General features: G+C 60.4%; 58 protein-coding genes and 1 pseudogene (2 of these 59 only partly in view). 33 read left to right on the top strand and 26 right to left on the bottom strand.

Translation table 11 applies throughout. The features are described 5' to 3' along the window. Positions 1-114, top strand: the 3' portion of a protein-coding gene (locus tag ACYZTK_RS04535; protein ID WP_462013341.1) for a LysR family transcriptional regulator. 789 nt of this gene lie to the left of the window's left edge; only the last 114 of its 903 coding nucleotides appear in the window; the start codon falls outside the window, past its left edge; its stop codon occupies positions 112-114. 112 nt (positions 115-226) lie between these two features. Here ACYZTK_RS04535 and ACYZTK_RS04530 read toward each other — a convergent pair whose 3' ends face one another. From ACYZTK_RS04530 to ACYZTK_RS04520, 3 genes are all read right to left on the bottom strand, one after another. Further along, positions 227-1,069, bottom strand: a complete 843-nt coding sequence (locus tag ACYZTK_RS04530) for an NAD-dependent protein deacetylase (protein ID WP_462013340.1) — start codon at positions 1,067-1,069, stop codon at positions 227-229. Between the two features lie 146 nt (positions 1,070-1,215). Continuing rightward, the gene (locus ACYZTK_RS04525) at positions 1,216-2,262 is read right to left on the bottom strand and encodes a class I SAM-dependent methyltransferase (protein ID WP_462013339.1); all 1,047 of its coding nucleotides are present in this window, start codon (positions 2,260-2,262) and stop codon (positions 1,216-1,218) included. Positions 2,263-2,444: 182 nt separating this feature from the next. Then, a complete protein-coding gene (locus ACYZTK_RS04520; protein WP_462013338.1) occupies positions 2,445-3,572 on the bottom strand; it encodes a DmpA family aminopeptidase in 1,128 nt (375 codons plus the stop codon). A 99-nt stretch (positions 3,573-3,671) separates the two neighbouring features. Here ACYZTK_RS04520 and ACYZTK_RS04515 point away from each other — a divergent pair, with 99 nt between their 5' ends. Next, positions 3,672-4,445 carry a helix-turn-helix transcriptional regulator gene (locus ACYZTK_RS04515; protein ID WP_462013337.1) on the top strand — a complete coding sequence of 258 codons (774 nt, stop codon included), beginning with the start codon at positions 3,672-3,674 and terminating at the stop codon, positions 4,443-4,445. A gap of 99 nt (positions 4,446-4,544) precedes the next feature. Here the strand turns inward: ACYZTK_RS04515 and ACYZTK_RS04510 are convergent, their stop codons facing one another. Then, positions 4,545-5,480: a class I SAM-dependent methyltransferase gene (locus tag ACYZTK_RS04510; RefSeq protein ID WP_462013336.1), complete on the bottom strand. Its 936-nt coding sequence runs from the start codon at positions 5,478-5,480 to the stop codon at positions 4,545-4,547. 172 nt (positions 5,481-5,652) lie between these two features. On the opposite strand from ACYZTK_RS04510, the gene ACYZTK_RS04505 reads away from it, so the two are divergent. The 7 genes from ACYZTK_RS04505 (at position 5,653) to ACYZTK_RS04475 (ending at position 12,201) form a co-directional block, all read left to right on the top strand. Beyond that, positions 5,653-6,264 carry a cytochrome b/b6 domain-containing protein gene (locus ACYZTK_RS04505; protein ID WP_462013335.1) on the top strand — a complete coding sequence of 204 codons (612 nt, stop codon included), beginning with the start codon at positions 5,653-5,655 and terminating at the stop codon, positions 6,262-6,264. Then, positions 6,261-7,046, top strand: a complete 786-nt coding sequence (locus tag ACYZTK_RS04500) for a molybdopterin-dependent oxidoreductase (RefSeq protein WP_462013334.1) — start codon at positions 6,261-6,263, stop codon at positions 7,044-7,046. Before ACYZTK_RS04505 ends, ACYZTK_RS04500 begins: the two co-directional genes overlap by 4 nt. A gap of 72 nt (positions 7,047-7,118) precedes the next feature. Beyond that, a complete protein-coding gene (locus tag ACYZTK_RS04495; RefSeq protein ID WP_462013333.1) occupies positions 7,119-7,400 on the top strand; it encodes a pentapeptide MXKDX repeat protein in 282 nt (93 codons plus the stop codon). Positions 7,401-7,662: 262 nt separating this feature from the next. Continuing rightward, the gene (gene fae, locus ACYZTK_RS04490; protein WP_462013332.1) at positions 7,663-8,175 is read left to right on the top strand and encodes a formaldehyde-activating enzyme; all 513 of its coding nucleotides are present in this window, start codon (positions 7,663-7,665) and stop codon (positions 8,173-8,175) included. Positions 8,176-8,185: 10 nt separating this feature from the next. Continuing rightward, positions 8,186-9,220: an aldo/keto reductase gene (locus tag ACYZTK_RS04485; RefSeq protein WP_462013331.1), complete on the top strand. Its 1,035-nt coding sequence runs from the start codon at positions 8,186-8,188 to the stop codon at positions 9,218-9,220. Beyond that, positions 9,217-10,650, top strand: coding sequence for an NAD-dependent succinate-semialdehyde dehydrogenase (locus ACYZTK_RS04480; RefSeq protein ID WP_462013330.1), 1,434 nt, complete (start codon positions 9,217-9,219; stop codon positions 10,648-10,650). Before ACYZTK_RS04485 ends, ACYZTK_RS04480 begins: the two co-directional genes overlap by 4 nt. Positions 10,651-10,836: 186 nt before the next feature. Continuing rightward, positions 10,837-12,201: an MFS transporter gene (locus ACYZTK_RS04475; protein WP_462013329.1), complete on the top strand. Its 1,365-nt coding sequence runs from the start codon at positions 10,837-10,839 to the stop codon at positions 12,199-12,201. Between the two features lie 116 nt (positions 12,202-12,317). Here the strand turns inward: ACYZTK_RS04475 and ACYZTK_RS04470 are convergent, their stop codons facing one another. Together ACYZTK_RS04470 and ACYZTK_RS04465 are read right to left on the bottom strand one after the other, a co-directional pair. Beyond that, positions 12,318-13,193 carry a LysR substrate-binding domain-containing protein gene (locus ACYZTK_RS04470; protein ID WP_462013328.1) on the bottom strand — a complete coding sequence of 292 codons (876 nt, stop codon included), beginning with the start codon at positions 13,191-13,193 and terminating at the stop codon, positions 12,318-12,320. A gap of 172 nt (positions 13,194-13,365) precedes the next feature. After that, complete coding sequence (locus ACYZTK_RS04465; RefSeq protein ID WP_462013327.1) at positions 13,366-14,544, bottom strand: hypothetical protein; 1,179 nt, start codon at positions 14,542-14,544, stop codon at positions 13,366-13,368. A 184-nt stretch (positions 14,545-14,728) separates the two neighbouring features. On the opposite strand from ACYZTK_RS04465, the gene ACYZTK_RS04460 reads away from it, so the two are divergent. From ACYZTK_RS04460 to ACYZTK_RS04430, 7 genes are all read left to right on the top strand, one after another. Continuing rightward, positions 14,729-15,661 (top strand): LysR substrate-binding domain-containing protein, encoded by a 933-nt coding sequence (locus tag ACYZTK_RS04460; RefSeq protein ID WP_462013326.1) that lies wholly within the window; start codon positions 14,729-14,731, stop codon positions 15,659-15,661. A gap of 235 nt (positions 15,662-15,896) precedes the next feature. Continuing rightward, a complete protein-coding gene (gene aldA / locus ACYZTK_RS04455; RefSeq protein WP_462013325.1) occupies positions 15,897-17,321 on the top strand; it encodes an aldehyde dehydrogenase in 1,425 nt (474 codons plus the stop codon). 84 nt (positions 17,322-17,405) lie between these two features. Continuing rightward, positions 17,406-18,722, top strand: coding sequence for an MFS transporter (locus ACYZTK_RS04450; RefSeq protein WP_462013324.1), 1,317 nt, complete (start codon positions 17,406-17,408; stop codon positions 18,720-18,722). A gap of 1 nt (position 18,723) precedes the next feature. Further along, the gene (locus tag ACYZTK_RS04445) at positions 18,724-19,941 is read left to right on the top strand and encodes a mandelate racemase/muconate lactonizing enzyme family protein (RefSeq protein WP_462013323.1); all 1,218 of its coding nucleotides are present in this window, start codon (positions 18,724-18,726) and stop codon (positions 19,939-19,941) included. Between the two features lie 100 nt (positions 19,942-20,041). Next, the gene (locus tag ACYZTK_RS04440; RefSeq protein WP_462013322.1) at positions 20,042-21,649 is read left to right on the top strand and encodes a GMC family oxidoreductase; all 1,608 of its coding nucleotides are present in this window, start codon (positions 20,042-20,044) and stop codon (positions 21,647-21,649) included. A gap of 112 nt (positions 21,650-21,761) precedes the next feature. Beyond that, positions 21,762-22,172, top strand: coding sequence for a response regulator (locus ACYZTK_RS04435; protein ID WP_462013321.1), 411 nt, complete (start codon positions 21,762-21,764; stop codon positions 22,170-22,172). A 53-nt stretch (positions 22,173-22,225) separates the two neighbouring features. Then, a complete protein-coding gene (locus ACYZTK_RS04430) occupies positions 22,226-22,894 on the top strand; it encodes an HAD-IA family hydrolase (RefSeq protein ID WP_462013320.1) in 669 nt (222 codons plus the stop codon). A gap of 127 nt (positions 22,895-23,021) precedes the next feature. Here ACYZTK_RS04430 and ACYZTK_RS04425 read toward each other — a convergent pair whose 3' ends face one another. Beyond that, positions 23,022-23,339: a DUF2388 domain-containing protein gene (locus tag ACYZTK_RS04425; protein ID WP_462013319.1), complete on the bottom strand. Its 318-nt coding sequence runs from the start codon at positions 23,337-23,339 to the stop codon at positions 23,022-23,024. Positions 23,340-23,513: 174 nt separating this feature from the next. On the opposite strand from ACYZTK_RS04425, the gene ACYZTK_RS04420 reads away from it, so the two are divergent. Then, complete coding sequence (locus ACYZTK_RS04420) at positions 23,514-24,107, top strand: DinB family protein (protein ID WP_462013318.1); 594 nt, start codon at positions 23,514-23,516, stop codon at positions 24,105-24,107. Between the two features lie 12 nt (positions 24,108-24,119). Here ACYZTK_RS04420 and ACYZTK_RS04415 read toward each other — a convergent pair whose 3' ends face one another. Then, a complete protein-coding gene (locus tag ACYZTK_RS04415; protein WP_462013317.1) occupies positions 24,120-25,004 on the bottom strand; it encodes a LysR substrate-binding domain-containing protein in 885 nt (294 codons plus the stop codon). A gap of 117 nt (positions 25,005-25,121) precedes the next feature. Here ACYZTK_RS04415 and ACYZTK_RS04410 point away from each other — a divergent pair. The 3 genes and pseudogenes from ACYZTK_RS04410 to ACYZTK_RS04400 all read left to right on the top strand — a co-directional run. After that, positions 25,122-25,316, top strand: a pseudogene (locus ACYZTK_RS04410) (aldo/keto reductase); the annotation flags it as partial. 2 nt (positions 25,317-25,318) lie between these two features. Further along, positions 25,319-26,116: an SDR family NAD(P)-dependent oxidoreductase gene (locus tag ACYZTK_RS04405; RefSeq protein ID WP_462013316.1), complete on the top strand. Its 798-nt coding sequence runs from the start codon at positions 25,319-25,321 to the stop codon at positions 26,114-26,116. A 35-nt stretch (positions 26,117-26,151) separates the two neighbouring features. Next, positions 26,152-26,562 (top strand): SRPBCC family protein, encoded by a 411-nt coding sequence (locus ACYZTK_RS04400; RefSeq protein ID WP_462013315.1) that lies wholly within the window; start codon positions 26,152-26,154, stop codon positions 26,560-26,562. Between the two features lie 204 nt (positions 26,563-26,766). Here the strand turns inward: ACYZTK_RS04400 and ACYZTK_RS04395 are convergent, their stop codons facing one another. After that, positions 26,767-28,167: a sensor histidine kinase gene (locus tag ACYZTK_RS04395; protein ID WP_462013314.1), complete on the bottom strand. Its 1,401-nt coding sequence runs from the start codon at positions 28,165-28,167 to the stop codon at positions 26,767-26,769. After that, positions 28,145-28,828 carry a response regulator transcription factor gene (locus ACYZTK_RS04390; RefSeq protein ID WP_462013313.1) on the bottom strand — a complete coding sequence of 228 codons (684 nt, stop codon included), beginning with the start codon at positions 28,826-28,828 and terminating at the stop codon, positions 28,145-28,147. Before ACYZTK_RS04390 ends, ACYZTK_RS04395 begins: the two co-directional genes overlap by 23 nt. Before the next feature lie 268 nt (positions 28,829-29,096). On the opposite strand from ACYZTK_RS04390, the gene ACYZTK_RS04385 reads away from it, so the two are divergent. Further along, complete coding sequence (locus ACYZTK_RS04385; RefSeq protein ID WP_462013312.1) at positions 29,097-30,035, top strand: hypothetical protein; 939 nt, start codon at positions 29,097-29,099, stop codon at positions 30,033-30,035. Between the two features lie 205 nt (positions 30,036-30,240). Here the strand turns inward: ACYZTK_RS04385 and ACYZTK_RS04380 are convergent, their stop codons facing one another. Beyond that, positions 30,241-30,852, bottom strand: coding sequence for a glutathione S-transferase (locus ACYZTK_RS04380; protein ID WP_462013311.1), 612 nt, complete (start codon positions 30,850-30,852; stop codon positions 30,241-30,243). Between the two features lie 369 nt (positions 30,853-31,221). Here ACYZTK_RS04380 and ACYZTK_RS04375 point away from each other — a divergent pair, with 369 nt between their 5' ends. From ACYZTK_RS04375 to ACYZTK_RS04365, 3 genes are all read left to right on the top strand, one after another. Then, the gene (locus ACYZTK_RS04375; RefSeq protein ID WP_007907888.1) at positions 31,222-31,626 is read left to right on the top strand and encodes a TraR/DksA family transcriptional regulator; all 405 of its coding nucleotides are present in this window, start codon (positions 31,222-31,224) and stop codon (positions 31,624-31,626) included. A 240-nt stretch (positions 31,627-31,866) separates the two neighbouring features. Beyond that, on the top strand, positions 31,867-33,504 hold the full coding sequence (locus ACYZTK_RS04370; protein WP_462013310.1) for a methyl-accepting chemotaxis protein: 1,638 nt from the start codon (positions 31,867-31,869) through the stop codon (positions 33,502-33,504). 119 nt (positions 33,505-33,623) lie between these two features. After that, complete coding sequence (locus ACYZTK_RS04365) at positions 33,624-33,827, top strand: hypothetical protein (RefSeq protein ID WP_462013309.1); 204 nt, start codon at positions 33,624-33,626, stop codon at positions 33,825-33,827. Positions 33,828-33,833: 6 nt separating this feature from the next. Here the strand turns inward: ACYZTK_RS04365 and ACYZTK_RS04360 are convergent, their stop codons facing one another. The 3 genes from ACYZTK_RS04360 to ACYZTK_RS04350 all read right to left on the bottom strand — a co-directional run bounded on the left by ACYZTK_RS04360 (position 33,834) and on the right by ACYZTK_RS04350 (position 34,790). Continuing rightward, positions 33,834-34,073 (bottom strand): DUF2789 domain-containing protein, encoded by a 240-nt coding sequence (locus tag ACYZTK_RS04360; protein ID WP_462013308.1) that lies wholly within the window; start codon positions 34,071-34,073, stop codon positions 33,834-33,836. Positions 34,074-34,214: 141 nt separating this feature from the next. After that, entirely contained in the window at positions 34,215-34,445 is a 231-nt protein-coding gene (locus ACYZTK_RS04355) for a hypothetical protein (RefSeq protein WP_462013307.1), read from the bottom strand. Between the two features lie 156 nt (positions 34,446-34,601). Then, positions 34,602-34,790, bottom strand: a complete 189-nt coding sequence (locus ACYZTK_RS04350) for a hypothetical protein (protein ID WP_462014854.1) — start codon at positions 34,788-34,790, stop codon at positions 34,602-34,604. A 437-nt stretch (positions 34,791-35,227) separates the two neighbouring features. On the opposite strand from ACYZTK_RS04350, the gene ACYZTK_RS04345 reads away from it, so the two are divergent. The 3 genes from ACYZTK_RS04345 to ACYZTK_RS04335 all read left to right on the top strand — a co-directional run bounded on the left by ACYZTK_RS04345 (position 35,228) and on the right by ACYZTK_RS04335 (position 37,378). Then, positions 35,228-35,698, top strand: a complete 471-nt coding sequence (locus tag ACYZTK_RS04345) for a hypothetical protein (protein WP_462013306.1) — start codon at positions 35,228-35,230, stop codon at positions 35,696-35,698. A gap of 152 nt (positions 35,699-35,850) precedes the next feature. Beyond that, positions 35,851-36,867, top strand: coding sequence for an ABC transporter substrate-binding protein (locus ACYZTK_RS04340; RefSeq protein WP_462013305.1), 1,017 nt, complete (start codon positions 35,851-35,853; stop codon positions 36,865-36,867). A gap of 73 nt (positions 36,868-36,940) precedes the next feature. Beyond that, positions 36,941-37,378 carry a DUF3995 domain-containing protein gene (locus ACYZTK_RS04335; RefSeq protein ID WP_462013304.1) on the top strand — a complete coding sequence of 146 codons (438 nt, stop codon included), beginning with the start codon at positions 36,941-36,943 and terminating at the stop codon, positions 37,376-37,378. 96 nt (positions 37,379-37,474) lie between these two features. On the opposite strand, the gene ACYZTK_RS04330 is transcribed toward ACYZTK_RS04335, so the two are convergent. The 8 genes from ACYZTK_RS04330 to ACYZTK_RS04295 all read right to left on the bottom strand — a co-directional run bounded on the left by ACYZTK_RS04330 (position 37,475) and on the right by ACYZTK_RS04295 (position 46,110). Then, positions 37,475-38,794 (bottom strand): MFS transporter, encoded by a 1,320-nt coding sequence (locus ACYZTK_RS04330; RefSeq protein ID WP_462013303.1) that lies wholly within the window; start codon positions 38,792-38,794, stop codon positions 37,475-37,477. Between the two features lie 130 nt (positions 38,795-38,924). Next, on the bottom strand, positions 38,925-39,287 hold the full coding sequence (locus tag ACYZTK_RS04325) for a Na+/H+ antiporter subunit G (protein ID WP_462013302.1): 363 nt from the start codon (positions 39,285-39,287) through the stop codon (positions 38,925-38,927). Beyond that, positions 39,284-39,562: a K+/H+ antiporter subunit F gene (locus tag ACYZTK_RS04320; protein WP_462013301.1), complete on the bottom strand. Its 279-nt coding sequence runs from the start codon at positions 39,560-39,562 to the stop codon at positions 39,284-39,286. Before ACYZTK_RS04320 ends, ACYZTK_RS04325 begins: the two co-directional genes overlap by 4 nt. Further along, the gene (locus ACYZTK_RS04315; protein WP_462013300.1) at positions 39,559-40,047 is read right to left on the bottom strand and encodes a Na+/H+ antiporter subunit E; all 489 of its coding nucleotides are present in this window, start codon (positions 40,045-40,047) and stop codon (positions 39,559-39,561) included. The genes ACYZTK_RS04320 and ACYZTK_RS04315 overlap by 4 nt, the downstream gene beginning before the upstream one ends. Next, positions 40,044-41,729 (bottom strand): monovalent cation/H+ antiporter subunit D, encoded by a 1,686-nt coding sequence (locus tag ACYZTK_RS04310; RefSeq protein ID WP_462013299.1) that lies wholly within the window; start codon positions 41,727-41,729, stop codon positions 40,044-40,046. Before ACYZTK_RS04310 ends, ACYZTK_RS04315 begins: the two co-directional genes overlap by 4 nt. After that, on the bottom strand, positions 41,726-42,070 hold the full coding sequence (locus ACYZTK_RS04305) for a Na+/H+ antiporter subunit C (protein WP_003202835.1): 345 nt from the start codon (positions 42,068-42,070) through the stop codon (positions 41,726-41,728). Before ACYZTK_RS04305 ends, ACYZTK_RS04310 begins: the two co-directional genes overlap by 4 nt. After that, positions 42,070-44,988: a monovalent cation/H+ antiporter subunit A gene (locus ACYZTK_RS04300; protein WP_462013298.1), complete on the bottom strand. Its 2,919-nt coding sequence runs from the start codon at positions 44,986-44,988 to the stop codon at positions 42,070-42,072. Before ACYZTK_RS04300 ends, ACYZTK_RS04305 begins: the two co-directional genes overlap by 1 nt. Positions 44,989-45,108: 120 nt before the next feature. Further along, positions 45,109-46,110: a DMT family transporter gene (locus ACYZTK_RS04295; protein WP_462014853.1), complete on the bottom strand. Its 1,002-nt coding sequence runs from the start codon at positions 46,108-46,110 to the stop codon at positions 45,109-45,111. Positions 46,111-46,125: 15 nt separating this feature from the next. Between ACYZTK_RS04295 and ACYZTK_RS04290 the strand changes: the two genes are divergently transcribed. Next, the gene (locus tag ACYZTK_RS04290) at positions 46,126-46,689 is read left to right on the top strand and encodes a helix-turn-helix domain-containing protein (RefSeq protein WP_462013297.1); all 564 of its coding nucleotides are present in this window, start codon (positions 46,126-46,128) and stop codon (positions 46,687-46,689) included. A gap of 357 nt (positions 46,690-47,046) precedes the next feature. Continuing rightward, entirely contained in the window at positions 47,047-47,361 is a 315-nt protein-coding gene (locus tag ACYZTK_RS04285) for a hypothetical protein (RefSeq protein ID WP_462013296.1), read from the top strand. Between the two features lie 184 nt (positions 47,362-47,545). On the opposite strand, the gene ACYZTK_RS04280 is transcribed toward ACYZTK_RS04285, so the two are convergent. Together ACYZTK_RS04280 and ACYZTK_RS04275 are read right to left on the bottom strand one after the other, a co-directional pair. After that, positions 47,546-47,770 carry a hypothetical protein gene (locus ACYZTK_RS04280; protein ID WP_462013295.1) on the bottom strand — a complete coding sequence of 75 codons (225 nt, stop codon included), beginning with the start codon at positions 47,768-47,770 and terminating at the stop codon, positions 47,546-47,548. A 106-nt stretch (positions 47,771-47,876) separates the two neighbouring features. Beyond that, a complete protein-coding gene (locus ACYZTK_RS04275; protein ID WP_462013294.1) occupies positions 47,877-48,617 on the bottom strand; it encodes a response regulator in 741 nt (246 codons plus the stop codon). 192 nt (positions 48,618-48,809) lie between these two features. On the opposite strand from ACYZTK_RS04275, the gene ACYZTK_RS04270 reads away from it, so the two are divergent. Continuing rightward, entirely contained in the window at positions 48,810-49,868 is a 1,059-nt protein-coding gene (locus ACYZTK_RS04270) for an alpha/beta fold hydrolase (protein WP_462013293.1), read from the top strand. A 245-nt stretch (positions 49,869-50,113) separates the two neighbouring features. Here the strand turns inward: ACYZTK_RS04270 and ppnN are convergent, their stop codons facing one another. Continuing rightward, a complete protein-coding gene (gene ppnN, locus ACYZTK_RS04265) occupies positions 50,114-51,487 on the bottom strand; it encodes a nucleotide 5'-monophosphate nucleosidase PpnN (protein ID WP_462013292.1) in 1,374 nt (457 codons plus the stop codon). A gap of 228 nt (positions 51,488-51,715) precedes the next feature. On the opposite strand from ppnN, the gene ACYZTK_RS04260 reads away from it, so the two are divergent. Together ACYZTK_RS04260 and ACYZTK_RS04255 are read left to right on the top strand one after the other, a co-directional pair. Then, on the top strand, positions 51,716-52,246 hold the full coding sequence (locus ACYZTK_RS04260; RefSeq protein WP_462013291.1) for a DUF3087 family protein: 531 nt from the start codon (positions 51,716-51,718) through the stop codon (positions 52,244-52,246). Between the two features lie 16 nt (positions 52,247-52,262). Then, positions 52,263-53,840: a sensor domain-containing diguanylate cyclase gene (locus ACYZTK_RS04255; protein WP_462013290.1), complete on the top strand. Its 1,578-nt coding sequence runs from the start codon at positions 52,263-52,265 to the stop codon at positions 53,838-53,840. Between the two features lie 2 nt (positions 53,841-53,842). On the opposite strand, the gene ACYZTK_RS04250 is transcribed toward ACYZTK_RS04255, so the two are convergent. Then, positions 53,843-54,217: a DUF2784 domain-containing protein gene (locus tag ACYZTK_RS04250; protein WP_462013289.1), complete on the bottom strand. Its 375-nt coding sequence runs from the start codon at positions 54,215-54,217 to the stop codon at positions 53,843-53,845. A 156-nt stretch (positions 54,218-54,373) separates the two neighbouring features. On the opposite strand from ACYZTK_RS04250, the gene ACYZTK_RS04245 reads away from it, so the two are divergent. Continuing rightward, on the top strand, positions 54,374-54,937 hold the 5' portion of the coding sequence (locus ACYZTK_RS04245; protein WP_462013288.1) for an AzlC family ABC transporter permease. It continues 138 nt past the right edge of the window; the window shows 564 of its 702 coding nt (coding positions 1-564); the start codon lies at positions 54,374-54,376; its stop codon lies beyond the right edge, outside the window.

The following is a 54,937-nucleotide window of genomic DNA, read 5'->3' as shown; positions in this document are numbered from 1 at the left end:
GAGCGGGCGATCGGGGTTTTGACCAAGCCAGGGGTGGAGTTGTCGGCGGCGGCGCAGGCGTTGTTTGATGTGCTCCGCGAGGAAAACCTGGCCCAACGTATGTCCCTCGGTTGAACACTGTCCTGTGGGAGCGGGCTTGCCCGCGATGGCGGTGTGTCAGCGCATAAATGTGCTGGATGTGCCGGCTTCTTCGCGGGCAAGCCCGCTCCCACAGGGTCCACAGTTGTCAGGAAGACAGGTGTTGAGCCAGCAACGGTAAAAGCTGTTCGCATGAGGCTTCAATCTTCAGGTCAAGAAGCTCATCCGCCCGGGTTTTGCCCAGGTTGATCGCAATCAATGGCTTGCCCTGATCCGCCATCGCCCGGCACAGGCGGAACGCCGAATACGCCATCAACGACGACCCCACCACCAGCAATCCCGCCGCCTTCTCGACCGCCGCCATGGCCTTCGCTGCCGTGACCTGCGCCACGTTCTCGCCGAAGAACACCACATCCGGCTTCATCCGCTCTCCGGCGCAGTGGGGGCAGTGCGGCACCTGAAAGCGGGCTTCGAAGGCCGGGTCGAGCAGCGTGTCGCCATCCGGGGCCTGCACCGCATCGACGCCGGCCAGGTACGGATTGTGCTCTTCCATCAGCTGCTGGATCGAGTCACGCCCGCTGCGTTGCCCGCAATCAAGGCACAGCACCCGATGCAGGCTGCCATGCAGCTCGATGACGTCGTGGCTGCCGGCCTGATCGTGCAGGGTGTCGACATTTTGCGTGATCAACGCGCGGATCCGCCGAGTGCTTTGCAACCGGGCCAATGCCTCGTGCGCCACATTCGGCTGGGCCAGGCGCACCCGCGGCCAGCCGAGCATCGCCCGCGCCCAGTAGCGCCGACGGGATTCGGCGGCCGCGAGAAATTCCTGGTACATCATCGGCTGCCGCCCGCGCCGCACGCCCTGGTTGTCACGGTAGTCCGGAATACCCGAGGGCGTGCTGATGCCCGCGCCGGTGAGGACCACGAACGGTTGTTCGGCCATCAGGCGGCTGAGCTGATCGAGTTGTTCGCGGACACGGCCATTGAGCATGTTCAATACTCCAAGAGGTGCCCACATTGTAGGAGCTGCCGAAGGCTGCGATCTTTTGATTTTGATTTTGATTTTTGATTTTTTGAGATCAGGATCAAAAGATCGCAGCCTTCGGCAGCTCCTACGCAGAACCTAGTCAGGCGTTTCTACTTGCGCGCCTCCAGTATCAGATTGAACGGCGTCTCCGTCGCCCGCCGGAATGTCTTGAAGCCGGCTTCCATGAACACCTCGCGCAGCCGCGCCTCTCCGGCCTGGGCACCGAGCCCCAGGCCGACTTCCTGGGACAGCGAGTTGGGCGTACAGATGAAGGTGGAGGCGGCATAGAACAGACGCCCCACCGGGGTGACGTTGTCGTCGAGGGCATCGTTGGCAAACGGTTCGACCAGCAGCACCGTGCCGTCCGGTTTCAGCGACTGATACGCGTGCCGGGCCGCCCCCACCGGGTCGCCCATGTCGTGCAGGCAGTCGAAGTAGCACACCAGGTCGTAGTCGTCGCCCGGATAACTCTTGGCAGTTCCCTGAAAGAACCGCGCACGTCCGGCCACGCCACCTTCCTCGGCGCGCTGGGTGGCGACGGTGACGGAGGGCGCATGATAGTCGAACCCGACGAACCGCGAGTCCGGGAACGCCTGGGCCATGATCACTGTGGATGCGCCATGGCCACAGCCAATGTCCGCGACCTTGGCCCCGGCCTCCAGCTTGGCGACTACGCCGTCCAGGGCCGGCAGCCATTCGGCGATCAGGTGCGCCTTGTAGCCGGGGCGGAAGAAGCGTTCGGTGCCGCTGAACATGCACGGATGGTGGTCACCCCAGGCCAGGGCGCCGTTGCCACGCATGGCCTTGAGCAGTTTGTCCTTGTCATGGAAAAACGAGGCGACTACGCCGACGCCCCCCGCCACGTACACCGGGGAGTCCTCGATCGCCAGCGCCAGGGCCTGTTCTTCCGGCAGGCGGAACTGGCCGTCCTGATGTTCCATGTAGCCGGAGGCGGCGTGAGCGCTGAGCCATTCGCGCAGCAGGCGCGGATTGCAGCCGGTCTTGTCGGCGAGTGCATCGGGGGTGACGGGCTGACTGTCGGCCATGGCCCGGTACAGCCCGAGCTCTTCGCCGAGGATGACGTTGGCGAGCATCGCCGCGCCGCCCATGTCGTTGATCAGTTTGCCCATGAAATCGTTGAGTCTGGCCTCGTCCATCACGTGTGCTCCTTTGGCAGGATCACGGTCCAGGGCGTGCGCCACTGGGCGGTGGTCGCGGGAATGAACAGGACTATAGAGGAAGTCCCGTGTGCCCTAAGTCTAGTTCGCAGCCGCTGAACCGCTGTTCCAGGCGACGAAACTCCTGCAGGAGCATTGAGCCCATTGCCTGGGTTGCACACTCATTTTACCCTGGCTGACTCCCCTGGCCATCCCGCCTGACCCAAGGCCTGGAGCAGCGTCTGCGCATCGAGTCCCGGCACGGCATGGCCATTGCCTTCAGCAGAATCGGCGGCCAGCAGGGCGTTGATGATGGCTTCCTCCACGGCCTCGGTCGCCGCCAGGAACAGCTCGCTGATGTGATCGTTATTGACCATGCGCAGCTGATCGCAAGTGGCTGCGCCTTTGCCTTCATAGGCGGCCGGCGGAATCTGGTTGCCAGTGGCGAACGCGACAAAAATGTCGCCGCTGTGATCCTCGTTGCCGCCGCCGGTGCGGGCCAGGCCAAGGCTGGCGCGTTGGGCCAGGCGCGTGCACTGATGCGGTAGCAGCGGCGCGTCGGTCGCCAGGCAGACCACGATCGAACCCATGCCGGGGTAGGGTAACGACGCCTTGAGAAAAGGTGAGTCGGCCTGTTCCATGTAGCGCCCCACCGGGTAACCGTCGACCCGCAATTCGTTGCGGATGCCATGGTTGGCCTGGACGATGGCGCCGACCGTCCAACCGCCCTGGGCAGCGTTCAAACGACGGGAAGCGGTGCCGATGCCACCCTTGAATTCATGGCAGATCATGCCGCTGCCACCGCCCACCGCGCCCTCGGTCACCGGGCCGCCGGTTGCGCTCTCCAGCGCCTGGGCAACGTGTTCGGGTTTGACATGGAAGCCGTTGATGTCGTTGAGCAGGCCGTCGAAGGTTTCCAGCACCACGGGCATGTTCCAGTAGAGTCGACCGTCATCCGGTTGCTGCTGGCGATCCAGCGCCACCAGCGCATCGCGCACCACGCCCAGGCTGTGGGTGTTGGTGAAGGCGATCGGACTGGTCAACAGGCCTGCCTCGCGAATCCACTCCAGGCCCGTGGCGTCGCCGTTGCCATTGAGCACATGCACGCCAGCAAAACACGGCTGCTGGTTGGTGGAGCCGGCGCGCGGCTCGATCAGGGTGACGCCGGTGAGGACGTCGCGACCACTGGCTGTGCGGCCCCTCACATTGCTGTGGCCAACCCGAACACCGGGCACATCGGTGATGGCATTGAGGGGGCCGGGTTGCAGTTGGCCGAACTGGATGTTCAAGTCGCGGGCGCGTGGTTTCATCTGTAGTCTCATCGTCAGGTTGATGCAAAGTGCCTGCAGCCTACTGGCAGGCAGGCTGCTCACCCATTCCCATCATGGGTTACTCGAAAGGGGTAGTGCGTGGACGCGTTGTTGAAAGAGTTGCCCGTGCACCAGGGGTTAGCGCGGGTGTTTGCTGCGGTGGGCCACGACGGATTCTGGCGCGCACTGGTCGATACCCTGCGCCTGCTGGTGCCGCTGGACAACGCGCTGGTGGCGCTGATGCGGGCGGGACGGGTGCCCAGGCTGCTGATCGATTTCGACTCGAAAGGCGGCGCCAGCGAGCACGACGAATTGGCCGACTACAGTGCCGGCATGTACCTGCTGGATCCGTTTTATCAGGCTGCTTGCGCAGGCATTGCCGACGGCTTGCACAGCCTCGAATCGGTGGCGCCTGACCAGTTCCAGCAGAGCGAGTATTATCTCAGCTACTTCCAGTCGGTGGTGGGCGGCGATGAGTTGCAATTCATGCTCAACATCGACGGTGATGTGCTGGGCCTGTCCCTCGGTCGGTCAACGCGCTTCACCCTCGAAGAGCAGGGCCGCCTGCTGTGCGTGCGCGACTGGGTGCTGGCGGCGATCCGCCGTCACGTGCAGCTGCTGCCGGCGCTGGCACCGACCAGCGAAGCCATAGCCGGCGACCTGGCCTCCTTGCTGGACCGCTTCGACGCACGCCTGACGGCTCGCGAAATCGAAACCGCGCGGCTGATCCTGCAAGGCTTTTCCAGCAAGGCGATCGCCCAGCAGATGGGCATCTCCCCGGAAACCGTGAAGGTGCATCGGCGCAATCTTTATCAGAAGCTCAACGTGAGCGGGCACGGGGAGTTGTTTGCGCTGGTGCTGCAGCCGCGTTGACCTTAAACCGTGTCGCTCCCATCGCGAGCAGGCTCGCTCCCACACGGGAGTGCATGTTCCTGTGGGAGCGAGCCTGCTCGCGATAGCCGCGCCGCGGATTTACAACCGAAACACCAACGCCTTCAACCCACACTCGATATCGGTATCTGGAAACTCCGGCGGGTTCTCCAGGCGCTGCTCAAATCGCAGGCTTGGCGCTTCACGGGTCACACCCTCGACCAGAAAATCTGCCCCCAGTGCCGGGTCATTCATGCAGGCCAGAACAATGCCCTCGGCCCCCAGCAATTCCGGCAGCCGACGCAGCACTCGCTGGTAATCCTTGGTCAGCAAAAAGCTGCCCTTCTGAAACGACGGTGGGTCGATGATCACCAGCTCATACGGCCCCTTGCCAATCACCTTGCCCCAGGACTTGAACAGGTCGTGGCCCAGGAACGTCACCTTGCCCAGGTCGTGCCCGTTCAGCCGGTGATTGTCGCGACCCCGGCTCAGGGCCGCGCTGGACATGTCCAGGTTGACCACATGCTCGGCGCCGCCTTCGATCGCCGCCACCGAAAAGCCGCAGGTATAGGCGAACAGATTGAGCACCCGCTTGCCCTGGGCGTTGGCCCGTACCCAGTCACGCCCGTAGCGCATGTCGAGGAACAGCCCGTTGTTCTGCTTGCGGCCCAGGTCCACCCGATAACGCAGGCCGCCCTCGGTAATGGTCATGTCGTCGATTGCATCCCCCACCAGCCACTCGGTGGTGCTCTGCAGCAGGTAGCGATGTTGCACCGCCAGGGTATGCGCGCCGCTGGTCAGCCATGCGGGCGAGCCGGCGAGCTGCAGCAGGATTTGCCGCAAGCCGTCCAGCTGTTCCACGGGTGGTTCCTTGAACAGCGACACCAGTACCACGCCTTGCAGCCAGTCGACCGTCACCTGCTCCAGGCCCGGCCAGCAGCGACCGCGGCCGTGGAACAGGCGGCGGGTTTCTGTCGGGGCATCTGCCAGGGCGGTCAGCAGATGATCTTGGAGGAGGGCGAGTGCTTGAGGATTCATCGTCTGCGGTCGGTCGTTTGCGGGGGCGGCATTTAACCACAACTTTAGCCGGCGGCTGCTTTCCAGGCGTCGGGAGTTATCACGTTTAATTTAACTTTCCGTGAGGATTTGGCGATCTGGCGGCCCACATACTCGGTTCCAACGAATAACAACAGCCACCGGGAGAGCCAGCATGTCGCAGCCACTAACGGTCAGCACTCATCCGCGCTGGCTACGCCTGACCCATTGGCTCAATGCCCTTGCGGTTCTGGTGATGGTCACCAGCGGCTGGCGCATCTACAACGCCTCGCCGCTCTACGACTTCAGTTTCCCCGCCTCGATCACCCTCGGCGGCTGGCTGGGTGGAGCCCTGCAATGGCATTTCGCGGCGATGTGGTTCCTGGCCATCAACGGGGTCATTTATCTGCTGATCAACCTCGCCAGCGGGCGCCTGTCACGACGCTTCTTCCCCGTCTCGCCCAAAGGTGTCGGGCACGACCTGCTGGCCGCGCTCAAAGGCAAACTCGGGCATGCAGACCTGCGCCAGTACAACCAGGTGCAGCGGCTGGCCTACCTGTTCGTGATGCTCGACATCGCGTTGCTGGTGGTCTCCGGGCTGGTGCTGTGGAAGTCGGTGCAGTTCCCCCTGTTACGTGAACTGCTCGGCGGCTACGAGGCCGCGCGGCATGTGCATTTTATCGCGATGACGCTGTTGCTGGCCTTTGTCGCGGTGCATCTGGTGATGGTCGCGCTGGTGCCGAAAACCCTGCTCGCGATGCTGTTCGGACACAAGGAGCCGCTATGAAAAAGCGCATTCAAGGACTCGGGCTGGATGAAGCGTCCATTCTCGCCGACGCCCGAAAAATCATCGCCCCGCAAATCGAAGACCGCTCGCGCCGCTCCTTCCTGATGCGTGGCCTGACCCTCGGCGGAGTGGCCATGTTGTCCGGCTGCAACCTGACCGACAACGAGAGTGTCGAGACTGCGTTGTCCTCCATGTCGCGCTTCAACGATCGGGTGCAGGGCTGGCTGTTCAATCCCAACGCCCTGGCGCCGACCTACCCGGCGTCGATGATTACCCGGCCGTTTCCGTTCAATGCCTTCTACGGCATCGACGAAGCGCCCACCGTCGAGGCAGACAGTTACCGTCTGGAAGTCACCGGTATGGTCGCCGACAAACACAGCTGGCGCCTGGAAGAGCTGCGCGCCATGGCGCAGACCGAACAAATCACCCGGCACATCTGCGTCGAAGGCTGGAGCGCGATCGGCCGCTGGGGTGGGGTGCGATTCAGCGATTTCCTCAAGCGCATCGGCGCCGATACCGACGCCAAGTACGTCGGGTTCAAATGCGCGGACGACTACTACACCAGCATCGACATGGCCACCGCGCTGCACTCGCAAACCCTGCTGGCGCTGACCTATGACGGCGCGGTGCTGCCGCGCGAGTATGGCTTCCCGATGAAGCTGCGCATGCCGACCAAGCTGGGCTACAAGAACCCCAAGCATATCCAGGCGATTTTCGTCAGCAACACCTACAGCGGCGGCTACTGGGAAGACCAGGGCTACAACTGGTTCGGTGGCAGCTGACGATCACCCGACAAGTACCACCGCGCAGCCCTCGCTGCGTTCATTCGCAATCTGAGCTTCAGGAGATTCACCATGAAAAAGTTGACCAGCGTTGTTCTGTCGATGTGCCTGGCCGTAGGTGCTGCCAGCGTATTTGCCGCCGATACGATGACTAACGACGGCATGAGCAAGGACAGCATGAGCAAGGACTCGATGTCCAAGGACTCAATGAAAAAGGACCAGATGAAGAAGGACGGCATGCACAAGGATTCGATGTCCAAGGACTCGATGAAAAAAGACCCGATGCAAAAGGACGGCATGAGCAAGGATTCAATGTCCAAAGACGCCATGAAAAAAGACGCACCGTCGCAATAAAACAATGGCCACGCGACGCCAGGTTTGAATGTGGGGGTATGACCTGGGGTCATACCCCCATGACTTTTAATGGTTACAGCCGCGCAAACCCCCAGTGGTAAAAAATCGCAGACACAGCTCATCAACAACAAAAAAGAGCGTTTGCAGCCATGACTGATTTTTCCGCCATCCAGCGCTCTTCAATTTTCGACATTAGCCACGCGACTCCTACCGTCTGCGTGCACTTCTGATCATCCAGAAAATCACTGAAGAGTAAAAACTCATGAAAGAACTCGACCTGTACATCGGTGAAGGTTTCGAAGGCCCGGGCGTCAACGCTGCACACATCAATATACTCATCGGCCCGCGCAATGGCCCGGCGGGTCACGCATTCGCCACCAGCCTGGCTTCGCCGAGCCAGGGACATTGCCCGTTCATGGTGATCGCCCAGCCAAACATTCCAGTCAAGCCCATGACTCTCTATGTCAACAAGGCCGCGATCAGCAGCGACCTTCACGGCAACGCCACCTGGGGCGCGTCCCAGGCCGGCATTGCCAAGGCTGTTCTTGAGGCGCTGCTGGACGGCACGTTGCCGCCGCAAGCCGAGGACGAGTGGGCGATCGTGACGGCCAACTGGGTCAATCCAGCCTGCGATGACCTCGATGCGGTGTACCGCAACAACTACAACGCGTGCCGCACCGCCATCGTCGCGGCACTGACCGGCAAGCCGCAAACCGCGCAGCTGGCGGATGTGGTCAATCACATCAGCAACCCTTTCTACACGCCAAAAGCCTGAGGTGCGCGCCATGCAATATATCCGTTTGGGCAACTCCGGCCTGCAAGTCTCGCGTCTGTGCCTGGGCACCATGAACATGGGCACCCCGGACTGGAAACCGTGGATCTTCGATGAGAAGAAGAGCGAGCCGATCGTCGCCCACGCGCTGGACAACGGGGTGAACTTCATCGACCTCGCGGACTTCTATTCCGCCGGTGTTGGCGAGGAAGTGGTGGGACGCATCGTCAAGCGCCTGGCCCGTCGCGAGGACCTGGTGATCACCACCAAGGTCGGCTACGGCACCCGCACCGGAATCAATGCCAGCGGCCATTCACGCAAGCACATCATGGACAGCATTGATGCGTCGCTCAAGCGCCTGAACATGGACTACGTCGACGTGTTCATGCTGCATTACTTCGATGTGAACACCCCGGTCGAAGAAACCATGAGCGCAATGAACGAGATCGTGCGTTCGGGCAAGGCGCGTTACATCGGCGTGTCGACCATGCTGACCGGTCAGCTGGCGAAAATCCTCATGGCGTGCGAGCGCAATGGCTGGGTCAAGCCGATCAACATGCAGCTGCAACTCAACTGCGCCTATCGCGAGGAAGAACGCGAGATGATTCCGTTCTGCCGCGACCAGGGCCTCGGCGTCTCGGTGTTCAGCCCGCTGGCCCGTGGCTTGTTGACCGGTGACGTGCAATCGACGCGCAACCAGACCGACTTCTTCACGCAACAGATGTATAGCGACGAAGCTTCGTTCGAGATCGCGCATTCGGTGCAGCGGGTGGCGCGCGCGCGAGGCGTGTCCAACGCGCAAATTGCCCAGGCCTGGGTCGCCAATCATCCGGGTGTGGATTGCATGCTGGTGGGCGCCGACACCACCGCGCAATTCGACAGTGCGCTGGCCGCGCTGGAGACCCGGCTGGATGCCGACGAGCTGCATGAACTGGAACGCAATTACACCCCGTGCGACGTGATCAACGATTACACCGCCGGCAAACGTATCTTGCGTTCGGCCCGTCCGGGCCTGGAACGCTTCACCCTGACCGAGGCTGTGGCATGAGCGAGCTGATCCGTAACGGCAACTTCATCGATGGCCAATGGACCAGCGGTGGTGCCACTTACCCGGTGTTCAACCCGGCCAATGGCGAGTTGATTGCCGAGGTGCAAAAGGCCGATGCCAGCGCCGCTAACCTGGCGATTGAAGCAGCCAACCGTGCGTTGCCGGCATGGCGCAAATTGACTGCCAAGGAACGCAGCCAAAAGCTCAAGCGCTGGAGCGAGCTGATGCTGAGCAACCAGAAGGACCTGGCGACGTTGCTCAGCCGTGAACAGGGCAAGCCGCTGGCCGAGGCCATGGGTGAAGTGGTCTACGCCGCGAGCTTCCTGGAGTGGTTCGCCGAGGAGGCGAAACGAGCCTACGGTGATGTGATTCCGAGCCACAAGGCGGATGCGCGGATCATCGTGGTCAAGGAAGCCATCGGCGTCGTTGCTGCGATCACGCCGTGGAATTTTCCGCTGGCGATGGTCACCCGCAAAGTAGGCCCTGCGCTGGCGGCGGGTTGCACGATGATTCTCAAACCTTCGGAAGAAACGCCGTTATCAGCGTTTGCGTTGGCGGTGCTGGCTGAACAGGCGGGCATTCCACCTGGCGTGTTCAACATCGTTTCCGGGGATGCCGTGGCGATTGGCGGGGCGCTGCAAGCCTCCGGCATCGTGCGCAAACTGTCGTTCACCGGGTCCACCCGCACTGGCAAATTGCTCATGCGACAGGCCGCCGACACCCTGAAAAAAATCTCGCTGGAACTGGGCGGCAACGCACCGTTCATTGTCTTCGACGATGCCGATCTGGACGCTGCGGTCAAAGGAGCGATGGCTTCAAAATTCCGCAACACCGGGCAGACCTGCGTCTGCGTCAACCGCTTCTTCATTCAGGACGGAGTCTACGAGGCCTTCACCGGCAAACTGGCCGAAGCCGTTGCGGCAATGCGCGTGGGTAGCGCCCTGGACGGTGAAACCGAGCAGGGCCCGCTGATCAACGCGGCCGCCCTGGCCAAGGTCGAGCTGCACGTGGGCGATGCGCTGGAGAAGGGCGCCAAGCTGCTGTGTGGCGGTCGCCGGCACGCATTGGGTGGCACTTTCTACGAACCGACCATCCTTGCCGAAGCTTCCAGCGCAATGCTCATCGCCCAGGACGAAACTTTCGGTCCGGTAGCTGCCTGTTTCCGCTTCAAGGACGAGGCCGAAGTCCTGCAGCGCGCCAACGATACACCCTACGGTCTGTCGGCCTACTTCTACAGCCGCGACATCGGGCGCGTGTGGCGCATGGCTGAGGGCCTGGAAGCCGGCATGGTCGGGATCAATGAAGGGATCATCTCCACCGAGGTCGCGCCGTTCGGCGGCATCAAGGAATCGGGTCTCGGCCGTGAGGGTTCCAGGTACGGCCTGGATGATTACCTGGAGATCAAGTACCTGTTGATGGGCGGTCTCTGACGCACGCCGCATCAATTTTAGGACGAGCCTGCTGGCGATGGACGCCAACGATAACGCTGGAAGCCAGGCACCCACCGGCGTTCTCAGGTTCATCGCGAGCAAGCTCGATCCGTCAGTAGGCACAGGCTCCACAGATAAAAACGTTCGGTTTCATTTCTCCGTCAATAACAACAATTGGAGACTTACATGTCCGCACAACCGGTAAAAATCGATGACCTGCCCATCGGGCGCTTTCACCTCAAGATAGCCGGCCTGACCTTCGGTGCGCATTTCACCGATGGCTACATTCTTGGCCTGATCGGCATCGCGTTCACCCTGCTTAGCCCGCAGATGCAGCTGGACGCATTCTGGCAGGGCCTGATCGGCGCTTCTGCGCTGATCGGCCTGTTTCTCGGCAGTCTGTTTTTCGGCTGGATTTCTGACAAGGTCGGCCGGCAGAAAATTTTCCTGGTCAGCTTCGTGCTGATCACCATCGCTTCGGTGATGCAGTTCTACGCTGAAACTGCGATGGGCCTGTTCCTCTGTCGTGTGCTGATCGGTATCGGACTGGGCGGTGATTTCAGTGTCGGCCATGCCATGCTCGCCGAGTTTTCGCCGAAGAAACACCGCGGAGTGCTGCTCGGTTCCTTCAGCGTAATCTGGACGTTTGGCTATGTCGCCGCCACCTTCGTCGGCACCGCCATGCTCAGCCTGGGCGATGATGCCTGGCGCTGGATGCTGGCCTCTTCGGCGATCCCCGCCGCATTGATTCTGATCGCCCGTATCGGCACGCCGGAATCGCCACGCTGGCTGGTGAATCAGGGACGTATCGCCGAGGCGCGCGCCATTGTCAAAAAACACCTGGGCGCCAACGTCGAGCTCGACGAGACTCAGTCCACCGAAACCCGATCTGGTTATGCGGTGCTGTTCAGCCGCGAATACCGTAAACGCACCGCGTTCAACTGCCTGTTCTTCGTGTGCATCGTCATGCCGTACTTCGCCATTTACACCTTCCTGCCCTCGATTCTGCAGAAGATGGGCCTGGCCGAAGGCTTCGGTACCGAGTTAATGTTGAACATGCTGCTGATCCTCGGTGCGTTGATCGGGATCTGGTGCACGATCAAATTCTCCCGCCGCGGCTTCCTGATCAACTCGTTCATCATCCTCGCAGTGGCCTTGTTCGTACTGGCAGTTTTGCCAAGCAGCGCGGCGTTCCTGATGGTGCTGGTGTTCGGCTTGTTCACGCTGGTGTTGTCGGCGGTGAGTAACCTGGTAGGGGTGTTCCCGGCCGAGAGCTTCCCGACTGAAGTGCGCGCCAGCGGCATTGGCCTGGCCACCGCCGTCAGCCGCCTGGGCTCGGCGGTCAGCACCTTCCTGCTGCCGGTGAGCGTGGCGGGAATTGGCTTGAGCCCGACCATGGGCATTCTGGCGGCGATTCTGGCGCTGGGTGCGTTACTGTCCTGGGCCTGGGCGCCGGAGACTAAGTCGTTGACGTTGAGCCAGGCGTGCCAGGCGCAGAGTCCGGTGGAGGGTGGTGTGGTTGCGGTCGCCAAGGTGGCTACGTCAATCTAGAAAACGCCTCCACCCCTGTAAGAGCTGCCGAAGGCGGCGATCTTTTGACTTTTTTTTCAAGATCAAAAGATCGCAGCCTCGTTTCACTCGGCAGCTCCTACAGGGATCTCGGTGCACTACGGATTACTGACTAACCCTAACCACTCGGTAAACAACCGCACCTTCGACAACCCCTGTTTATCGTTCGCCACATCCAGCCAGTAGCCATAAGGCCCGATCACTTCCACGGGGGTGATCGGCACCAGGCTGCCATTGGCCAGTTCCTTTTCGATCATCTGCCGGTCGATTACCGCCAGGCCGCCACCGGCCAGTGCCGTATGGATGACCTGGTCGAGCGTGCTGAATTCCAGGCCCTGTCCGGCATCGATGTCTTCGCGGCCCATCGTCTCCAGCCAATTTTCCCAAACCTTCAAGCGCTTGCCGTTGTGCAGGATGTGCAGCAATGGAAACTGCTGCAGGTCGGGCGGTTGACCCTCGATGAAAAGTTCCGGGCTGGCCACGGCGATATGTCGCTCCATCACCAGCAACTGGCTGTGGCAATGAGTGGCTGCTTCGAGACCGAAGCGGATGTGGCAGTCGGTTTCGGCGAGGTTGTCGTGGGTGGCCTGGTTGGTCACGCTCAAACTGATGTCCGGGTAGCGTTGGCAGAACACCCGTAAATGCGCTGACAGCCAGCGCGTGGCCCAGGTCGGCGGTGCGACGATGCGCAAACGCTGCCGCAGGTTGGGTACGCGCACTGCTTGCAAGGCACGTTCGATGTGGTCGAAGGCGTCGCTCAGGTGCGGGGAGAGGGTGGTGCCGGCTTCAGTTAGCGACAAGCCTTGAGGCGTACGGATGAACAGCGCCACGCCGAGGTAATCTTCAAGCTGCTTGATCTGACGGCTCACCGCACCCTGGGTGACGTTCAGCCCCAAGGCTGCCTGACTGAAACTGCGATGCCGGGCGACCTCTTCGAAGACGCGCAGCGTGTTGAGCGAGGGCAGTTGACGCATGGCAGGAGGGCTCCCCACCGGTCCTGGAGGGGGCGTCAGGCCGGTTCTTGTTTTTGGATGATGTTGTGCTGCCTATCTGACTATCAGGAAGGGGCTGATGCAAGTGTTGTTTGAGCCTGTGGGAGCAAGGCTTGCCCGCGATGGCGTCTTTGCAGACGCCGAAAAATCCGGATCAGAAGTAATAACCAATGTTCATATACAACTGGTTTTCCCACTGATCACTGCCACCCGCACCCAGGCTCTGGGTATAGCTGCTGCCACCGGTATACGGATCATTCTTGCCATACAGCCATTCCGTGGCGATCCACAGTTTGCTCAGGGAAAACGAGGTGCCGAGAATCAATCGCTGGGAGGTCTTGAACTCGTCGGCGGATTTGTCGAAGGCGCTGTAGTTGGCATACAGCTTCATCCCGCTGAGCTGATCGAACAGGTACTTGCCGGCCACGTCGTAACTCAGGTCCGCCACATACAGGTTGCCGCGACTGGCGACGTTGTAGGTGCCGTCATAGCCGCCCAGTGTCACCAGCTCATCGGTGCCGGCGTTGCGCGGTGACATCTGCTGCCGCGCAGCTTGCAACTGCACACCCCAGGGACCGTTCTTGCCCAGGTAATGCACGGCGACCGCATTGCGTCGGCCATCGTCGTCGGTGTCCTTGTTTTTCAGGGTGGAGCTCAAGCCGGAGAGGCCCACTTCGGACTTCCACGGGCCCAGGTCCAGGGCCTTGGCCACTCGTAACACCAGGGTGTTGCGTTCCTGATTGTCGCTGCCGTCGGTCACGTAGCTGTCGGCGCCGGAGACGACGCTGGAGTAGGTCACCCCTTTGCTGGTGCCCTTGCCTTGCCATGCCGGGCGCAGGTAGTAGCCGGCCTGGATATTCCAGTCGCCACTTTGCTGGATGTACTTGGCGCCGACCTGCTGCACATCCTCAAGGCCGATGACGTTGCCCAGGGTTTCATAGAAGGTACTGCCGAAGTACGGCTGCAAACCGAAGGGCACCGTATTCAAGCCAACCTGCACCTGCTGGTCCGGGGTGAACTTGTAGCCGGCCCAGGCAAACTTGGCGAACTGAATATCGCCATAGTCCTTGGTGTACTGGTAAGGGTAGGAGCGCCCGTAAAAACGGTACTGCGCCTCACCGATCCAGGTGTCGGAGTTGTACTTGGCGCTGAGGAACACCGTGTCCAGGCCGAATTTCTGGATGTCACGGTCCGGATCGTAATCCCAGCGAGCGCGCACGGCGCCGCCAAGGTCGAGGTTGTCGGTGACTTGTATTGCCATGGCAGGTGCCGCAAAGGTGCAGAGCAGGGCGAGGCAGGACGAATTGAGGCGCAGGGAAGCAGGGACATGCATGGGGCAACTCTCGGTTATTTTTATTAGAGATGCCGGCCAGTCTTGCGATCAGCGCTGGTTTGAACAAACGATAAAAAATCCGCAAGAACCTTCATCAAATGCATGTTACTGCGAAAATCCTGTAGGACAATGCACGGTGGGCGTGGGATGCTTTGCGCCTTGTCACCCACTTTGAGAGCCTTCCATGAAACGCAAAATGCCCGGCCTCAACGCGCTCAAGGCCTTTGAAGTGGCTGGCAGCACGGGCAGCTTCACCCGCGCCGCAGAGCTGTTGAACGTGACCCAGAGCGCAGTCAGTCGGCAGGTGCGCCAATTGGAAGAGCAGCTGGATGAAAGCCTGCTGGAGCGTCGCCACCATCACCTTGAACTGACCAGTGCCGGACGTGTTCTGTTGCGGGCGTTGCAGCAATCGTTCGACAAGATCGAGCTGACAGTGCGCAGCATCCAGCAGAAAACCCACTCCAATCGGTTGCACATCAATGCGCCCCCGACCTTCACCAATCGCTGGCTGATGCCACGTCTCGGGCGTCTTCGCGAAAAGCATCCGGAGCTGGAGCTGAGCATCACCACGCGCTTGCAGGACAGCCTCGCGCAAACCGGCACCCTGGACTGCGCCATTCGTTTTGGTGACGGCGAATGGGACGGGCTCGACAGTTCGTTGCTGATCCAGGAGCGTCATATCGCCGTGTGCGCACCCTCGTTGTATGCCCGGGAGTGGAGCGGCCAGGGTATCGACCTCAATCGCCTGACACTGCTGCATGTGCTGGCCCGCGAAGACCAGCGTTACCTGACCTGGAAACACTGGCTGGACGCAGCACGCATCAGTGGCGTCGACACCCAGGGCGGCTATGAATTCGACCTGCTGGACCTGGCAATCCGCGCGGCGATCGACGGGTTGGGCATCACCATTGCCGACTGGCACATGGTCGCGTCGGAACTGGCTATCGGGCAGTTGACCCAGGTGCTGAATGTGCATGTGGAAGGTCATCAGTCCTACTGGCTGGTGACCCGTCCGGAGCAGACGCTGATGCCGCAATTGCAGGTGTTCAGTCAGTGGTTGCAGGAGGAAATCTGGCTGGCACAAAGGCAGTTGGAGCCCTCTACCGCAGCCGTCTAAGCAAGACACATGACCCTGTGGGAGCGGGCTTGCTCGCGAAAGCGGAGTGTCAGTCGATATTGAAATTGCCTGACACACCGCATTCGCGAGCAAGCCCGCTCCCACATTTGAGCGCAGTGTTTTTGGAAGTAACATTCATTTTTCGAATGTTAAGCCGCTTAATAAATCGTTTGTTCATCTCGTCCCGGACGCCAAGACTGCGAGAACTTGATAAAAACAACGATGGGCGATGCACATGCGACTCGAACGAAATTTTGTTAACGGTCACTTCATTGAGCCTGCCAGCGAAACGCTGATTGCGGTCTTCAATCCGGCGACTGAAGCCTTGGTCGGTCACGTCTGCGCGGCAACTGCCGAGGAGGCCACCGCTGCCGTCGAAGCGGCCGCCGCAGCCCAGAAGACTTGGGGCAACCTGACCAGCATTGAACGCGCCGAACACCTGCGCGCCTTCGCCGATGCCCTGGACGCCTGCGCCGACAACATCGGCGCCGCCCTGGCAGCCGAGTCCGGCAAAAGTGTCGCCGATGCCAGCAACGAGGCGCGCTACGCCGCGCAGATCACCCGTTACCACGCCGAGTGGGCGCGGCGCATCGAAGGCGAGATCATTCCCAGCGATTCCCCGGACGAAAATCTCTTCCTGCATCGTGAGCCGATCGGCGTGGTGGCGTGCCTGATCCCGTTCAACTACCCGGTCTACACCCTGCTGCGCAAGATCGCCCCGGCGCTGATTGCGGGCAACACGGTAGTTGTCCGCCCGAGCAATAACACCCCGACCAGCGCGTTCGAAATCGCCAAGGCCGTGCAGCAATCCGGTCTGCCGGCCGGTGTGGTGAACATCCTGACCATGGATCACGCCACGGCAGCGGCAGTTTGCACGCACAAGGCTGTCGGCTTGATCACCCTGACCGGCAGCGTCAACGCCGGGCGTATCGTGCTCGACTACTGCAAGGCCAACATCGCCAAACCGTCCCTGGAACTGGGCGGCAAGACGCCGGCGATCATCGAGGCCGATGCCGACCTGGAAAAGGCCGCCAGTGACATCATTGCGTCGAAGACCACCCACTGCGGCCAATTGTGCACGGCCGTGGAGCGGGTCTATGTACAGGAGAGCGTCTACGACCGGTTTCTTGCGCTGCTCAAGGAAAAAATCAGCGCAGTGCAATTCGGCGATTGCTCCACGGATGCGACCCTGATGGGCCCGTTGGTCAACGCCAGCTCGCAGCAGAACATCCACGCCATGGTCGAGCGTGCCATCGCCGCTGGCGCCGTGCTCGAAACCGGCGGATTCATCCCCCAGGGCAGCGGGCACTTTTACCCGCCGACGCTGCTCAGCGGCTGCCGCCAGGACATGGAAATCATCCAGGAAGAAATCTTCGGCCCGGTGCTGCCGGTCCTCAAGTACGGCGACATCGACGAAGCGCTCGCCATGGCCAATGATCATCAGTTTGGCTTGTCGTCGGTGCTGTACACCGAGAATTACCGCACCACGATGAAGGTCGCCAACTCCATCGAAGCCGGTGAGTTGTACGTCAATCGCACCCCGGCCGACCCGTACCAGGGTTTCCACGCCGGCTGGAAACGCTCGGGCCTGGGCGGTGATGACGGCAAGCACGGCATGCTCGAATTCACCCAGACCCGGCTGGTGGTCATGAAATATTGATCCACCGGCAACACGCCTCACGCTGCACCCATAAAAACAATTATCAGGGGCACCCGGCACGCCGGGCTGCCCGAGGTCTCCCAGATGTCCAAGCATGCATCCCCTGCTGCCGCTGTTCAGGGTACGAACGCGGGTTCCAAAAGCCACAGTGACAAGGGCAGTCGCTACATCCAACTGATGCTCCTGGTACTGGCTGCCGGTGCGATCTATCCGATCCTGTACCTGCGCCAGGTCTACCAGACCACCATGCTCGAAGTGTTCCAGATCAACCACAGCGAGCTGGGTTATCTGTATTCGATGCTCGGTACGATCTTCCTCCTCAGCTACCTGCCGAGCGGTTGGCTGGCCGACCGCATCGCTCCGCGCTTCCTGATTTTCTTCTCGCTGGTCGCCACGGGTGCTCTGGGCCTCTGGTATTCCACGGCACCGTCGATGAGCGGGTTGATGATTATCTTCGGCTGCTGGGGCCTGACCACCGGGCTGACGTTCTGGGCCTCGGTACTCAAACGCGTGAAGATGATTGCCCATCACACTGAACAGGGCCGGTTCTTCGGCATCCTCGACGGCGGTCGCGGCCTGATCGAAGCGTTGCTCGCGACGGTCGCCCTGGGTCTGTTCGCCTTCGCCACTGAAACCCGCGGCGAGTCCGCGGCTGAAGGTTTCAAGCACGTGGTCTACCTGTACGCCTTCACCTGTATCGCCATCGGCTGTGTGCTGGTGCTGATCAAGGACCCGAAGTCGATGGCAGACACCGCGGCGGTGGAGCAGGGCAAGTACAACCTGCTCAGCGACCTGACCACTCTGGTGAAGATCCCCGAGCTGTGGCTGGTAACGGCGATCGTGTTCTGTGGTTATCACATCTTCTGGGCGACCTACAGCTTCTCCGACTACCTGCAGGGCGGCGGAATGACCGCAGTCATGGCCGGCACCATCACCACCATCAAATTGTGGATGCGCCCGATTGGCGGGATTGGCGGTGGCTGGCTGGGTGACAAATTTTCGAATATCTCGGTGCTGATCTTGGCGTTGTTTCTGGCGACCCTGGCGATGGTCGGCCTGATCGTGTTCCCTGCGCTCAACAGCATGGGCCTGCTGATTGGCACGGTGATCTTCATCGGCCTGATGACTTACGCCATTCGCGGCCTGTACTGGGCGATCCTCGACACCTGCGACATTCCGCTGCGCATTACCGGGCTGGCCATCGGCATTGTCTCGGTAGTCGGCTACCTGCCGGACGCGTTCATTCCCTTAATCAACGGCTATCTCACCGAACATTACCCGGGTGCCTTTGGTTACAAGCTGTATTTCGGCTACATCGCCTTCGTCGGCCTGCTCGGGACCCTGGCGGCCCTGACCTTGCGCGCTCGAATCAATCGTAAATCCTTGAAGACAGGTGCCTGAGATGAAAATCGTCGCCCTTGAAACTCATATCGTTGCCGTACCGCCACCGCACATTGGCGGCATGTACTGGTTGTTCGTCAAGCTCAAGACCGATTGCGGCATCGAAGGCGTGGGCGAAATCTACGCTGCGACGTTCGGCCCCAAAGCAATGCTGCCGATTATCGAAGACGTGTTCGAACGCTACCTGCTCAACCACGATCCGCACCACATCGAACGCTTCTTCCGCCAGGCCTATTCGAGCGGTTTCACCCAGCGTCCGGACCTGACCATGATGGGTGTGGTCAGCGGCCTGGAGATGGCGTGCTGGGACATCATCGGCAAGGCGGCCAACAAGCCGGTGTATGAACTGCTCGGTGGCAAGGTCAACGAACGCCTGCGTTCCTACACCTATCTGTACCCGGTCAACAGCAAGGGCGAATACGACTACGACGACCCGGACCTGGCCGCCGAGTGCGCAGTCGAGAACATGAACAAAGGTTTCACCGCAGTGAAATTCGACCCGGCCGGACCCTACACCGCTTATTCCGGGCATCAGATTTCCCTGGAAGTGCTGGAACGCTGCGAGACTTTCTGCCGCAAGATCCGCGAAGCCGTCGGCGACAAGTGCGACCTGCTCTTCGGTACCCACGGGCAAATGGTGCCGTCCTCGGCCATCCGCCTGGCAAAGCGCCTGGAAAAGTACGACCCGCTGTGGTTCGAAGAGCCGGTACCTCCCGGCCAGGAAGAGGCCATGGCGCAAGTCGCGGCGAAGACCAGCATCCCGATTGCCACCGGCGAGCGCCTGACCACCAAGTACGAGTTCTTCAAGCTGCTGCAAGCCGGCGGCGCGTCGATCCTGCAGATGAACGTCGCGCGCTGTGGCGGGCTGCTGGAGGCGAAGAAGATCGCCAGCATGGCCGAGGCCTACTACGCACAGATCGCCCCGCACCTCTACAACGGACCGATCGGCGCAGCGGCGAGTTTCCAGCTGGCGACCTGCACGCCGAACTTCCTGATTCAGGAAAGCATCATGACCTGGGGTGGCTTCCATGCCGAAGTCCTGACCAAGCCGTTGCAGTGGGAGGACGGCTACATCATTCCTTCCTCCGAGCCGGGGCTGGGGGTGGAGTTGAACATGGACGTGGTCCGCAAGCATTCGCCCTATACCGGCGAGCGCCTGCACCTGCAAATGGCGCCGACCCCGGCTGACGTCAAAGACACATCGCCAGCCAAGGGCTGACAGGCCTGATGCGGTTCCTGTGGGAGCCAGCAGGCTGGCTCCCACAGGGGATCGCATCGTCCATCCGAATTTTGTACAACGACTTACGCGGTAACCGTGCATGACATACGACTACATCATCGCTGGCGCTGGCGCCGCGGGTTGCATCCTTGCCAATCGGCTCTCGGCCAACGGCAAGCACAGCGTGCTGCTACTTGAAGCCGGCGGCAAGGACAGCTCCCTGTGGTTCCGGATCCCGGTCGGCTTCGCCAAAATGTACTACAACCCAACCTTCAACTGGATGTACTACAGCCAGCCGCAGAAGCAACTCGGCAACCGTGAAATCTATGCCCCGCGCGGCAAGGTCCAGGGCGGTTCGGGTTCGATCAACGCGATGATCTACGTGCGTGGACAGGCCCATGATTTCGACGACTGGGCGGCCAACGGCAATGAGGGCTGGGGCTTCAAGGATGTGTTGCCCTACTTCCGCAAGCTGGAAAATCATCCCTTGGGTGACAGCGAGTACCATGGCGGTAGCGGGCCGATCAGCATCACGCCGATGAAGGGCCAGACCCATCCGATCTGCGATGTATTCCTCAAGGGCTGCGACGAACTCGGCTACCCGCACAGTGACGACTTCAACGGGCCGAAATTCGAAGGCTCGGGCATCTACGACGTCAATACGCGCAACGGCCAACGCTGTTCCAGCAGTTTCGCGCATTTACATCCGGCACTGCGGCGGCCGAACCTGACGGTCGAACACTACGCCCTGGTAGACAGGGTGTTGTTCGACAACAACCGGGCCACGGCAATCTCCGTCACGCAGCACGGGGTGGTGCGCACCTTCCGCGCCAATAAGGAAGTGATCCTGTGTGCCGGCGCCGTGGACACACCGAAAATTCTGCAGTTGTCCGGTGTCGCCGATCAGGCGCTGCTTGCCAGGCACAACATCCCGCTGGTCAAACACCTGCCGGCGGTAGGGCAGAACCTGCAGGATCACCTGTGCGCGAGCTACTACTACAAGGCCAATATCCCTACGCTCAATGACCAGCTGAGCTCATTGTTCGGCCAGTTCAAACTCGGCTTGAAATACCTGTTCACCCGCAAGGGCGCGCTGGCGATGAGCGTCAATCAGGCTGGCGGTTTCTTCCGGGGTAACGAGCATCAGGCCAACCCGAACTTGCAGCTGTACTTCAATCCGCTGTCGTACCAGATACCGAAGAACAACAAGGCCAGCCTAAAGCCTGAGCCCTATTCGGGTTTCCTGCTGTGCTTCAACCCGTGCCGGCCGACCAGTCGTGGGACTATTCAGATAGCCTCGAAAAATCCTCGGGAGGCGGCGCTGATTGATCCCAATTACCTGAGTACGCAAAAGGATATCGACGAAGTGATCCAGGGCAGTCGCCTGATGCGCAAGATCATGCAGGCGCCGGCGCTCAAAGGCATCACCGTCGACGAAGTGCTGCCGGGAGCTGCGGTCGAAACCGACGAGCAGATGCTGCAATACTTTCGTGAGAACAGCGGGTCGATTTATCACCTGTGCGGGTCCTGTGCGATGGGTGCCGATGAGCAAAGTTCGGTGGTCGACAAACGTTTGAAAGTGCATGGCCTGGCCGGTTTACGGATCGTCGACGCGTCGATTTTCCCCAACGTGACTTCCGGTAACACCCACGCTGCGGTGCTGATGGTGGCGGAGAAGGGTGCCGACCTGATTCTGCAAGACGCCTGATTTCGTCAACTGCCTGTATCAAAAATGAATTTCCGCCGAGTCCGCTGCTCATACCTGTAAGCAGCGGATTTGAGCCCGCGAATTCATTGAGCAATCAGGGAGTGGCAGAGTCATGAGTCCAGTCACAACGGCAAACAATCACCTTCCCGGCGGGTTGATACTGGTAGTCGAGGATGATCCGTTGATCCTGGAGTTTCTCTGCGAGATTCTTCAAGACGAAGGTTTTGTGGTCGAACCGCAAATCAATGCAGATGCTGCATCAGCTTATCTTGAACAGCACTCCGACAAGGTCAGCTTGTTGCTCACCGATATCACCATGCCCGGCAAGCTCAATGGAGCGGACCTGGCCAACCAGTTCGGCGATCGCTGGCCGGACAAGCCGATCATGATCATGTCCGGTTTCGAGACGCCGGAGACCTCCGGCGTGCGGCACCAGGTGTCGTTCATCAAGAAGCCCTGGGCGCTCGGTCAATTGCTCGATTGCGTGGAAGGGGCGTTGAAGTCGGCCCCGGCACAACGTTGATCGTGTACATTTCCTGACAACCCCACCAGGCCTTTGCGATAGGAAGTACACCTTTGTCTGCGAACGACGCTATTTTCGATTCCCCTTACCGGGCCTTTCTGTTCGACATGGATGGCACGGTTCTCAATTCCATCGCCGCGGCGGAACGTATCTGGACCACCTGGGCCTTGCGACACGAGCTTGATATTGCGGCGTTCTTGCCGACCATTCATGGTGCGCGCGCCATTGACACGGTCAATCGCCAAGGTTTGCCAGGAATCGATGCGCAGGCGGAAGCGGCCTGGGTGACGCAGGCGGAAATCGAAGATGTGGAAGGGATTGTCGAGGTGTCGGGGGCAGCGCGGTTTCTTCAGTCGTTACCTGCCAGGCAGTGGGCGATAGTGACTTCGGCGCCCAGGGATCTGGCGTTGCGCCGCATGGCAGCGGCTGGTATTCCAGTGCCTGAAGTACTGATCACGGCCACGGATGTCAGCGCCGGCAAGCCTGATCCGGCTGGCTACAAGCTGGCAGCGGAGCGCTTGGGAGTGGAGATAGGCGAGTGTCTGATTTTTGAAGATGCCAGCGTGGGTATCCAGGCGGCTGAGGCGTCGGGGGCAGATCTGGTTGTAATTACGTCAACCCATCCGCACCCGATCGAAACGCCGCATGCGACGTTGGAAAGTTATGAGCGGGTGGGTGTCGTAAAGGATGCAACCGGGCGTCTGCGACTGCAACCCCTGTAGGAGCTGCCGAAGGCTGCGATCTTTTGATCTTGACCTTCGACGTTCGTTTGCGCGCAAAAATCAAAATCAAAAGATCGCAGCCTTCGGCAGCTCCTACAGTGCGCGTCCCAGGCCCGTCTCGGGGTATTTACTGCCCCGACGCTGCCCCATCATTGATCAAAATCGCCCGCGCCAAATCTTCATCAGTGGCATTCAAACCGGGGTTGTCCTGGCGAATCTGATGCATCACCGACTCCAGATAAACCCCGCGAATGGCGCCACCACTGGCGACAAAACTGGTGGCATCATCCTTGGCCGGAATCATCAATTTGTGATCCTTGAACGTCGAATACAACGAAGCGGATACCCCGGCCGAAGTGGCGACATCGCCGGCATCAACTTTGGCCATGGCAGAACTGAACGGTAAACAAAGGACCAGGGAAGAAATCAGAAAAAGACGGCGCATGACGGTGTCCTCCGAGCGTAAGGGAAAGTCTCACATAGCTTAAGATGCTCGCCGGGGCTCAGTAGTTCCTTGCCTGCGCGCAAATTGACGCCGCTACCGATGATCAGAGCCCAGGCCGCCGGGCGCCGTCGGGTCTATGCTTTGCAGTGCACCCATCGCAATGGGAGAACTGCAATGATCAATGTAGCCACGGCCTGCCTGCTGGCCGATTACAAACGCTGGGCCGATTTGCGCCTGTTCGACAGCCTCGCCGCGCTGCCGCACGGGGAGGTCGATAAACAGCGGGTGTCGGTGTTCAACAACATGATTGGCACCCTTAACCACATCTACGTCGTCGACTGCATCTGGCAAGCCCACCTCGAAGGTCGCGGCCACGGCTTCAAGACCTCCCACGATCTGCTCCACGCCGAATTGCCCGAACTGCGCCAGGCACAGAAAGACATCGATCACTGGTACTGCAACTGGAGCGCCCGGCAGACTGATTCCTCGCTGCTCAAACCGGTCGAGTTCGCGTTCGTCTCCGGCGAGAGCGGCACCATGACCGCGGGCGCGATGCTGATGCACGTAATCAACCATGCCAGCTACCACCGCGGCTGGGTGGTGCAGATGTATTTCGAGATACCGGCGATGCCGCCGGTGACGGACTTGCCGGTGTTTCTGCGCGAGCGTGATCCAGGGTTCAAGACGCAGAAAGCACCGGCAGCGGCGCGGACATGTGTTGGGCTATTCGCGAGCGCAACCAACGTCCTGCCAGATCGGTATCGTTGACGCCGGCGAACTTCACCCAGTCAATACTTTCCTGAATGTCTCCACCAACGGCCGCAAATTGATCCGGTGCCACGCCGCCCACAACGGCGTGGTGAACGAAATCCACGGCACCTCCCGCAATACCACCCCCGGTGGCGCGTTTCTGCTCAAACCTTTCTGAATCATCGCAATTCCCAGTCCCGAGGCTACCAAACCCAGTGCGGTAAAGGGTTCGGTGGCCTCCATGCGAATGTCCGGAGTGAAGCCGGCACGGATGCAGGCGCTGACGAAGTCTTCGCGGCTGGCGCAGTTCTGCCGGTGTTGCACGCCGATCCATTCCTGGTGGGCCAGGTCCGAAGGGGTCAGGGTGGACTGTTGCGCCAGCGGGTGCTGTTCGGGCAGGGCGAGCAGCATCGGGTCGTCGAGGACCTGGAAGCCCAGCAGGTCGGGGTCGTCGTCGGTCGGCGGTTCGCTGACAAGGGCGATATCCAGACTACGCTGACGCAGGCCTTCGAGTTGTTCGGCGGAGCTCAGGTTGTACAGCGCAACGTGCACGTTCGGCCGCTCGACCCGCAGCACGCGCAAGGCGTTGGGCAGCACCCCGGCGTGCATGGCGTTTTCGATGTAGCCGATGCACAGGCCGCCTTCCTCGCCGCGGCCGAGGCGTTTGCCCAGGGACTCCAGGCGATTGGCGTGGGTCAGCAGGGCGCGGGTTTCGGCGAGGAAGGTCTGGCCGTCGCGGGTCAGGCGTATGCGTTGCTGGCTGCGCTCGAACAGGGTCAGGCCCAGGCGCTCTTCGAGTTGGGCGATCTGTCGGCTCAGGGGCGACTGGGAGATATGCAGGCGCTCGGCGGCGCGGCCGACGTGCTCTTCCTCTGCGACGGCGACGAAGTAGCGCAGCTGGCGGATGTCGATCATGTCAGACCTCGCGGGACTTAAGTGCTGCTTATTATGTCTTGGACGGTCCGATCATCACAATCCAGAATCTGCTCAACGGTCGATTGACCGATCTGTGCAACTGACGAGGTTTGAATCATGAGCTCCGCCGCGTTGCAGTTCTCCCTGGCCAATCCGGCAGTGGCGGCAGTGATACCGGGGTCCAGCCGTCCAGGGCGGATTGCCGAGGATGTACCGGCATTGTCGGCAGTGATTCCTGCTGCGTTCTGGCAGGCGATGCGTGAAGCGAATTTGGTGTCCGAGCGGGCGCCGTTGCCAACTATTGGAGCTTGAGCATGAAAATTGATCTGAGCGGGAAACTGGCGATTGTCAGTGGCAGCACGGCCGGTATCGGCTTGGGCATCAGCAAGGCGCTGGCCGAATCCGGTGCGACGGTGGTAGTGATCGGGCGCGAAACGGCCAAGGTCGAGCAGGCGTTGGCGAGCATTCGCCAGCGCGTACCGGGCGCGCAATTGCGTGGACTGACGGCGGACCTCGGGACCGCCGAAGGCGCGGAGCAGTTGTTTGTTGCCGAGCCGCGGGCGGACATCCTGGTGAACAACCTGGGGATCTTCAACGAGGTGGATTTCTTCGATGCGCCGGACAGTGAGTGGACGCGCTTTTATGAAGTCAACGTGATCTCCGGCGTGCGCCTGTCCCGGCATTACGTGCCGGACATGGTAAAGCAGGGCTGGGGTCGGGTGATTTTCCTGTCCTCGGAATCCGGGGTGGCGACGCCGGCGGACATGATCAACTACGGCGTGACCAAAAGCGCTAACCTCGCGGTGTCCCATGGTCTGGCCAAGCGGTTGGCGGGTACCGGCGTTACGGTCAACGCGATCCTGCCTGGCCCGACTTTCACCGATGGCCTGGAGCAGATGCTCAAGGATTCCATTGCCGAGTCCGGTCGCAGCGCCCGGGAAGAAGCCGATGCGTTTGTGCGCAAGGCGCGCCCGACTTCGATCATCCAGCGAGTGGCGGATGTCGAGGAGGTGGCGAATCTGGTGGCTTATGTTGCTTCGCCGTTGTCCTCGGCGACGACCGGGGCGGCGTTGCGTGTGGATGGCGGTGTCGTTGACAGCATGGCGATCTGAATTTTTTTGATTGATCGATTGAGAGAGAAAACTACATGGCAACTGCATCAGCGTTCATTGATATCCCGGCTTCGGCGGACGAGGTTTGGCAATTGGTTGGTGGCTTCAACTCGCTGCCGGACTGGCTGCCGTTCATTGCCGAGAGTGAACTGAGCGAAGGCGGGCGCGTGCGCAGCCTGCGGACCTCGGATGGCGCGGTGGTGGTCGAGCGGCTGCAATCATTTGATAACGCCGGGAAGACCTACAGCTATTCGATTCTGCAGGCGCCGTTTCCAGCCAAGGATTACCTGGCGACGATCCGCGTTGAAGCGCAGGGCGAGGGTGCGCGGGTGACGTGGTCGGGGCAGTTTGCACCGGTGGGTGTTAGCGAGGAGGAAGTGGTGGCGCTGTTTGCCGGGATTTATCAGGGTGGGGTGGAGGCGTTGCGGGCAAACTACCCCGGCTAAACCCGATCCACTGCATGAGCCATTCACAATCAATGTCGCCTGATATGGCCCCGTCGCGAGCAGGCTCACTCCTACAGTGGGACGGCGCTGTACTTGTAGGAGTGAGCCTGCTCGCGATGGCGGTCTGGCATCCGACTTCAATGTTGCCTGGAATGGCTTATCGCGAGCAGGCTCACTCCTACAGTGGGCCTTGTTGCTGCTGTGTCAGGGGCAGGTCTGGGCAATCAGGTTCTGCCGGCACTCCAGCACCAGCCGTGCGCCACCTGATTCGCTTTCCCCGACCTCTAGCGTGAAACCATGCAGGCTGACGATGGCTGCGACGATCGACAGGCCCAGCCCAAACCCGCTTTGCTGGTTCCCGCCTTCCGCACGGTAGAACCGCTGGAACACCGCATCTCTCTCTGCCGGAGGAATTCCGGGGCCAGAATCGAGCACTTCGATTCTTGTATACCCGCCCGCATTAGTCCCGCGCAAAATCACCTCGCCCCCTGGCGGGGTGAACTTGATCGAATTGCTCAGCAGATTCGCCACCGCTTCAAACAACAACGCCCGATCGCCATTCAGCGCTGGCAATGGCTGCACCAACTCCAGCTTGAAAGTCAGCTCGCCTTCTTCCGCCAGCGGCAGATAGAAATCATGCAATTCGCGCAGCATCGGCACCGGGTCCAGCTGCACGAAACCGGAGCGACGCTCCCGGTCTTCCAGTTCGGAAATGCGCAGCAAACCGCGAAAGCGCGCCATCAGCGTGTCCGCTTCGCCGAGTACTGAATCCAGTTGCGCCGCCAGGGGCGAACCCTCGTCCGCCTGTTGCTGGATGCGGTACAGCTGCGCCCGCAGGCGAGTCAGCGGTGTGCGCAAGTCGTGGGCAATGTTGTCGCAGACGCCCTTGACCTCATTCATTAAACGCTCGATGCGCTCAAGCATGGCGTTGACGATGGCGGCGAGCATGTCCAGTTCGTCGCGGCGACTCGACAGCGGCAGACGGTGGGTCAGGTCGCCGGCGACGATCGCTTCGGCGCTGGCCTGGATTGCGCGAATCCGCCGCAGGGGCCGGCGTCGCAACAGGTGCCAGCCGGCGATGCCTGGAAGGATGGTCAGGGTCACTCCCCAGAACAGCGCGTGCAGGATGATCCGGGTCACAGCAAACAGCGAGCCGTTGTCGCGCACCAGGATCAGCCAGCGACCGTCCTGGGTCTGGGTGGCGACCGCGTCGCAACTGTCGGCGGGCAGGCTGGGGTCATCGGAGTCGGCACAGTCGCTGAGCATATGAATCTTGCCGTCCAGCGGCAGGCCTTTCGGAATGTGGTCCAGTGCGCCGCTGAGGTAGCGGTGCTGATCATCGAACAGGCCGTAGGCGTCGATGCCGCGAATGTCGAAGGTCATGCTGACGGCGAGGGCGTCGACCAGTTGCTGGCCCTGGAAATGCGCGAACAGATGCTGGCGTTGCAGCAGCGAGTGCTTGGCCAGGTTGTCGAGGTAGGCGGACACCTCGTAATACATCACCCCCATCAGGATGCCGCTCCAGATCACGAACAGCGAACTGTAGAGCGCCAGCAAGCGGCTGCTGGAGGAGCGCCAGCCGTTAGACGGGTTCGGCAATGACATAACCCGAGCCTCGCACGGTCCGAATCAGGGGGGCATTGCCAGGCGGATCGATCTTCTTGCGCAGCCGGCCGATGTGTACATCGATCAGGTTGGTGCCGGGATCGAAGTGATAACCCCAGACTTCTTCGAAGATCATCATGCGCGAAAGGATCTGCCCGGTGTTGCGCATCAGGAATTCCAGCAGTTTGTATTCGGTGGGCAACAGTGTCAGCAGATGCCCGTCGCGACTGGCTTCATGGCTGATCAGGTTCAGCTCCAGGTCTGCGACCCGCAGCGTGGTGGCCTGGGCGGTAACGGTGTTCTGCCGACGCAGCAGGACTTCCACCCGGGCGGCCATTTCATCAGTAGCGAAGGGCTTGGTCAGGTAATCGTCACCGCCAGCGCGCAAGCCGCGCACCCGCTCATCGACGTCGGACAGGGCGCTGATCATCAGGATTGGCGTGGCCACACCCATGGTGCGCAAGGTGGTGACAATCGCCAGGCCATCCAGCTCGGGCAACATGCGGTCGAGGGTGATCAGGTCATAGTCGCCGCTGACTGCACGCTCCAGACCTTCACGGCCATTGTCGACCCAATCCACTTCCAGGCCGTGGCTGCTAAGTTCGGCGACGATTTCCCGGGCGGTCACGGCGTCGTCTTCGATGGTCAAGATTCGGGTCATTGGCGGGCCTGATTAGGGTTCAAATCGATGCGGGGCATTTTGCCAATAAAACGCCGTGGTCTTTCTAAATAAATATTCATCCAGCAGTGCAATGCATAAAACCCGCTGAAATTGCGTATTCATTGCAATTTGCATGGTTTTGCCAAGTTCAATTTTTATAAGTCATTGAAATATAATGAGATTTCTAAGTGTGGTGGGTGGCACGCCGGCTGCACTTACTTAGGTAGCAACTTGTAACAACATCTTTCCTGCCTGGAGCGACACAATAATGATTAGATCCTCGGATGGTTTCTATCCTGCCGCAGAAGAATCAAACGCGCGGTCGGGCGTTTCCTGGGGTGCGATTTTCGCCGGTGCCGCTGCAGCGGCGACGTTGTCGCTGATCCTGGTATTGCTCGGGTTCGGTCTTGGTTTTTCGGCAGTTTCCCCATGGGCCAATGAAGGCATCAGCGCCAAGGGCCTGGGTATCTCAACAATAGTCTGGTTGGCGTTCACGCAAATCGTTGCATCGGGTCTCGGTGGTTACATCGCCGGTCGCCTGCGAGTGAAATGGGCCAACATGCACGGTGATGAAGTTTACTTCCGTGACACCGCCCACGGCTTCCTGTCCTGGTGTGTCGCAACGCTGGTCGCCGCGACGCTGGTTGTCGGTTCGGTGAGCAGCATCATCAGCGGCGGCGTACAAGCCGGAGCCAGTATGGTCGGTGGTGCCGCCAGTGTTGCCACTCAGGCTGCAGGTTCTGCTGCCGGCAATACCAACAGTGACCAGTACGGTTACTTCATCGACAGCCTGTTCCGTGATGATCGTCCGGCCGCCGTCAGTGATGACGCCGCCCGTGGCACCGTGACCCGCATCTTCGTACGCAGCCTGAACGACGGCCAACTTGCCGCTGAAGACCGTACTTACCTTGCGCAACTGGTTGCCCAGCGCACCAACCTGACCCAGGCCGATGCCGAGCGTCGTGTTGATGAAGTGTATGCCCGCACCCAGAAAGCCGTGGCCGACGCCAAGCAGGCTGCCAAGGAAGCCGCTGATACCGCCGCTAAAGTGGCTGCCATGACTGCCTTGTGGATGTTTGTTGCGCTGCTGATCGGTGCCTTCTTCGCCAGCTTTGCTGCAACCTTTGGTGGTCGTCGTCGGGATGCAGTGGTGTATGTCGAATCTGACGCATACGTCGCTACCACCAACACTAACGCTATTCGTTAAACCAGGAGAAAACCTCATGCGCTCATTACTGTTGTTCTTTCTCGGTGTACCGATCCCGATCATTATTCTGATCGCCCTGTTCATGCACTGATAGTCCTGGGGCTTGTGCTCCTGCCGCTTCTGCCTTCGGGTGGAAGCGGCGTTTTTGTTTATGGACGGACCCCTGTAGGAGCTGCCGAAGGCTGCGATCTTTTGATCTTGCCTTTCATTCGATCGGGGTGTTGAGGAATTCTTCGAGTTGCTCTGCGTATGCAGTGAAGGCGCTGATTCGCGGGAAGCGCTCGGCATCTACCTGCTCTGGCACCACCAGCTTGGAGAAACTCCAGGCCACCGCCACGCTGATCCCGTCCTGGCCAATCGAGCCATCAGTCTGCAACGGCCGCAACTCCAGCTCGCGCTCAAGCGCCGAATACGCTGCAGCGAGTTGCCCCTCTACCCGCTCTACCCAAGGCTCATACTGAATCTCGGCCGGCCGCAGGTTGCGCTCGTAATAGAGCTGTACGGATTTCTCGCAGGCTGCCAGTGCCAGCCCGATCAGGCGCAGCGCTCGCAGGCGTTGCTTGAGATCGCTGGGCATCAGCGTCTTGTCAGGACCGGCCAGCGCCTCCAGGTAATCGATGATCAGGGTCGAATCAATCAGCACCTCGCCGTCATCCAGCACCAGAGTCGGCGCCTTCACCACCGGGTTGATCTGCTGAAATTGTTCGAAGTGGCGAAACACCGACACCGACTGATGTTCCAGCGGGATGCCCAGGCACTTGGCAGAAATAGCGACTCGCCGCACGTAGGGCGAATCCAGCATGCCGATAAGCTTCATTGCAACGCTCCTTGGATAGCCATCACGGATGCTCAACCTTAGCTCAGCTTCGCCGCCGCGCAATACGGTGTAATAGATGAGGCTGATCCGCCGTTTGTCCTCTATATCAAGCCACCCGATTGAATTTCTTGCTATAAACGCACTCCGATAACCACTGCAACGACTGCCATAGAGCACTTTCGGGGTCTTGTCGGACGAATTCACTGTCTTTTCAGTTGCTGAGGCCTCAAGTCGGCCTTAGACTGCCGCCCCTCGTAAATTGAGTGCCGGGTGGCGCTTGGAATAAACGGCGCCTTTGCGTTGGCCCCACCAGGTCATGCGCAACGCTCCCTAATTCGCCTTAATGCACGTTTTTTTATAGAGATATCAATGACAAAGGACAAGTTGCTGGCCATGCCGGCGGATGACTACATGAATGCCGAGCAACATGCTTTTTTCTCCGAGCTGTTGCAGAACATGAAAGTCGAAACCCACGAGCGCATCGAACAAAATCGCATTGCCATCGAGAGCCTGGACACTCCAGCCGATCCGGCCGACGCTGCTTCCGTTGAAGAAGAGCGCACCTGGCTGGTCAACGCGATCGATCGCGACCAGCGCATGCTGCCTCAGTTGGAACAAGCCCTTGAGCGTATCAAGGAAGACAGCTTCGGCTGGTGCGATGACAGCGGCGAGGCCATCGGCCTCAAGCGTCTGCTGATCAGCCCGACCACCAAGTACTGCATCGAAGCGCAAGAGCGTCACGAACAGATCGACAAGCACCAGCGTCAGGCTTGATTTCGTAGCGCCCCATCGCGGGCAAGCCTGGCTCCCACAGAGTTCGCATTGGACTTGTGGGAGCAGGTAGCACCCCCATCGCGGGCAAGCCTTGCTCCCACAGGTCCATTCAGACCTTGTGGGAGCAAGGCTTGCCCGCGATGCTTTTGCACGTCTGCAGAAAACCCCACACGTTTCTATTGATCTGCTGCAATACCCACGACTAATGGACCATGGATAATGGCCATGTAGTGGCGTTAAATGCGCCTACAACAATTAGAAGATGGGGTGACGAAGATGACGAGAGACGGATCTCTGGTTGGGCCAGTGCCGGCACCAGTACCGATGACCCGCAATCGCTGGCTGACGCCGACGCTGCAAAGCATTGCGCTGTCACTCCTGCTCGGGGGGCTCACGCTCGGTGGCTGGTCGCTGACGATCGGCCTGCCATTGGCGATGCTGATTATCTGGCTGCCGCGCCTGCGGCAGCGCACCGCTCCTGAGGCGCCCGCCGACAAATCCGACGCCATTGGCGCATTGACCCGCGATCTTTCCTACGCCACCAGCCACAACGCGCTGTCAGCCGCCGGCGTGGCGTTCTCGGTCAAGCAATTGGCCGACCGCCTGCAATCGCAATTGGGCGCAGCTGCGCAAATCGTCAGCAATGCCGAGGTGCTGATCGCCACGGAGCAAGCCACTTCAGTGCTCAGCCAGCAAGCCCTGGGCGCCGCCAGTGAAGCGCATCACAGCAGTGCGGCCGGGCGTGCGCAACTGCTCGAATCGATCACGCGCATGCACCAGCTCAGTCAGCGCGCCAGCAGCAGTCGGGAAATGATCGAAGCCTTGAGCCTGCGCAGCGACGATATCCAGCGGGTCACCCTGGTGATCCAGTCCATCGCCAGCCAGACCAATCTACTCGCGTTGAACGCCGCCATCGAAGCGGCGCGGGCCGGCGAGCACGGCCGTGGCTTCGCGGTGGTCGCCGATGAAGTACGTGGCCTGGCCGCGCGCACGGCGACCGCCACCGGTGAAGTCGGCGAGATGGTGGCCGATATCCAGCAACGCACGGCGCAGGTCGTGGAGCAGATTCGCCAGCTTTCCAGCGATCTGGACCAGGGCGTCGAGCAGGTCGAGCAGACTGGCCAGCACCTGGACAACATTGCGCGCCTGGCGGCGGGAGTCGAGAATCAGGTCGGCGAGATCGCCCACGGCGCGGCGACCAATCGCGAGCAGCTCGACAGCCTGTTCCACGCCATCGAACACATGCGCAGCGACCTGGCGGTCAGCGACCAGCAGACCCAGCGCCTTGCCCTGGCAGCGGTACAAATGGAAGGGCAGGCGGAAACCATCAGCGAACGGCTCGCCGAAGTCGGCCTGGATGATTACCACCAGCGCATCTACGACCTTGCCCGGGAAGGCGCTAGCCAGATCACTGCGCGCTTCGAAGCGGATATTGACCAGGGCCGCGTCAGCCTCGACGATCTGTTTGATCGCAACTATCACGCGATCCCCAATACCAACCCGGGCAAATTCCACACTCGCTTCGATAAATATGCCGACCAGGTGTTGCCGGCCATTCAGGAACCGCTGCTGGAACGTCACGAGGGGCTGGTGTTCGCCATTGCCTGCACCCAGCAAGGCTACGTGCCGACTCACAACAAAGTGTTCAGCCAGCCGCTGACCGGCGATGCGGTAGTCGACGCGCTGCACAATCGCACCAAACGCAAATTTGCCGATCGCACCGGCATCCGCTGCGGCAGCCATCAGCAACCGGTGCTGCTGCAAACCTATACCCGCGATACCGGCGAACTGATGCACGATCTCTCGGTACCGATCCTGCTCAAGGGGCGTCACTGGGGTGGGTTGCGCTTGGGGTATAAGCCGGAAAACCCGCGCTGACAGGGACGATTGTTACCGGTTTGGCAACTGAGCTGTGCAGCGGCGTCGCTGTTTCCTCGCAATGAAACTGATTAATCTGGCCACATAGTTAGTTAGCTAATGAAGTGCGCGAGGTCAGTATGCAGAGCAAGGTGGATGTGGCGGTGATGATTGGCAGCGCTGTGCCCTCAAATCTTCGGGCGATAGGGCAAAGTGTGTGCTGGGTGGTGCTGCTCAACGGTGAGCGCCGTGGTACGGCGTTCGCCAGTCGCGACGAAGCGCAGGAATGCAAGGCTGCCTGGTTGGCGCAATTGGGCGCCGGGGCACCAGCCAGCCTGCATTAAACCGGCTTAGTGCTTCTGGTGCATGCGCAGGTTGAGGTCGTCGACCACCCGCGCCCAGTCGGCATCTTGGCGCAGTTGTTCTTTGAGGAAGGCGGCCTGCTGTGGGGTCCAGAAGTCGGCGTCGATGAGTTTCTTGTCTTCGGGGAGGGGGGAATGATGGTCGATGAAGTCGTCGATGGCCTTGTCGCTCGAATCCAGGCCGAGTTGGTCGAACAGACCAGTCAGATCATGTGTCGGTGCATCCATGTTGATCTCCTTGCGTGTCGCGTCGAGGGCGAGTTCCGAAGTACGGCTCATTGCATCTGAGGCGGCCGCGCTCCAGGAGTTCGATAGAGATTCTCATAACGATTGTCGAAAGCAGGGCAAGCATAGACTGCAAACTGACTGTCAGGCCTTCAACGCACCATCGTCGACGGCCTGCTTGAGTTGCTTGGCGGCATCCTGGGCGGCGAGGGCGGCAACGTCAGCGGTCTTGAACCAGCGATCCTTTTCAACCTGGTGATAGGTCACGGTGGTCAGCGGCGGTTTGGCGCGCATGATGATGACTGCCTGGAACTCGCCTTCGACCTCCCTGACTTCGCCCCGGATAAAAAATTCGCCGATATCAAATTCCGTCACGTCGCAGCCTTCCCTTGAGAATATTCTGTTGTTTTACACGTCGCCCGCCGTTGGGACGGATTTCGTTGGTCGGGCAGTATGGCAGTAGTTGCCTGCCGGCGGCTGAGATAAGTCGCCGGCATGACGAAACGTCTATCGGGGGAAAGCTGTAGGACTTCAGTGGCGCGATTCAAGTGAGCGGGCGAGGGCGCAGGCTTCGTTGTGGTTAGCGCGGAAACCTCTTACACGTCCGGTGGATATTTCCTTGATGTGGAAAAAGGCACTGCCCGCCAGCACCACCTGGAAACGCGGCAATTCAGCGCAGGACGAATGCCCGTCGTAGTGGGGCCAACCCGCAGGACTCATAGCCTGCAGGTGGTTCTTGGAGGGAGAAAGCAGCTGGCTGAAGTGTGTTTGAGTGCACATATGAAGTCCTTTTCGTGGGTTTGCCGACGTCTGTATGTCGTAATGGCTGGTCTGGATGAGCGTCGCTGCTCTAGAATCACCTGAGTGCCGGGTGACCGTTGCTTATCTAAAGTGATTTTTGCCCGGCAATCTGTAGGAAAAATGCTTTTTTCAAAGAGAATTTTCCCTAAAGTTGATAGTCCGTTATCTCTTGCATAAAAAAAGGCGTTTTCCTTCGAGTCATCAGGATCGCCAGGCGGGGCGACGGGGTAGGTATTCCATTATTCTGGTTATCCCGGGGTTTAAACCCGGTTTTTGATCTCACCTCGGCATTGCCGCTTTTTTCTGCCGTGCGCCCGATTCGTGCGCGGCATCATTTCAGATGTGGGGATGTTTCCTTGGCAGTAAGTAATCTCGATATGCATGCTTTGTTCGTGCTGGGTGATCTGCGCGCAAAGCTGGTTAAACAGTTTCAATCACGTTTCGTTTACATCACCGAACAGAACGCCGAGGGCATATACATTGCCGAGATCGACACCGAAGAGTCGCTGGTCGTAGATGACAAGCCCGGGCTCAAGCTCAAGGTCGGTGATCACTTCAGCGCCTCCGTGCTGCCGAGTCGCGAAGGCGGCAAGCTGGACATCAAGTTTCGCGAAATTAAACTGACCGTTTACGGCATAGGCGACTACGCGTTCGTCACCACCGCTGATGGCCACGGCATCGTGTTCAAGGAAGGTCATAGTGTGGTGATGGTATTTGCCGCGCACCAGCAGTTGCAGGAAGGCCTGACCAAGACCCTCAAGGCGGTCACCGCCAAGGCCGCCAAATGGCGCAAGGGCGAGTTGGTAACGTTCAAGGCCAGCGAGTAACAGGTCGCGGCTGCAGGAAACTTCCGAAAATAGATTCATGCCTCTCGAAAGCAGGAACCTCTACTACAGTCAGTGGACTGAGTATTTTGAGGCTCGCGGTCTTCTGCCCGGCCATCCTGCTATTGCTGTGAATCAGCACGAGGTGCAAAAGCATGAAAGGATTACGACGGTTGCTGGCCGCTGCCGTGGCCACTGGCGCATTGTTCGCATCATCCGGTCCGGTAGCCGCCGCCCAGGCGCCCATTCATTTTGCCGACCTGAACTGGGAAAGCGGCAGCCTGATCACCGACATCCTGCGGATCATTGTCGAGAAGGGCTACGGACTGCCGACCGATACCTTGCCCGGCACCACCATTACCCTGGAAACCGCGCTAGCCAACAACGACATTCAGGTGATCGGTGAAGAGTGGGCTGGGCGCAGTCCGGTCTGGGTCAAGGCCGAAGCTGAAGGCAAGGTGGTGAGCCTGGGCGATACGGTGAAAGGTGCGACCGAAGGCTGGTGGGTGCCCGAATACGTGATCAAGGGCGACCCGGCCAAGGGCATCAAGGCCGTGGCGCCAGACCTGCGCAGCGTGACTGATCTGCCCAGATACAAGGACGTGTTCAGCGATCCGGAATCACCCGGTAAGGGCCGTTTCCTCAACAGCCCGATCGGCTGGACTTCCGAAGTGGTCAACAAGCAAAAGCTCAAGGCCTATGGGCTGGACGACAGCTACGTGAACTTCCGCAGCGGCTCGGGCGCGGCCCTGGACGCCGAGATCAGTTCGTCGATTCGCCGGGGTAAACCGATCCTGTTTTACTACTGGTCGCCTACGCCGTTGCTTGGCCGCTTCAAGCTGATTCAGCTGGAAGAACCGCCATTCAATGCTGAAGCCTGGAAGACCCTCACCGACGCCGATAACCCCAACCCGCAACCGACCCGCTCGCTGGCTTCGAAGCTCTCGATCGGCGTGTCCACGCCGTTCCAGAAACAGTACCCGCAAATTGCCGAGTTCTTCAGCAAGGTCGATTTTCCGATTGATCCGCTGAACAAGGCGCTGGCCGAGATGAGCGAAAAACACACGGCGCCACGCCATGCGGCCGAAGCGTTCATGAAGGCGCACCCGGACGTGTGGCAGGCCTGGGTGCCCAAGGATGTGGCCGCCAAAGTCTCTGCCGAGTTGAAGTGATCAGGAATCTACCCTTACATAAACGTTCGGGGAGGTTCATCCTGCGCCCACATTTCACGCTGGATGTTTGACTATGAGCCTGATAATCGCGCAATGGATGGCAGCCGTCTTCCTCCTCATCAGCCTGGTGCACCTGTACTGGGCCGCAGGGGGCAAATTGGGCAGCGAAGCCGCCGTGCCGCGACTGCCCAGGGAGGGCGAGCTGGGGTCCAGGCCGGCGTTCAAGCCTTCAGGGTTCGGCACGTTGCTGGTGGCGGTCGGCTTGTTACTGATCGCGATGCTGGTGTGCCTGCGGGTCGGTTTGTACCTGCCGACGGTGCACCACTGGTCGCTGCAATGGGTGATCAGCGCGATTGCGATGCTGATGTTCGCCCGGGCGATCGGCGATTCGAATCTGGTGGGGTTTTTCAAACAGGTCAATGACTCGCGCTTTGCCCGGCTGGATACCTGGGCGTATTCGCCATTGTGTGTGGTGCTGGGGGCAGGGTTGCTGGCGGTGGCTTGGATTTGAAGAGCGGTGCAAACACTGTGGAAGCAAGGCTCTGTGGAGCAAGATATTGTGGGTAGCAAGGCTCTGTGGGAGCAAGGCTTGCCCGCGATGAGGCCGTCAAGCCTTGCGATAGCTGTCAGTGAACGCATCAGGATACTTTCGTAGATAAGCCTCATTGAGCTTAGTATCCTGCGACCGCATGAAGGTTTTGAAATCAGGTACCAAAAAAACCAGGCCTGATAAAAGCAGCACCATCATACCCAGCACCGTGATCGTCAGTGCCACTCCAAGATGGGCAATGAAGGTGTTCATCGCAAAACTGCCCAACGGGCTGGCCAGCGCGGACACAAATGCAACCGTGGCAAACACCCGGTTGCGATGCAGCTTTGGCGTCGCCAGCAACCTGACAGCGGAGGTAGGGATGTTTATCAGCATCAGGCCGACACCGCCGCAGAAGAAGGCGAGGGTCACGATTACCGAAGCTGATACGGTCCCGACCACCACCAGATTGCAACCCAGGAGTGCAAAACCTGCGGATACACACAGGTCACGGGGGATTCGCCCGGATAACCATCCGATGATCTTGTAACTGCCCATCAAAATTCCCAAGCCGAAACTTGCATCGAGAAGACCAGTGTAAGTAACCGGGTACTGGATGACGTCCTTTACATACAGTGGGAGCAAGATGGTGAAAAACGGAAACAGGGCAAAGTTGATCAGCATTGCAATGATGGCCAGGTAAAATTCGACTTTCACTCCGTAGACTACCTTGAAGCCCGAATAGATCATGCTGAAGCCACTGGCCTGCGGAGTTTTTTCGCTTTTGCCAGGCGTACCGATAGGGTTTGGGATAGTCGCAATCAATGTTCCTGCGATGAGAATTGCAACAAAATCGGCGGTCAAAGCCAACGTGATACCCAGTCCGTAAATCAACCCGCTGGCCAGTACCGGGCCCAGCAGATTGGAAAACGACGACATCACGCTTTTGCTCCTGAAGGCCAGCGTGACTTTATCGTCGTTTGCAAACAACGGAATTATCGACGCCTGAAGCGGGTCGCGCACGCCGACAATCGCACTGCTGACCATCATCAGCGCGCCCACGGTCCAGGGGTTGAACAAGCCAGTGGCGGACAGCACCAGCATCAAAAGCGCTGTCACCAAGCTGATCCATGAAGCGAACTTGATGATCAGGATTTTGTTGTACTTGTCCCCCATCCATCCCAGCAGGGGTTTGGCCAACACCTCCGCCGCGATGGAACAGGCAATCATATTGGCGAAGTACAGCGCCGAGCCTGTTTCCTGAAGAGCCCACCAGGCTACTGCCAGTTGATTGCAACGTCCGCCCAGCACCATCAGGAAAAAGCTGAATTGGACCTTCAGCAGGCGCCGGTCGATGCTGGGGGAAATACGCAGGATGTTCGTAAAGTTCAAACTCATCGACTTACCGGATGTTCGCACATTGTCCACCATCCTTGTGGGAGCAAGGCTTGCCCGCGATGGCGTCCTTGAATTTACCGCAGGGCTTGAAGGCTCCATCGCGGGCAAGCCTTGCTCCCACAGATAAGGGTCAACTCCCGCTTTCCGTACTCCGGCTACTGACTTCGGCGGGCACATCGTCGCCGGCCATGCGCTTGCGGAACAGCGCCGCCCGGGCCAGCAGCAGGGTGGTCACCGGCACGGTGAGGGCCAGCAGGATCGGGATCAGCCAGGCGTGTACTACCGGCGCGGACTTGAGCGCCGAGAAGTAGATGATCGACGCCAGGGCCACGCTCCAGGCCCCCAGGGTCGAGGCCAGTGCCGGCGGGTGCATGCGCTGGAAGTAGTCCTTCATGCGCAGCAGCCCGACGGCGCCGATCAGCGCGAACAGACTGCTGAGCACCAGCAGGATCGCCACCGGCACTTCAACCCATAAAGACAGTTCAGCGCTCATTCGATCACCTCGCCACGCAGGAGGAATTTCGCCAGGGCAAACGAGCCGACGAAGCCGAACAACCCGATCAGCAACGCTGCCTCGAAGTAGGTGTCACTGGCATAACGAATGCCCAGGGTCAGCATCACCAGCATCGCGACGATGTACAAATAATCCAGCGCCAGAACCCGGTCCTGGGCCGATGGGCCCTTGAACAGGCGTATCAGGGTCAGGACCATCGCCAGGGAGAAGATGAACAGGCTCAGCAGGATCGCATTCGACAGCAGCGGGCTCATTCGAAGATCTCCATCAAGGGGCGCTCGTAGGTGGCCTTGAAGTGCTCGATGAACAGCGCTTCGTCATCCAGATCGAACACGTGCAGCAACAGGATGCTGCGGTCCAGCGCCAGCTCCGACCAGACGGTGCCCGGCACCACGGTGGTGATCATCGACAAGGCGGCCAGGCCGTTGGCGTCGCGCAGGTCCAGCGGCACCTTGATGAACCGCGAACGCGGTGGGCGTCGCCCGGCATTGAGCACGCTCCAGGCGACGGCGAGGTTGGATGACACCACGTCGCGCCCGACCAGCAGGAACAGGCGCAGGATCACCCCGGGCCGGCGAATACGGATCGGCAGTGGCCGCAGTTTGCGCATCATCAGTGGCGCGCAGAACCCAAGGATGGCGCCCAGCAGCAAGTTGCCCGGGCTGATCGACAGGTTCAGCGCCAGCCATAGGGCCCACAGGGCCAGCGACAACCAGGGAGCGGGAAACAGGCGTTTCATGGGCGCACCTCCGCCATTGCGGCTTGCGCCTCAGGGCTTGGGACGGCGCGAGTGCCCAGCACCGCCATGACGTATTGCTGGGGATTGTTCAGCGCATCCGCAGCTGCCTGGGTGTAGCGCAGCAGCGGCTCGGCCTTGAAGGTGAGCAGGATGCTCAAGCCCAGCAAGGCGAAAATCGGCACGCATTCGAAGCGCCGCAGCAGCGGTGAAGGTCGCTCCTCCGGCGTCCAGAAGCGCTGGATGCCCAAGCGCGAGAATGCGATCAGCGACGCCAGCCCGGAGATGATCAGCAGCGCCAGCAGGCCCCACGCGGCGTTCGACACCGGTTCGTCGCCGCTGCTGCCCAGGCCAAGGGGATTGAGCAGGGCATGCAGCAAGCCCAGCTTGCCGATGAAGCCGGAGAGCGGCGGCATGCCGATGATCAGCAGCGAGCAGGCGATAAAGCTCAAGCCGAGGAAGGCCATGGTCCAGGGGATCACTTGGCCGACTACGGCTTTCTGCTCATCGTCGAGGTTGATGCCTTTGGCCGGCTGCAGGGATTCCATGGGCCGTGGCAGCAAGTCACCGTCGTCGAACAGCGGCATCTCGTTGGCCGAACGCGAACGCTCGATCAGCTCGGCCAGCAGGAACAGTGCGCTCAATGCCAGGGTCGAGCTGACCAGGTAGAACAGCGCCGCGCCGATCAACGCGGGCTGGGCGAAGCCTATGGACGCCAGCAGAATGCCCGCCGACACCAGAATGCTCAGGCTGGCCAGGCGTTCCAGGCGTTGCGCGGCCAGGATCGCCACTGCCGCACAGGCAATGGTCGCCATGCCGCCGTAGATCAGCCAGTCGCCGCCAAAGTACGCCGAGGCACCGGCTTGCCCGGAGAACAGCAGGGTCCACAGGCGCAGCAAGGTGTAGACACCGACCTTGGTCATGATCGCAAACATTGCCGCCACCGGTGCGCTGGCGGCGGAATAGGCCGGGACCAGCCAGAAATTCAGCGGCCACATTCCGGCCTTGGCCAGGAAGGCCACCGCCAGAATCCCCGCGCCGGCATGCAGGAGGCCGCGATCGGCTTCCGGCACCAGGGGGATTTTCAGCGCCAGGTCGGCCATGTTCAAAGTGCCGGTGACGCCGTAGATCAGTGCCGCGCCAATCAGGAACAACGACGAGGCCAGCAGGTTGATCGAGATGTAATGCAGGCCGGCCGACACCCGGGAGCGCCCCGAACCGTGCAGCATCAGGCCGTAGGAGGCGGCCAGCAGCACTTCGAAGAACACGAACAGGTTGAACAGGTCGGCGGTCAGGAAGGCGCCATACAGACCCATCATCTGGATCTGGAACAGCGCGTGGAAGCTCGAACCGGCACCGTCCCAGCGGGCCATCGCGAACAGCAGGGCGCTGACGCCGATGATCCCGGTCAGCACCAGCATCATCGCCGAGAGCCGGTCGACCACCAGCACGATGCCGAACGGCGCCTGCCAGTTGCCCGGCAGATAGACGCCGATGGAGCCGGGGATGTCGGTCTCGGTGGTCCATTGCAGCAACAGCACGGCAATGCCCAGGCCGATCAGGCTGGAGAGCAGGTTGATCCTGGCTTTCAGTGGCCGGTGTTTTTCCCCCAGCAGAAGCATCACGGCGGCCGTCAACAGCGGCAGCAAAATCGGTGCGGCGATCAGGTGCGGCATCAGATTCATTCTTTAGGCTCCCGGCCATCCACATGGTCAGTGCCGGTCAGGCCCCTGGAGGCCAGCAGCACGACCAGAAACAACGCGGTCATGGCGAAGCTGATGACGATTGCGGTCAGCACCAGGGCCTGGGGCAGCGGATCGGTGTAGTGCAGCAGGTCCTGGGGCACGCCGTCCTTGATGATCGGCTCCTTGCCGATGAACAGGCTGCCCATGCTGAAGATGAACAGATTGACGCCGTAGGACAGCAGGCACAGGCCCATGACCACCTGGAAGGTCCGTGGCCGCAGGACCAGCCAGACGCCGGAGGCGGCCAGGACGCCGATGGCGATTGCGATGACTTCTTCCATCAGACGGCTCCTTTGCTGGCGACGGATTTGGGCAGGGCCGCGGTTTTATGGCCACGTACCGATTGGTGGGCGAGGGCGGTCAGGATCAACAAGGTCGAGCCCACTACCACCGAATACACGCCGATGTCGAAGAACAGCGCGCTGGCCAGGTGAATGGCGCCGAACACCGGCAGGTCAAAGTGCCAGGTGTGGGTGGTCAGGAACGGATAACCGACCGCCATCGCGCCGAGGCCGGTGACCGTGGCGAACAACAATCCGGTGCCCATCCAGCGCAACGGTCGCAGGCTCATCTGCGCTTCGACCCACTGCGTACCGGCGACCATGTATTGCAGGATGAACGCCACCGACATCACCAGCCCGGCGACAAAGCCGCCGCCCGGTTGATTGTGGCCGCGCATGAACAGGTAGATCGACACCACGAATGCGATTGGCAGCAGCAGGCGCACCAGCACCGCCGGCACCATCATGAAGCCCAATGCGGTATCGCTGGCCTGACGCGGGTTGACCAGGTCTGTCACCACGTCCGGCGCCAGCAAACGCTGTTGGGCGGGTAATTGCAGGCTCTCTTTTGGAGGGCGGAAACGTCGCAGCAGGGCGAACACGGTCAACGCCACGGCGGCGAGCACGGTGATTTCTCCGAGGGTGTCAAAGCCTCGGAAGTCCACGAGCATCACGTTCACCACGTTGCTGCCGCCGCCTTCAGGCAAGGCGCGGCTGAGGTAGAACGAAGAAATGTCGTTGGGCGTCTGGCGCGTCAGCATGGCGTAGGACAGCAGCGCCATGCCGCCACCGACGGCGGTCGACAACAGCAGGTCGCGCAGGCGGCGGATGCGTGCCTTGCGCAAGGTGCTCGGCAGCGGTGCAACCTCTTCGATCCGCCGCGGCAACCAGCGCAGGCCCAGCAGGATCAGGACTGTGGTGACCACTTCAACCACCAGCTGCGTCAAGGCCAGGTCGGGCGCAGAGAACCAGACGAAGGTGATGCAGGTCATCAGCCCACACACGCTGACCATGGTCAGGGCTGCCAGCCGGTGATACTTGGCTTGCCAGGCGGCGCCGAGGGCACAGGCGATTGCCAGCAGCCACAGGGTCACGAACACGATCGAGCCGGGAATCTTCGGCCGGTCGCCCCAGGTCAGGCTGCCGTGCAGCATCGGGATCAGTCCGGCCAGTACGGCGGCGAGCACCACCAGGAACAGCTGGGTCTGCAGGCGCTTGGTACTGATCCGCCGTTCCAGGCGTCGGGCCAGGCGCATCATCACCACCAGGCTGCGTTCGAACTGGCGCTTGCCGTTGAAGCGGCCAATCAGCGGCGGGTACTTGAAGCGTCCACGCTTGAGCTGGTTGCGCAGCAGCAGATAGAGCGCGATGCCACCGGTCATGGCGATCAGGCTCATGATCATCGGGGCATTCCAGCCATGCCAGATGGCCAGGCTGTACTGCGGCAACGTGCCGCCAACCACCGGCCGAGCAGCGGCGGCCAGCAGCGGGCCGACCACCTGTGCCGGGAAAATCCCCACCACCAGGCAGGCGAACACCAGCAGCTCGACCGGTGCGCGCATCCAGCGCGGCGGCTCATGCGGGGTGTGCGGCAGGTCGGTGGCGGTCGGGCCGAAGAACACGTCAGCGGTGAAGCGTAGCGAGTAGGCGACGCTGAAGGTGCCGGCGATGGTCGCGACGATCGGCAGGGTCATTTCGACCCAGGCAGTGGCGTTGATGAACACGGTTTCGGCGAAGAACATTTCCTTCGACAGGAAGCCGTTGAGCAGCGGCACGCCGGCCATCGAGGCGCTGGCGACCATGGCCAGGGTGGCGGTGTAGGGAATCAGGCGGATCAGGCCGCTAAGCTTGCGGATGTCGCGGGTGCCACTTTCGTGGTCGATGATCCCGGCGGCCATGAACAGCGAAGCCTTGAAGGTGGCGTGGTTGAGGGTATGGAACACCGCGGCCACGGCGGCCAGGGGGCTGTTCAGGCCCAGCAGCAAAGTGATCAGGCCCAGATGGCTGATGGTCGAGTAGGCCAGCAGGCCCTTGAGGTCGTTCTGGAACATCGCGCAGTAGGCACCGAGCAGCAAGGTGCAGGCGCCAGCGCCGCTGACGATGTAGAACCATTCTTCACTGCCGGACAACGAAGGCCACAGGCGCGCGAGCAGGAATACCCCGGCCTTGACCATGGTCGCCGAGTGCAGATAAGCCGAGACGGGCGTTGGCGCCGCCATTGCGTGGGGCAGCCAGAAATGGAAGGGGAATTGCGCGCTTTTGCTCAGGGCGCCGATCAGGATAAGTGGAAGCAGAATAGGGTAGAGGGCATGTGCACGAATCAGCTCGCCGGCGGCCAGGACCTTGTCCAGGTCATAGCTGCCGACCACATGGCCAAGCAGCATGACCCCCGCCAGCAGGCACAGTCCGCCAGCCCCGGTGACCATCAGCGCCATGTAGGCGCCACGGCGGGCATCGGCGCGGTGGTGCCAGTAGCCGATCAGCAGGAATGAAAAGAGGCTGGTCAGCTCCCAGAAGAACACCATCTGGATCAGGTTGCCGGAGATCACCAGGCCGAGCATGGCGCCCATGAACGCCAGGAAAAACGCGAAGAAGCGCGGCACCGGATCGTCCGGCGACATGTAGTAGCGGGCGTACAGCGAGACCAGTGTGCCGATGCCCAGCACCAGCATGGAGAACAGCCAGGCAAAGCCGTCCATGCGCAGGACGAAGTTCAGGCCGAGGCTGGGCAGCCAGGTGAATTCCTCGCGAATGACCCCGCCATCGGCGATTTGCGGGAACAGCAAGGCGACCTGGACGGTGCCTATCAGGGCGACCAGGCCAGCCAGTAATGATTCGGTGTTACGCGCATTGTGCGGCAGCATGGCTGCCAGACAGCTGCCGACAAAGGGCAGAAGCAGTAGAACTATCAGGGACATAGGCTTCTAATCTGCGGAGGTTTGTGAAGCATCATACGTGCCAGTCCCAGGATTACCAAACGCTAACCTGTGGCAGAATCCTACACGGATTGCGGAAAAGTCCTGCTTTTCATGGTTTTCCTACAGGGTTGGGGTTTCCAATTCCTCTGCAGCAGCAACCACCTTACCCTTGGTCTTCAACTCACTGACAATCACCGCCGCCACAATCAACCCCGCCCCAACCAATGCGATCGCCGGCAAGCGTTCCCCGGCAATCCGCCCAACGATCCCCGCCCAAACCGGTTCGCCCGCATATATCAGGGTGGCCCGGGTCGGTGAGACGCTTTTCTGCGCCCAGTTCATCGCCACCTGAATCGCCGCACTGGCCGCGCCCAGACCCAGGGCGCTGCACAGCAGCAGCCAGGAAAAATCCGGAATCCGCTCCTGGGTCGGCACTACCATCAGGAACGCCAGCGCCGAAGTGACCGCCAGTTGCACCACCGTCACCCGGCGCACGTCCACTTTGCCGGCGTAGTTGCTGATCATGATGATCTCCGCAGCAATTGCCACGGCGCTGATCAGGGTGACGATTTCACCCGGGCTGAAATTGAACGAAGCGCCCGCAGGCCCCGACAGCAGCATTAGCCCGGTAAACGCCAGCATGATCCCGATACTCGGCATCAAGCCCGGGCGCCGGCCCAGCACCAGCCACTGCAACAGCGGCACAAAGGGCACGTACAGCGCCGTAATAAATGCCGACTGGCTGCTGGGAATGGTTTGCAGGCCTACCGTCTGCAAGCCATAGCCGAGCATGATCGCCACTCCAATAAAGGCCCCGGCCTTGAATTCGAACAGCGTCAGGTCACGCAGCTGACGCCAGGAAAACACGGCAACGATAAGCGCGGCTGCGGCGAAGCGCAGGCCGACGAACAACATCGGCCCGCTGACGGTCATGGCATGCTGAACCAGCAGGAAAGTCCCGCCCCAGATCATGGTGATCACTACCAGCACGCACTCGGCTTTGCTGAGCCGCGAGAAACGGGGAGAGGGGTGGGATGAGTTCGCCGACGTCATGACCTTGCGCGCTACCTGAGGGCGACGCACAATGCGTCGAATGTTGCGCAGTATACTGCCCAACCCCATCGAGTGAGCAATATAGTGCACAAAGATTCCCCGCCGCGGGCTTCGGTCCTCCAACACGTCAGCCAGAATCTGCGGCGCCTGCGCCATGCCGCTGACATGAGCCAGACGGCCCTTGCGCAAAAGTCCGGGGTCAGCCGGCGGATGCTGGTGGCGATCGAGGCGGGCGAAAAAAACGTCAGCCTGACCACGCTTGATCGTGTGGCCGAAGCGCTGGAAGTCGCCTTCAGCGACCTGATCCAGGCCCCCGATGCTCGCGATCCAAGCCGAATCAACGAACTGGCCTGGGCCGGCACCATTCCCGGCAGCAAGGCAGTGTTGCTGTCCAAGGCCAGTGCTACCCGGGAGGTGGAGCTCTGGGAATGGCGCCTGGAACCGGGCGAGCACTATCCCTCCGAGCCCGATGCCGATGGCTGGAGCGAACAGTTCTATGTCTTCGAAGGCTGCCTGACACTGATGGTCGGCGACGTGCCGCACAAGATCGACGCCGGCGAGTTCTTCATGTTCGCCAGCAACCAACCTCATTCCTATCGCAACGAGGGAGAAGTGGCGGTGCGCTTTGTGCGCAATGTGGTGATCTGAACTATTGGCCGATCAACACTGGATACAAATTTTGCTGTTCTGAAGCTAAAAGATTGGCAACGCCTTTTCTGAATCCAGCAAAGCGCCGGGGCCAGCCTGCGGTTAAGTAAACAAGTTTTCGGTAATAACTCCAAGCCTGTCGCCATGACAGGCTTTGTCGTAGCCCCTTCGTGCTCGACGTAGCCAGTTAAGCCTCCATTACCATTCGTCAGAAACAAGAACCGAACTGTTATTATTGACAGTAGACGCCTTCGCGATGCCGGTGTTGTATATAGCTCAGTGCTACTGCGAGTTCTAATTAAGTTGGGCACCAACATCCGAACCAATCGAATCTTTATACTTTGAAGGGGAATCGAAATGTCAGATAAACTTGAGGCTCCAAAGGTTGAATGGATAGAAAAGATTTATAGCTTGACTTTCCCAAAGTCAATCGGTGAAGTGACCAAGAAAGGTTACCATATTCACGCTTGGTTTAAAGGGACAAATACCTCTAGGGTTGCGTTTGGCACTCTCCCAGTGACTTACGATGGGGAGGGTGGCGGGGTGGAATTCAAAGTTGAAAGAAAAGATATTATCCTAAAGGGTAAGACTGTGATATTTCTTTACACTATAGATGACCTAGACAGTTTGGCGAAGTATCGCTCAGAAGAGGTTATGCTTCCGCTCGTTTGATTAAACGTTGGCGCTTAATCAGTGCTCTGTTTACGGATTAGAGCACTGTTAACTCTATGTGCTGCTCCAGGAACAGTTGTTCAGCATTTTGTCTCGTTAGACGTCCTCTGTTTCCTGTCGCGCTGAATGAAGTCTCGAAATTGCGCGGCTTATCCATTCTGGCGCGACTCCTGCGTAAGGACTCTCAATAACGCTGATACTTCGAACCAAACTCAGGGCGGTTTTCCGCAACATACAGTTTGCTCGCCTGAACATTCTTATGCTCAACGCCAACCGTGTTGACGTTCAACGTAGCCGGTTGGCTGACCTTGGCGCTGACGACCACTTGCGCAGCAGCGTGAGGTGCAGCAATGGCCGAAGTGGCGCCAAATACTGAAAGGGCAAATCCAAGACCGATAATGATTTTCATGATGCAGCTCCAGAGCGTGGGAAGAAGATGTCGCCACTCTAGAGCTGTCGCCCGCTGATGAAAAAACACCCGTGCGCATAGTCTTTATCAAGGCTGTTGATCGGGATCAGCCCTGCGCGCCGAGCATCTCTACCGGGTACGAGAACACATAGCCTTCGCTGCGCACGGTCTTTATATAGGTCGGCTCGCGCGAGTCATCCATCAGGCGCTGGCGCAAGCGGCTCACCAGCAGGTCGATCGAGCGGTCAAACAGGTCGGCATCGCGACCCTGGGTCAGGTTCAGCAGCTGGTCGCGGCTGAGCACCCGCTGCGGATGATCGAGGAATACCCGCAGCAGACGGTATTCGCCGCCGCTCAGGGCGACCATGGTGTCATCTTCGTCCAGCAGATGGCGGGCGGTGGTGTCCAGCCGCCAGCGGCCAAATCCCAGCAACTGGCCACTTTCGCTGATCAGCAGGTTCGGCGGCAGCATCCGCGTGCGCCGCAGCACGGCGTTGATGCGCGCGAGCAGTTCGCGGGCGGAGAAGGGTTTGGTCAGGTAATCGTCGGCGCCCATCTCCAGGCCAAGGATGCGATCGGTTTCATCGTTGCGCGCCGTGAGCATCAGGATCGGCGTGGCCTTGTGCTTGCCCGAGCGCAATTCGCGACACAGCAGCAGGCCGTCATCGCCGGGCAACATGATGTCCAGCACGATCAGGTCTACCTGGTTGCCATCGAGAAAACTGCGCATCTGCCGGCCATCGGCAACCACCGTGGTGCGCAAACCGTTTTTCTTCAGGTAATTGCCGACCAGCTCGCGGATCTCGCGATCGTCGTCGACGATCAGAATGTGGTTCACATGTTCCATCGCTCGATTCTCTGGTTATTGAGCCGTGGTTTTGTATCGCACTGTATCCGCCGCGCGGTTGGACACGTTACGCCTCATTGGCGGATTTTTGCGACACATGGCAGATACCCCAGGCCTGCTTAATGGGCTGCAGCTAAGCAAGATCACCTACGCTTATCGCCACCCATTTAGCCACCTGCAGGAGCGCTCAGCATGAAGATGTCCGAATCAAAGAATAGATCCGCTGCACGCCGGCGTCTGGTCGGCCCGTCGATCCTTGCCTGTGCCTTGATGCAATTGGGCGCGCTTGGGATTGCGAGTGCCCAGGCCAGCACGCCTGCGACGCCGGTTGCGGCCAAAGTCGATGCCTATACCCCATTCGGCCCGCTGAAGCACGTCGAAGCCGGTCTGCTCAATGTGGCCTACGCAGAGGTTGGCCCCGCTGACGGTCCGGTGGTGATTCTGCTGCATGGCTGGCCTTACGACATCCACAGCTACACCGAGGTAGCGCCGTTGTTGGCAGCGAAAGGTTATTGCGTGCTCATCCCTTATGCGCGGGGTTACGGTGATACTCGTTTTCTCTCCGACAAGACCCTGCGCAACGGCCAGCCCGCTGCACTGGCCAGTGATGTGATCGACTTCATGGACGCCCTCAAGATCAAGCGCACAGTGCTGGGTGGCTATGACTGGGGCGCACGCTCGGCGGACATCGTTGCGGCACTCTGGCCGGAGCGGGTCGAAGCATTGGTAGCGGTTAGCGGTTATCTGATCGGCAATCAGGCCGCGGGCAAGAACCCGTTGCCGCCGAAGGCCGAATTGCAGTGGTGGTACCAGTTCTATTTCGCCACTGATCGCGGCCAGGCCGGTTACGAAAAGAATCGCCATGATTTCGCCAAACTGATCTGGGAACTGGCGTCACCGAAATGGACCTTCGACGACGCTACGTTCAATCGTAGCGCGGCGGCCCTGGACAATCCCGATCACGTCGCCATCACGGTCTTCAACTACCGTTGGCGCCTGGGGTTGGTGCAGGGTGAAAGCCAATACGAGGCGCTGGAACAGAAACTGGCCAAGGCACCTGCCATCAGCGTCCCGACCATCACCCTCGAAGGCGACGCCAACGGCGCCCCGCATCCAGCTCCCGAAGACTATGCGAAACGCTTCACCGGCAAATACGAGTTCCGCCTGATCAACGGCGGCATTGGCCACAACCTGCCCCAGGAAGACCCGCAGGCCTTCGCCAAGGCTGTGATTGATGCCGATAATTTGTGATGGGTGATCGACACAAGACCCGTGGGAGCCAGGCTTGCCCGCGATGGCGGTGTGTCAGGCAATAAATTTGTCGGCTGGATGACCGCCATCGCGAGCAGGCTCACTCCCACTTTTGGCTGTGGTGATTTGCAGGATGGGTGATCGACACAAGACCTGTGCATCACGTTGTCGCATCGTTATTCCCTGAAAGGCAGCGAGCCGAAGCAGTGGCTTCGGCTCGCGATGTTGCAAGACACGCCGTGCGCTTATGCAACCACTCGATAACACGGCACATACGCCGCGCCACCCGGCAGTTTCATCCGGTGCTGGGCGACAAAGGCCTTGAGCAGTTGATCCAGGGGTTGCATGACCGCGGCGTCACCACGGATCTGATACGGACCGTGTTCCTCGATCAGACGAATGCCCTTGTCCTTGACGTTGCCAGCGACGATCCCGGAGAACGCCCGGCGCAGGTTGGCCGCCAGTTCGTGGGCCGGCAGGTCGCGGCTGAGGTCCAGGTTGGCCATGTTTTCGTGAGTCGGATCGAACGGGCGCTGCAGGCTTTCGTCGATTTTCAGCAGCCAGTTGAAGTGGAACGCGTCATTGCGCTCGCGGCGGAACTGCTTGACCGCCTTGAGGCCCTGGGTCATTTGCCGGGCGACCTCGGCGGGGTCGTCGATGATGATCTCGTAGTGCTGCTTCGCTGCGTCGCCCAGGGTGGCGCCGACAAACGCGTCGAGCTGCTCCAGGTACGGTGCGGCATGTTTCGGCCCGGTGAGGATGACCGGGAAGGGCAAGCCCTTGTTGTCCGGGTGCATCAGGATTCCGAGCAGGTACAGGAACTCTTCGGCGGTACCGGCGCCGCCCGGGAAGATGATGATGCCGTGGCCCACTCGCACAAAGGCTTCCAGGCGTTTTTCGATGTCCGGCAAAATCACCAGCTCGTTGACGATCGGGTTGGGCGCCTCGGCGGCAATGATCCCGGGCTCGGTCAGGCCCAGGTAACGGCCACCGTGGATGCGCTGCTTGGCGTGGCCGATGGTCGCGCCCTTCATCGGGCCTTTCATCACGCCCGGACCGCAGCCGGTGCAAATGTCCAGGCTGCGCAGGCCCAGTTCATGGCCCACTTCCTTGGTGTACTTGTATTCCTCGGTGTTGATCGAGTGGCCGCCCCAGCACACCACGATCTTCGGCTCGATGCCGGGACGCAGGGTGCGGGCGTTGCGCAGCAAGTGGAACACGTAGTCGCTGATGCCCTGGGAGTTGCTCAGGTCGATGCGCTGGCTGTCGAGTTCGTTTTCGGTATAGACGATGTCGCGCAGGGCGCTGAACAGCATTTCCCGGGTGCTGGCGATCATTTCGCCGTCGACGAAAGCGTTGGCGGGGGCGTTCACCAGTTCGAGGCGCACGCCACGGTCCTGCTGGTGAATGCGGATTTCGAAATCCTTGTAGGCTTCGAGGATGGTCTTGGCGTTATCAACATGCGCGCCGGTATTGAGGATGGCCAGGGCGCACTGGCGGAAGAGGGTGTAGGTACTGCCGGATCCGGCTTCGCTCAGTTGCTGCACTTCACGTTGAGAAAGGGTTTCCAGGCTGCCTTTTGGGCTGACAGAGGCGTTGATTACGTGTCGTTGGGTCATTCAGTGATCCTTAAAACGATGTCACTCACACGGGGATCGGCAAATGGCATCCGAATAGTGTGTATCCATGAAAGAAGATGGCACGAACTGCGCAGTATCGCCACGTTGCCCTTTGACGATGAAAAGATGAAAAGGAGCTCCAGCATAGCTAAATCTGACGGGGAGGCGATAATGCCCCGCAGACTTTTGCCCCACAATCCATTACCTGACGCAAGGAACCCCGTCGCAATGTTTGAAATCCAGCCGATGAACGCCCAGACCTATCGACAACAGACTCGGCGCAGCACGGTCATTATTGCCTTGGCGTTCCTCGCGCTGGCGATGCTGCTGTCGACGGTGGCGGTGGCTTTGTTCGGCGAGCCAGGCGGCGACAACATGCGTTTTAATGTCGGCGGGGTATTCGTCGCGGTGTTGCTGATGGTCGCGCTGATGCGCGGGCTGTTCTGGAACCAGCCGTGGATGGCGGCAGCGGTCTATGGCTGGCAGCTCAAGCGCAGCCTGATGAGCGTCACCAACGTCATGCACCAGGTGACTGCGGCGGTGGAGCGCGATGATCCGCGTGCAATCAAATTGCTACGCTTCTATCATCTGGGACTGACGCAAATGCACGAGCTGGATGGCAACTCCAGCGACCATGGGCAATTGAACCGTGAGATCGACCAGCACAAGGCGCGGATGGAAGTGCTGGGCATCGACATCGGGCAGACACGACTGGATCCCGCCTGGATCGATGCCGTAAAGCAGACACCGAAACCATAAGAGGTCAGGGATTGACATGGGACAACTGTCCATCAACGATCAGATCGACAACGCACAACCGGCCCAGCTGTTAAACGGCGGCCTGGCGGTGTCGAGGCTGAAGATTCGTTCACTGGTGTTTTTCCTGATCGCCGTATGCCTGTCGATGGCCACCATCGCTGGCTGGGAAGTCTGGAGTTCACGCCAGTATCACCTGCGCGACAAGGAAGTGGCGATGTCCAACCTTGCGCAGGCCCTGGCCTGGCAGGCGCAGGCGTCGATCAAGCAGGCTGACACGCTGCTGCTGACCCTGGTCGAGCGCCTCGAGAGCGAAGGCATAGAATCGGCACGCCTGCCGCGCATGCAACGCCTGCTCAGCGTCCAGCGCCGTGAGTTGAGCCAGCTGCACGGCTTGTTCGTCTATGACGAAACAGGGCAATGGATCGCCAATTCCAACGGCGCCGACCTGCCCAACGCCAACAACTCCGACCGCGAATACTTCATGTTCCACCGCGATCATCGTGACAGCGGACCGCACATCGGCCCGTCGATCAAGAGCCGGTCCAGCGGCGAATGGATCATGACCGTGTCGCGCCGGGTCAATCATCCGGACGGCAGTTTTGCCGGCGTGGCCCTGGCCACCATCCACCTGAGCCACTTCCTCGCGCTGTATGACAGCATCGACATGGGCCGCAACGGCGTAATCAACCTGATCGCCGCCAACGCAACCATTGTCGTGCGCCGTCCGTTCAAGGAGTCCGAGGTCGGTAGCAGTGTCGCCAATGGCCCGCTGTTTACCCAGCTGTTGCCGCTGGGTGATTCCGGGACTGCCAGGGTCCGCTCGGTGGTCGATGGCGTCGAGCGAGTGGTCGGATTTCGACGGGTCGAAGGTTATCCGCTGATCGTCTTCGCCGCGCTTAACCAGGAAGAGGTACTGACCGGCTGGCGCGAGGAATCGTGGCTCAGCGCGGGCATCGTCTCCCTGTTCCTCGCGCTGCTGGGAGTACTCGGCTATCGCCTGATCCGCCTGATGAGGCAGCAGAATCATATCCAGAGTGTCTTGCTCGACGCCCAGGAAAAGCTCCTTGAGGTCAACCGCGGCCTGGAGTTGATCGCGCTGGAGGACGCCCTGACCGGCCTGTCCAATCGACGCCAGTTCGATCTGTTCATCATGACCGAGATGCGCCGGGCCCGCCGCACCCAGACTCACCTGGCGTTGCTGATGATCGATGTCGATCACTTCAAACGCTTCAACGACTTGTACGGGCATGTCGCCGGCGACGCTTGCCTGCGCCGGATCAGTTCGATCATCAGTGAGCACATCAAGCGTCCCGGTGACCTGGCGGCCCGCTATGGCGGCGAAGAGTTCACTGTGGTGCTCCCCGGTACCGACTATGTTGGCGCGTTCCTGGTGGCGGAAAAAATCCGTCTCGCGGTGCAGCTGGCGGCGATCGAACACAGCGAGGGCGTCGATGGGGCGGTCACCGTCAGCGTCGGAGTCTGCGCCTGGGACACGGCATCGCATGATGTGCCCGACGACCTGGTGCGCGCTGCCGATCGAGCGCTGTACGTGGCCAAGGCCAGTGGGCGCAACATGAGCGTGATCGACAAGTAGCTTCAGGGACGCTCGCGCTGCCTCATTTGCAAGAGCAGCCGCAGGTAGACCCAGAGGTTGATCGCCAGCACCACGGCGCCGAGTCCCATTTGGATAGCCGGGGTCAGGCCGGCCGGGTAGATGGCCGGCCAGATGTAGTGCTCGACGAAACCGCCGCCGTAGCCGGTCTGCCCGGCTGCGGCGCGCATGCGGTTTTCCCATTCAGTCAGCGGGCACATCAGGTGCAAGACTTCCACCGAGATGCCCCAGGCGACCGCCGGCAGGTGTAGCAACGCCAGCCGGCGCCATTTGAGCACCAGCAGCCCGCCAAACAGCACGAACAGAATGAACAGCAGATGAAACAGCACCAGCCCGTCGGCGGCGATTCGATAGAGCATGCGCACGTCCCTGGTTTGTGCCTGATTAAGTGGACCATGTTACTCGGTGCCGCTGACCGTTCGTGGAGCCCGGCAGGATTAAAACTGAAATTGTGCATGCCATCGCGGGCAAGTGCTGGCACAGTCGCAGGTCTTTTTTCCAAGTTGCAGAGCGCCATGTCCAACTCACACATGCCCCGTAGCGCATTCTTGCGCGGCGCCGTGGCGATCCTTCCCCTGTCCCTGGCGACTGCGCCATGGGGACTGCTGGCAGGTTCCGTGGCCATCGAAGCCAACCTCACACCCCTGCAAGGCCAGGGCCTGTCGAGCATCGTGTTCGCCGGTGCCGCCCAGTTAGTGGCGATCGGCATGCTCAAAGGCGGGGCAGGGATTTTCTCGATCCTGCTAACCACGCTGCTGCTGACGTCCCAGCATCTGCTGTATGGCATGAGCCTGCGCTCGGTGATTTCCCCGCTACCGGGGCGCTGGCGAGTGGGGCTGGGCTTTTTGCTCACCGACGAACTGTTCGCCCTGACCAGCCAGCACGACAAACAGCAGTTCAATCGCTGGTACGCACTGGGTGTCGGGCTGACGTTCTACATCGCCTGGAACCTTTTCACCCTGGCCGGCATTGTGCTGGGCAGCAGCATTCCGGGGCTGGAACACCTAGGCCTGGACTTCTCGATTGCCGCGACCTTTATCGCCCTGATCACCCCCGTGGTGCGCAATGTGCCGACGGTG

Source organism: Pseudomonas sp. LB3P31 (genome assembly GCF_054897945.1).
This window is presented reverse-complemented; position numbering and strand designations above follow the sequence as displayed.

Coding starts and splice junctions, on each gene's coding strand:
- ACYZTK_RS04475 (WP_462013329.1), top strand. CDS start 10,837: ATGTCCGCACAACCGGTAAAAATCGATGACCTGCCCATCGGGCGCTTT.
- ACYZTK_RS04525 (WP_462013339.1), bottom strand. CDS start 2,262: ATGGACGAGGCCAGACTCAACGATTTCATGGGCAAACTGATCAACGAC.
- ACYZTK_RS04370 (WP_462013310.1), top strand. CDS start 31,867: ATGCGCCTACAACAATTAGAAGATGGGGTGACGAAGATGACGAGAGAC.
- ACYZTK_RS04385 (WP_462013312.1), top strand. CDS start 29,097: ATGATTAGATCCTCGGATGGTTTCTATCCTGCCGCAGAAGAATCAAAC.
- ACYZTK_RS04270 (WP_462013293.1), top strand. CDS start 48,810: ATGAAGATGTCCGAATCAAAGAATAGATCCGCTGCACGCCGGCGTCTG.
- ACYZTK_RS04435 (WP_462013321.1), top strand. CDS start 21,762: ATGAGTCCAGTCACAACGGCAAACAATCACCTTCCCGGCGGGTTGATA.
- ACYZTK_RS04300 (WP_462013298.1), bottom strand. CDS start 44,988: ATGTCCCTGATAGTTCTACTGCTTCTGCCCTTTGTCGGCAGCTGTCTG.
- ACYZTK_RS04485 (WP_462013331.1), top strand. CDS start 8,186: ATGCAATATATCCGTTTGGGCAACTCCGGCCTGCAAGTCTCGCGTCTG.
- ACYZTK_RS04510 (WP_462013336.1), bottom strand. CDS start 5,480: ATGAATCCTCAAGCACTCGCCCTCCTCCAAGATCATCTGCTGACCGCC.
- ppnN (WP_462013292.1), bottom strand. CDS start 51,487: ATGACCCAACGACACGTAATCAACGCCTCTGTCAGCCCAAAAGGCAGC.
- ACYZTK_RS04415 (WP_462013317.1), bottom strand. CDS start 25,004: ATGATCGACATCCGCCAGCTGCGCTACTTCGTCGCCGTCGCAGAGGAA.
- ACYZTK_RS04445 (WP_462013323.1), top strand. CDS start 18,724: ATGAAAATCGTCGCCCTTGAAACTCATATCGTTGCCGTACCGCCACCG.
- ACYZTK_RS04250 (WP_462013289.1), bottom strand. CDS start 54,217: ATGCTCTATCGAATCGCCGCCGACGGGCTGGTGCTGTTTCATCTGCTG.
- ACYZTK_RS04425 (WP_462013319.1), bottom strand. CDS start 23,339: ATGCGCCGTCTTTTTCTGATTTCTTCCCTGGTCCTTTGTTTACCGTTC.
- ACYZTK_RS04340 (WP_462013305.1), top strand. CDS start 35,851: ATGAAAGGATTACGACGGTTGCTGGCCGCTGCCGTGGCCACTGGCGCA.
- ACYZTK_RS04500 (WP_462013334.1), top strand. CDS start 6,261: ATGAAAAAGCGCATTCAAGGACTCGGGCTGGATGAAGCGTCCATTCTC.
- ACYZTK_RS04405 (WP_462013316.1), top strand. CDS start 25,319: ATGAAAATTGATCTGAGCGGGAAACTGGCGATTGTCAGTGGCAGCACG.
- ACYZTK_RS04350 (WP_462014854.1), bottom strand. CDS start 34,790: ATGAGTCCTGCGGGTTGGCCCCACTACGACGGGCATTCGTCCTGCGCT.
- ACYZTK_RS04420 (WP_462013318.1), top strand. CDS start 23,514: ATGATCAATGTAGCCACGGCCTGCCTGCTGGCCGATTACAAACGCTGG.
- ACYZTK_RS04310 (WP_462013299.1), bottom strand. CDS start 41,729: ATGAATCTGATGCCGCACCTGATCGCCGCACCGATTTTGCTGCCGCTG.
- ACYZTK_RS04275 (WP_462013294.1), bottom strand. CDS start 48,617: ATGGAACATGTGAACCACATTCTGATCGTCGACGACGATCGCGAGATC.
- ACYZTK_RS04400 (WP_462013315.1), top strand. CDS start 26,152: ATGGCAACTGCATCAGCGTTCATTGATATCCCGGCTTCGGCGGACGAG.
- ACYZTK_RS04470 (WP_462013328.1), bottom strand. CDS start 13,193: ATGCGTCAACTGCCCTCGCTCAACACGCTGCGCGTCTTCGAAGAGGTC.
- ACYZTK_RS04375 (WP_007907888.1), top strand. CDS start 31,222: ATGACAAAGGACAAGTTGCTGGCCATGCCGGCGGATGACTACATGAAT.
- ACYZTK_RS04480 (WP_462013330.1), top strand. CDS start 9,217: ATGAGCGAGCTGATCCGTAACGGCAACTTCATCGATGGCCAATGGACC.
- ACYZTK_RS04450 (WP_462013324.1), top strand. CDS start 17,406: ATGTCCAAGCATGCATCCCCTGCTGCCGCTGTTCAGGGTACGAACGCG.
- ACYZTK_RS04330 (WP_462013303.1), bottom strand. CDS start 38,794: ATGAGTTTGAACTTTACGAACATCCTGCGTATTTCCCCCAGCATCGAC.
- ACYZTK_RS04495 (WP_462013333.1), top strand. CDS start 7,119: ATGAAAAAGTTGACCAGCGTTGTTCTGTCGATGTGCCTGGCCGTAGGT.
- aldA (WP_462013325.1), top strand. CDS start 15,897: ATGCGACTCGAACGAAATTTTGTTAACGGTCACTTCATTGAGCCTGCC.
- ACYZTK_RS04365 (WP_462013309.1), top strand. CDS start 33,624: ATGCAGAGCAAGGTGGATGTGGCGGTGATGATTGGCAGCGCTGTGCCC.
- ACYZTK_RS04320 (WP_462013301.1), bottom strand. CDS start 39,562: ATGAGCCCGCTGCTGTCGAATGCGATCCTGCTGAGCCTGTTCATCTTC.
- ACYZTK_RS04520 (WP_462013338.1), bottom strand. CDS start 3,572: ATGAAACCACGCGCCCGCGACTTGAACATCCAGTTCGGCCAACTGCAA.
- ACYZTK_RS04260 (WP_462013291.1), top strand. CDS start 51,716: ATGTTTGAAATCCAGCCGATGAACGCCCAGACCTATCGACAACAGACT.
- ACYZTK_RS04380 (WP_462013311.1), bottom strand. CDS start 30,852: ATGAAGCTTATCGGCATGCTGGATTCGCCCTACGTGCGGCGAGTCGCT.
- ACYZTK_RS04440 (WP_462013322.1), top strand. CDS start 20,042: ATGACATACGACTACATCATCGCTGGCGCTGGCGCCGCGGGTTGCATC.
- ACYZTK_RS04530 (WP_462013340.1), bottom strand. CDS start 1,069: ATGCTCAATGGCCGTGTCCGCGAACAACTCGATCAGCTCAGCCGCCTG.
- ACYZTK_RS04360 (WP_462013308.1), bottom strand. CDS start 34,073: ATGGATGCACCGACACATGATCTGACTGGTCTGTTCGACCAACTCGGC.
- ACYZTK_RS04285 (WP_462013296.1), top strand. CDS start 47,047: ATGTCAGATAAACTTGAGGCTCCAAAGGTTGAATGGATAGAAAAGATT.
- ACYZTK_RS04505 (WP_462013335.1), top strand. CDS start 5,653: ATGTCGCAGCCACTAACGGTCAGCACTCATCCGCGCTGGCTACGCCTG.
- ACYZTK_RS04465 (WP_462013327.1), bottom strand. CDS start 14,544: ATGCATGTCCCTGCTTCCCTGCGCCTCAATTCGTCCTGCCTCGCCCTG.
- ACYZTK_RS04335 (WP_462013304.1), top strand. CDS start 36,941: ATGAGCCTGATAATCGCGCAATGGATGGCAGCCGTCTTCCTCCTCATC.
- ACYZTK_RS04460 (WP_462013326.1), top strand. CDS start 14,729: ATGAAACGCAAAATGCCCGGCCTCAACGCGCTCAAGGCCTTTGAAGTG.
- ACYZTK_RS04305 (WP_003202835.1), bottom strand. CDS start 42,070: ATGGAAGAAGTCATCGCAATCGCCATCGGCGTCCTGGCCGCCTCCGGC.
- ACYZTK_RS04255 (WP_462013290.1), top strand. CDS start 52,263: ATGGGACAACTGTCCATCAACGATCAGATCGACAACGCACAACCGGCC.
- ACYZTK_RS04280 (WP_462013295.1), bottom strand. CDS start 47,770: ATGAAAATCATTATCGGTCTTGGATTTGCCCTTTCAGTATTTGGCGCC.
- ACYZTK_RS04295 (WP_462014853.1), bottom strand. CDS start 46,110: ATGGGGTTGGGCAGTATACTGCGCAACATTCGACGCATTGTGCGTCGC.
- ACYZTK_RS04390 (WP_462013313.1), bottom strand. CDS start 28,828: ATGACCCGAATCTTGACCATCGAAGACGACGCCGTGACCGCCCGGGAA.
- fae (WP_462013332.1), top strand. CDS start 7,663: ATGAAAGAACTCGACCTGTACATCGGTGAAGGTTTCGAAGGCCCGGGC.
- ACYZTK_RS04395 (WP_462013314.1), bottom strand. CDS start 28,167: ATGTCATTGCCGAACCCGTCTAACGGCTGGCGCTCCTCCAGCAGCCGC.
- ACYZTK_RS04315 (WP_462013300.1), bottom strand. CDS start 40,047: ATGAAACGCCTGTTTCCCGCTCCCTGGTTGTCGCTGGCCCTGTGGGCC.
- ACYZTK_RS04325 (WP_462013302.1), bottom strand. CDS start 39,287: ATGAGCGCTGAACTGTCTTTATGGGTTGAAGTGCCGGTGGCGATCCTG.